The organism is Kitasatospora sp. NPDC056138 (assembly GCF_042264695.1).
In the GTDB taxonomy this organism is placed as follows: Bacteria; Actinomycetota; Actinomycetes; order Streptomycetales; family Streptomycetaceae; genus Kitasatospora.
In genome coordinates this window covers 1-53,613 of the sequence record NZ_JBHJVK010000058.1, presented here as the reverse complement: position 1 = coordinate 53,613, position 53,613 = coordinate 1, and the positions used below count along the sequence as shown (strand labels likewise).

Below are 53,613 nucleotides of genomic sequence, written 5' to 3'. Positions count from 1 at the left end.
GGACGATAAGCCTCAACGCGCCGTTGGTACTGCTGGGGGGACCCTGTGGGAGAGTAGGACGCCGCCGAACAATCATTCAAGCCGTGGCCCCCAGCGTTTCGCTGGGGGCCACGGCTTTTTCTATTTTCATACCGACGCTCGGTAGGTGGTGCTAGGTCCACCTTGAAGTCGGGTCCAGGGGCCAGTGCGCTCGCGAAGCGGCCTGACCAGACTGGTACCCGAAGCACGAGGAACGAGCGGAGGGGTCCGGATGGCGAGTCAGAGCTTGCCGACGGTCGTCAGGTGGACGGGCGTGGGGCGGGAACGGGTGGTAGAGGGGCTGCAGGCTCAACTCCGCTGTCTGCAGGTGGTTTTCCAGGCCGGACTGGCACTGTTCGTTCTGCTGACGTGGGCGGTTCTGTCGCTCATCGGGGTGCTTGGCCGGTTGGCCTATGACCTGCCGAGTCTGCTGGTCGCCGTGGTGGCCCTGGTGGCCTGGCCGGTGGGGCTGGTGTGGGGGAGTCGGCTGAACACCCGGTGGTCGCGGCACCGGGCGCAGCTGTGGTTCGGCGCTCGTATTCCGCAGAGCTATGTGGCTACCCCGAGCCCGACACAGGACGAGCGGGGGCACTGGTGGACTGGGCGCTCGTATCACCGGGACAGGCGGACGGCCGAGTTGGCGCTCTCCGCGCGGACGGTGGCGACGGATCCGCAGACCTGGCGGGACCTCAAGTGGATGTCGGCGAACACGGTGTTGGCCGCGGCGCTTGCGCTGCCCTGTCTGGGCCTGGCGGTGTTCGGGACAGGGATGGCGGTCCTCCAGTTGCCGGAGGCGTACAGGGACTTCCTCGGCGGTGGCATCTTCACGGCCGCACCCTTCCTTGGGGACCTGGCGGTCGTCGTGGTGGGGCTGGGGATCGCTGCAGTCGGCCTGCTGGCAGCCCCGTACGCGGTTCGGCAGTACGGGTTGTGGATGCGGCGGACACTCGACTCGGACTCACCGGGCGGTTGGGACAGGGCCCGGCTGACCCGGCGGGTGGAGCACCTCACCACCTCGCGGGCGGATGCGGTCGGCAGCCAGGCGGCCGAGCTCCGCAGGATCGAGCGGGATCTGCATGACGGGGCGCAGGCCCGGCTCGTGGCGATCGGGATGACGCTGGGCACGATCGAGCACCTGATGGAGGCCGATCCGGTGGCCGCGCGGCAGTTGCTCGCGGATGCCCGCGAGTCCTCGGCCAGGGCGCTCCAGGAGCTTCGGGACCTGGTGCGGGGTATCCATCCGCCCGTGCTGGCCGAGCGCGGGCTCGGGGATGCGGTGCGGGTGCTCGCCCTGGACAGTGCGCAGGACACGGAGGTTACCGTGAGTCTGCCGGCCAGGCCGGAGGCTCCGGTGGAGGCGGCGGCGTACTTCTGCGTCAGTGAGCTGCTGGCCAATGCGGCCAAGCACTCCGGCGCTCGGCAGGTCTGGGTGGACATCCTCTTCCGGGCCGGTCAGTTGCGGATCACCGTGACGGACGACGGGCACGGCGGAGCCGATCCGGAGCGGGGGAGCGGGCTGCGCGGAATCGAAAGGCGGTTGGGTACCTTCGACGGAGCCATGTCGCTCAGCAGCCCGCGGGGCGGTCCCACCACGATCACCATGGAGTTGCCGTGCGTGTTGTCCTCGCAGAGGACCTCTACCTGCTCCGAGAAGGCCTGACCCGCCTGTTGGAGGCGCATGGCTTCACCATCGCGGCGGCGGTCGAGACGGGCCCCCAGTTGCTGGCGGCCCTGCTCGAACACCGGCCCGATGTAGCAGTGGTGGACGTCAGGCTTCCTCCAACGCTCACAGACGAGGGGCTCCAGGCGGCGCTGGCCGCTCGCCGGCAGATTCCCGGTCTGCCGGTGCTCGTCCTCTCGCAGCATGTCCAACAGCTCTACGCACGGGAGCTGTTGGCGGACGGGTCCGGTGGGATCGGGTACCTGTTGAAGGACCGGGTGTTCAATGCGGGGCAGTTCATCGATGCCGTCCACCGGGTGGCCTCCGGGGGTACGGCGATGGACCCGGACGTGATCGCCAAGTTGCTGCAGAGCCGGTCCTGTTCGGAGCCGCTCCAGCGCCTCTCGCCGAGGGAGCGGGATGTGCTGGAACTGATGGCGGAAGGGTGCTCCAACTCCGCGATCTCGGCCCGGCTGGGCATCAGTGACGGCGCGGTGGCCAAGCACATTGCCAATATCTTCACGAAGTTGGAACTGGCACCCGCAGATGACGCCAACCGCCGGGTTCTCGCGGTCCTGGCGCACCTCAACGGGGCCCCTTCACAAGCGCTCTAACAGGGTGCGGGGCACAGGCAGGCCGTGGATGGAACGCGCTTACGAGTAGGATCCGGTTGGCCGAGACGGTCGGTCGTGCGGTGATCCCGTACCCGATATGAGAGTGGATCCGGCTGCGACAGTCGCGCACGACAGCAGCCGAGTCCCAGGGGTTGATAAACGAATGGCACGTCCATCCCTCACCCGCGCCCACCGGGCTCTGCTCGGCATGGTGGCGGCCGGCGCCTGTGTGATCTCGGGCATCGGGTTTGCCGGTTCATACAACGCTGTGCGTGAGCTGGCGCTGCAGAAAGGCTTCGGCACCTTCGCGTATGCCTTCCCGATCGGCGTGGACGCTGGGATCGTCGTCCTGCTGGCGCTCGACCTGGTGCTGACCTGGCTCCGGATACCCTTCCCGGTCCTGCGCCAGACCGCCTGGCTGCTGACCGGCGCCACCATCGCCTTCAACGCGGCGGCCTCCTGGGGCGATGCGCTCGGTATGGCGATGCATGCGGTCATCCCGGTGCTTTTCGTGGTGGTGGTCGAGGCGTCCCGGCACGCGGTCGGCCGGATTGCGGCGATCACGGCAGACCGGCACATGGAGTCGGTCCGTCTGATGCGCTGGGTTCTCTCGCCGGTGCCGACCTTCCGCCTCTGGCGGCGGATGAAGCTCTGGGAGCTGCGGTCGTACGACGAGACGGTCCGGCTGGAGCAGAACCGGTTGGTGTACCGAGCACAGCTGCGGTTCCGCTACGGGCGCGGCTGGCGGCGGTCGGCGCCGTTCCAGGCGCTGCTGCCGCTGAAGCTGGCGAAGTACGGAGTTCCGCTGGACCCGAGCATCCTGGACCGGATCGACGGCCCGCTGGAGTCGGCCACGGCGGTGCAGTCCGCAGCGGCAGCCCAGGCCGGGGTCGGGCAGATCGAGTCCGGACAGCAGGCCGGCGGGCATGCCACCGCCGGGCACCCGGGCACCGCGCAGGTTCCGACGGCACAGGCAACTGCGGCGGCGGCAGCCGCAGCCGGCGGCCAGGGTGTGGCGGAGCAGGCGCCGATGGCGCCCGGCGCGCCGGTGTCGGCGGCGGTTGCGGTGCCCACGCTGGCGAAGCTCGCGGCCGTCCGGCTGCGCGACGCCAACGACCCGGCGGGGGAGGAACCGGCGCCGGCACCGCTTCAGTCGGAGCTGAACGTCTGGACCGCGCGGGCCGTCCCGGCGGCGCACGCGCAGCAGGGTGCGGCGACCAACACGGTGAGGATGCCGGGGCAGATGTCGCCCTGGTTCAAGCCTCCGCGTGTCCCTCGGCCGGCTCCGCAGGAGACCGATCCGGTCGTCCAGGTGCCGCTGGCAGCCGTGGCAGGGCTCGAAGCCCGAGCCGGCGGGGCGCAGCCGGCCCAGCCGTCGGCCGCCGGCCAGGGCACGCTCGGCCCGCAGCCGCAGCCGCAGCCGCAGCCGCAGCCGGTGAAGGGGCCACGAGGGCCGCGGCCGGTCCGGCTGGAGCAGCTGGTGCCCGAGGCAGCGACCGTGGCCGCACCGGCTGACCAGCCGACTGCGTTCCGGGCAACGATGACTGACGGGCCGTTGGTCGATGGCGTGACCGAGGCCGAGGCCGCGTTCGCGCAGGGTGAGTCGGACGAGCAGGGCGCGCAGAACGAGCAGGACCGGCGTCCCGCCGCTGCCCCGCTCGACCCCGACGCCTGCTTCGAGGCGCTGACCGGCTTCATCGACCAGTACGGCCACCAGCCCCAGCCGAAGCGGTTCGCGGAGTACCTGTCGGCCGAGTACGGGATGGTCGGCTCCCGTCCGGACGGTTCGGTGAACCCGGCCGAGGTCGACCGGATCTGGGCGCAGCTCCAGGAGCGGTACGTCGCCTCCGGTCGGGACTGACCGAGAGGTAGCACGGGGGCCCAGGGCAGGCTCACGACCCGCGGGGCGGCTCCCGAGCGCCAGGCGGCAAGCCGGGCAGCACGACAGGCAAACACGACAGGCAACACAAGAAACCCACGACGGACCCACGACAGGACGGCGGCCGCGCACCAGGCGCGGCCGCCGTCCGGCTTTCGGGCGGCCATTGACGCCCTGCGCACACCGCCACTACCTTCACATCAACAAAATGTTGAACATCTGCAGGTGGAGGAGCCCGATGTCGCAGGTCGACGTGGACGGTAACAAGTCCGAGGGCGGTGCGTCCTTCTCGGCTGACGCCCGAGCCGCGGTGGAGGCCCTGCTCGCGCCGGTCGACACCGAACTGGCGCGCCGCTACCCGGGCGAGCCGGGCACGCGTCAGCCGGTCCACACGGTGTACGTCCCGGCCGACGCCTTCGAAGCCGACACCGTGCAGAACTGGGGCCGCGAGGCGTTGCTGGCCTTCGACACCCACGCTGGTACGCCGGCCGAGCTGGCCGTCGCCCTCGGCGTTCCGGCCGACGAACTGCTCGCCGACGTGCACGCCCGGGTCCGCGCCAAGCTGGAGCGCGAGCCGGTCGAGGACCTGCGGATCGACTTCGAGGACGGCTACGGCCCGCGCCCCGACGCGGAGGAGGACGCCGCCGCCGTCCGCGCCGCCCAGCTGGTCTCCGCCGCCGTGGCGAGCGGGACCGCGCCGCCGTACGTCGGGATCCGGATCAAGTGCATGGAGGCGGCGGTCCGCGCCCGCGGCATCCGTACCCTGGAGCTCTTCCTCGCCACGCTGCTCGCCGAGGCCGGGCTGCCAGAGGGCCTGGTGCTCACCCTGCCCAAGGTGACGTACGCGGAGCAGGTCACCGCGCTCGTCGGGCTGTTGGACGACTTCGAGCGGCGGGCCGGCCTCCCGGCGAAGCGGATCGGCTTCGAGATCCAGATCGAGACCACCCAGGCGATCCTCGGCCCCGACGGCCGGGCCACCGTCGCCCGGATGATCGACGCGGCCGAGGGCCGGGCCACCGGCCTGCACTACGGCACGTTCGACTACAGCGCCTCGTGCGGGGTCAGCGCCGCCTACCAGAGCATGGACCACCCGGTGGCCGACCACGCGAAGGCCGTGATGCAGGTGGCCGCGGCGGGCACCGGCGTGCGCCTCTCGGACGGTTCCACCAACGTGATCCCGACCGGCTCGACCGAGCAGGTGCACGCGGCGTGGCGGCTGCACCACGGCCTGGTCCGCCGCTCGCTCGCCCGCGCCTACTACCAGGGCTGGGACATGCACCCGGCACACCTGCCGACCCGCTACGCCGCCGTCTACGCGTTCTACCGCGAGGGCCTGGCCACCGCTTCGGCCCGGCTCGCGGCGTACGTGGCGAAGGCCGGCGGTGACGTGATGGACGAGCCCGCCACGGCCAAGGCCCTCAGCGGGTACCTCCTGCGCGGCCTGGACTGTGGTGCGGTGGACCTGTCGGAGGTCACCGGGCTCACCGGTCTGGACCGCAGGCAGCTGGACGCGCTCGCGGGCCGCTGACCGGGTGGGGTGGGGCCGGGCGGGGCGCACCGGTCCGCCCCGCCCGGCAGTCTCCCCGGCCGCGGTCGGCCGATGGTTAAGCTGGCGGGGTCGAACAAGACCCCGCCAGCTTTCCGCTTCCCGCCCTCCCGCAGCTACGGAGATCCACCCCGCCATGTCGGAGCCGAGTCCGAGTCCGAAGCCGTATCTGACGATCCGGAGCTCCGGCACCCATGAGATCGAGATCAAGAAGTCCCGGTTCATCTGCCACCTCGCGCGGGTCGCGGACGAGGACGAGGCCCAGGCCTTCATCGCCGGGATCCGCAAGCAGTACTGGGACGCCCGGCACAACTGCACGGCCTTCGTGGTCGGCGGCGAGCAGCCGCGTGAGCGCTCCAGCGACGACGGGGAGCCGGGCGGTACGGCCGGTGTGCCGATGCTGGAGGTGCTGCGCAGGCGGGGGTTGACCGACACGGTCGCCGTGGTGACGCGGTACTTCGGCGGCATCAAGCTGGGCGCGGGCGGGCTGGTACGGGCGTACGGGAGTGCGGTCTCCGAGGCGGTGGACTCGATCGGACTGCTTGAACGCCGTCCGGTGCTGCTGCTCTCGGTGGCGGTGGACCACACCAGGGCGGGGCGGCTGGAGAACGATCTGCGGGCGGCCGGTTATGCGGTGCGCGAGCTGGCCTACGAGGCGGCCGGGGTGCGGATCGAGGTCGGCGTTCCCGAGCCGGAAGTGACGGCTTTTCACGCCTGGCTCGCGGAGGCGACCGGAGGTGCGGCCGGGGCGGTAGCGGCCGGGCGGGCCTTTGTCGAAGTCCCGGTCTGACCTTCGTCGGAGTCCCGGTCGGACCCGGCCGTCCCGAAATCCCTGTCCGACCTGGCGGTTTGCGCGCGGGGGAGGGTGGCGCATTTGCATTTCCCCGTGTTGTGACGGTCGCACGAAGTCCACATGACACTCGAACGAATTAACCATGCCGAGAGTTGGAACTTCCGCCACCGGAGACGGCGTTTCCCAGGACAAGGATCCGCCCCCGGCACCGGGTCGGCGGAATCCGTAGACCGATTCATCGATGGAGGACTTCAGACCCCACCGCCGCACCACGGGAGGTACCGCGCATGACTCCGGAGCACACCCCGTCCATGGGCCAAGCATCCGAGCCGCCCGGCCAGTTCGGCCAGGCCGTGCCCTACCGGATGACAGTCACCACTCCTCGGCCGTACCAGGAGACGGTTGCCCTGGCGGACCAGCAGTTGGCGGCCTGGCTGAAGGAGGAGGGCTGCGAGGAGCCCCCGCCGAGGGCGGAGGCGCCCTGGACAGCAGACCCGCCGCCCCCGGCCGCCGAGCGCCTTCGCCTGGGTGAACGGATCCTGCTGGACCGCGATTTCGGCCCGCTGCGGGCCGCACCCGTCAGGGCCGACCGGGCCGTCGCACCCACCGGGGCCGACCGGACGACGTCGGCCGTACTGCCGGCGCAGGCGGGCTCGCCGGGCAGGGAGCCGTCCGATGAGCCGCCGGAGGAGAGCCGGGTCATCGGCCACTACACCCGCCGCCGACTCCGGACACCTGTCCCGCACGGCACCCATCAACTGACCCTCACCATAGCCACGACCACTCCGTTCACCTCTGCCGCTTCCTCCTCCCCGGCCACCCCTTCCACCCCGTCCACCACTGCCTCCGGGGCCTCCGAAGTCGGCCCCCAGACCTGGATCCGGCTGGAGGCCGAGCACCTCGCCTCCGGTCCCGGGGTCCGGACGGTCGGCCGAGTCCCGGTGCCCGAGCTGGCCCGTACGCTGCTTCCACTGCTCGACGCGACGGACGGTCCGGCCGCCGTCGGCCCGACGGCCCGTCTGATCACCCCGAGCGGCGTCGACACGCTGATCGACGAGCTCTGTGACCCGGAGCGCCGCCTCCCGACCATCGTGGCCAGCACTCCCTCCGGTGTTCCGCTCGACGACTGGCTCTCCGGCACGGTCGAGCCGCTGCTGCGCCAGCTGACCGGCCTGGCCGTGCTCTACGTACTGGACCAGGCGGCACTGCCGGTGTTCAACGTCGCGCTGGAGTACCACAAGGTGTACGGCGGCGCGGTCCGCACCTATCTGCCCGAGGTGGATCCGGCGTCCCGGTCGGACGGCGGCCGCCACCCGGTGCTGGCCCGCCAGCGGATCGAGGAGGACATCCGCCGCGCCGCCGCCCTGCTCGCCCGTGAGCCCCGCCGGGTGGCGGCGGAGCTCCCCCCGGCGCCGTTGCTGCTCGCGGTCCCGCCGCTGCAGATCCCCGTCGAGGCGAAACGGGCCGCACGTCCGGAGCCCTCGCTGCCGGCTCAGCAGTCCCACCCTGCCGCCCCGCCGCACCCGCTGCAGCAGGCACAGCAGGGGCACCGGTCGGAGCCGCACCCGGACCTCGTCGCAGGTGCCGAGGTCGCCGCTCACCACTGCGCCGAGGAACTGCAGTTGCAGCTGTTCGGCCGTAGCCTGCACGCCCTCCGGTCGCGGGAGCGCTGGGGCGAGACCGAGGAGCAGCACGGCGGGTTCCGCCGGACGATGGTGCAGGTGCGGTCGGCGGTGACCGGCGGCAGGCTGTGCACCGTCACCGCTCCGGAGCCGCTCGACCACCTGCCCGGCGCACGCCCGGCGGTGGACCCGTACCCGGACTCGACACCGGCCACGTTCGGCGAGCTCGTCTGCCGCTTCGGCGAGTTCCCGCTGGTGGAGTTCACCGGCGACCAGAAGGAGGCGCTCGCACTGGACGGCCAGTCCGACGGCACGGGCTGGGCGCGCCTCGCCTGGGACGGGCTGACGGCCCTCCAGGAGTACGCGGCGGCAGCCGTACGCGGTGAGGCCCACGGTGACTTCAAACAGTGGTGCGAGCACACGCCGCCCGGCTGCCACCACTTCCCGCCACGCAAGGCGGTTCGCGGGGAGTCGCGGACGGTCGAGAGCCACACCAAGTGGAAGCGCGAGCGGATGCTGCCCGTGCCGGAGTGCGTGGACGTCTCCCGGCGCGCTTTCATGGGCGCGCACCTGCGGATCGGTGGCGGCCGGACGGCTCCGCGCCTGCACTATCTGGACGACTGTTCGGGCAGCGGGCGGATCTATGTCGGCTACATCGGACTCCACCTCACCAACACCCGGACGAACTGAGCACCGGGGCAGCGGCTGTCCGTCCCATCGGACCCGGTCGACCGGGACGCCGGCCGGGTCGGCCACGGCCGGCCGGAGCCGAATCCGGTCGGGCACCCGCTGCCCCGGGAGCCAACAGCCCCACCAACTGGAGAGCTTGGCTGACCCGCGCGCCCGAACGGTGGACAATGCTGCTCAGGGGCCGCCGCCACGCGGCCCCGGCCGGCACCCGCCGACCGACAGGCACCGCCGATGGGCAGGCAGCGCCGACCGGCACGTCCGGTCGACGGGCGAGCGCGGCGGGTCCGAGGGGGCGTGAGCAGGCCCGAGCGCGCGAGCATGGGGGAACGACCGCCGATGCAGTACTCACCCGAGGGCCAGCCGGACGGTACTGCCACGGTTCTTCAACCGGGCTTCCTGGCCTCGGTCTTCCGCGATCTGGGCGCTGACGTACCCGAGCAGGGGGCGTCGCCGGAGGAGTCGGCGGCCGCGCACGGGCGGGCGGCTGCCCTGACCCACCACCGGACGCTCACCGTCCAGGCCGAGCACGAACGCCTCGCCGACCTGCTGCGCCGAGCCGCGCTCCCGGTCTCCGCGATGGATTTCGAGAGCCAGCTGCGCAGTTACGAGCCCCGCCCCTACCAGGCCGGGGAGTTGGAGCCGCCCGGCGAGGCCGAGCCCCGCTGGGCGGACTACGTCCCGGCCGAACCGCCCGCCGCCGACCCCGACGAGCCGCCCTCGCGGCGTCTGCTGGACTCCGGCTACCAGCGTGAACTGGCCCAGGCCCGGCTGCGCCACCAGCGCGACTTGCGCGAGTGGCGCACCCGCAGGGCCGAGGCCGCCGACTCCGGGACGGTGGCCGCCAGGGCGGCGCACGAGCAGGCGGAGCAGGCCAGGGCACGGGCCGTCCGCGAGTACAACGAGACGCTGGAGGAGTGCCGTCGGGCGTACCGGCTGGCCGAACCCGCGGCGGTGGAATCGCTGTTGGAGCGTGCTCTCGCCGCGGCCGAGGGGGCCACCCAGGACCTGCCCGCGCCCTGCCGGGCCGTGTTCCGGCCGCTCACCCGCACCGCCGTGCTGGACCTCGACCTGCCTCCGCTCGACCGGGTGCCCGCACTGTCCGGCTACCGGATGGCGCCCTCCGGCGAGATCGAACCGGTGCCCCGCCCGTCGGCCGACCGGGCGGCGGACTACCTCCGGCTCGCCGCCCGCCTCGCGCTGCGCGCGCTCCAGGCGGCGGACGCCGTGGACACCGACGAGATACTGGCCGGGGTGGTGCTCAACGGCTGGCTGCGCGAGACACCCTCGGGCGAGCCGCGCTGCCTGCTGAGCGTGGACGCCGACCGCAACGCCCTGGCCCGCACCCGGCTGCTGCCGGCGGACCCGGCCGACGACGACCGGGTGGAGCACGGCTACGGCGACGGCGTCTACGCGGACGCCGAACACGACGAGGCGCTGGTCCGGCTGCGTGACCTGGCTGCCGCGGTGACCCCCGATCCGTATGCGCTCGCCGCTGTCGAGCCCAGCGCGTCCGCAGGCTCCGCCGTTCCTTCGGCAGCCGAGCTCTCGTCGAACGAATTCGCCCACCTGGTACGTGAGTTGCTCACACGAGGCGGGCTGGCCGGGTGGAGCGTACGGCTGCGCGGAGCGGCCGGACTGGTCGCCACCGGCGAGGGTGCGCCGGGCAGTGCACTGCCCGGCCGCTGGGTGGTGTGGGCCTCCCGGGGGGCGGAGCCGGTCGGCGAGGAGGAGCTCGGCACGCTGGTGGAGGCGGTCCGCGAGGAGGGGGCTGACCGTGGCCTGCGGCTGACCAGCGGCCGGTTCTCCGAAGCCGCCCTCGACCTCTCGGGCACCGCGCCGTACCAGCAGATCCACCTGGTGGACGGCGACGGCGTACGGGAGTTGGCACAGACCCATCTCGGCCTGCCGCTCGCCTAGCCGTGGGCAGGCAACGGGCCCGTGCCGAGTGGCGGGCGGCTTCGAGGTGCCCGGCCGCCGAGGGCGGGCCGGTCGCGTGCGGGTGCCCACTGCGGGTGCCCGTGCCGGGCCCTGCGCCCCCGGCGGGCGGGTGGCCGACCACGGTGCGCAGTCACCCTGACGGGTTCTCCGACGCGCGCGGGGCGCGCGGACGACGGCAGGCTTGGCGAAGGGTCCGGCGCGACCGGGCCCGGCCGGGCAGGCTTCGCCCGTGGGCAGCGGTCAGCGCAGCCGCCCGGCCATCACGAACGGCAGCCCGACGGGACTCTGCGGCGGGCTGCTCTCGACCCGGGGGAAGTGAACGGGATGACCGCCGTACTCGTCGCTGCCGCCGCTTTCCTGATGACCCTGATCGGCGGATTCGTCGCCCAGCGGACCGGTGACCGGCGGCATCTGGTGCTCGGGTTCGCCGCCGGGTTGATGCTGGGGGTGGTCGCCTTCGACCTGCTCCCCGAGGCTCTGGACGCCGCACCCGAGGAACTCCACGGGGTGCCGCAGGCACTGCTGATGTTCGCGACAGGGTTCCTGGCGATCCATGTCGTGGAGCGCGCGGTGGCCATCCACCGCGGACACGAGGGGGAGTACGCGGCCCACACCCACGGACACGGCCACGCACACGGTGCGCGCCAGGGCGTCGGTCTCGCGGCGGCCGGCGCGCTGGTCGGGCACAGCCTGATGGACGGGTTCGCGATCGGCGCCGCGTTCCAGGCCGGGACGAGCGTGGGCACGGCGGTGGCCATCGCGGTGGTGGCGCACGACTTCGCGGACGGCTTCAACACCTACACGATCACCAGAATGTACGGGAACAACCGGACGCGGGCACTGGCGCTGCTCGGAGCGGACGCGCTGGCGCCGGTGACGGGAGCCGCGATCACCCTGCTCTTCACCATCCCGGAGCACACGCTCGGCCTCTACCTGGGTTTCTTCGCCGGGTTCCTGCTCTACCTGGCGACGTCGGACATCCTTCCGGAGGCGCACAGTCCGCACCCCTCGCGCACCACCCTGATCTGCACGCTGGCGGGCGTGGGGTTCATGTGGCTGGTGGTGGGCCTCGCCGACTGACCGCCCGTCCGCGCTTCCTCCCGCCGCCCGTACGCGTTCCCGCCCGGAGCCCGGAGCCCGGAGCCCGGAGCCCGGAGCCCGGAGCCCGGAGCCCGGAGCTGCTGCGTTACCGCGCGACCCAGTGGTTCCGGATCGCCTCCAGTGCGGCGGTGATCGCCGGCCGCCTGGAGGTCTGGGTGCGCCAGAGCACGAAGACCCGTCGGCTGGGCTCGGGTACGACCGGCCGGGCGATCACCTCGGGCGGCAGCGGCCCGCGTCCGAGCCGCGGCACCAGACCGATCCCCAGCCCGGCGGCGATCAGCGCGATCTGCGTCTCGAACTCGCCGACCTGGTAGATCACATCGGGCTCGTCGCCCGCCTCGCGCATGGTCCGCACCAGCCAGTCGTGGCAGATGTTCCCGGACGGCACGCTGATCCAGCGCTGTTCGCGGAGCCGGGCGACCGGGACCACGGCCAGCTCGGCGAGCGGGTGGTCGGCGCGCAGCAGCAGGTCGACCGGGTCGATGCCCAGTTCCATCCGGGACACCCCCTCGTGAACCGGGAGCGGCACCGTCGGCCAGTCCTGGACCAGCGCCAGGTCCACCTCACCGCGCGCCACCAGATCGGCGGCCGGGTACGGGTCGGCCTCCAGCAGCCGGACGTCCAGTTCGGGGCAGCGCTCGCGCAGCTCGGCCAGCGCACCCGGGAGCAGCCCGCGCGCGCCGGTCGCGAAGGCGGCGAGCATCAGCCGTCCGAAGGGCAGGCCGCGCTGTTCCTCCAGCGTCACTTCGGCCTGCTCGACCAGGGCGAGCACGTGTTCGGCGGTGTCGGCCAGCCGCCGGGCGGCGTCGGTGAGGGCCACCCCCCGGCCCTGGCGTTCCAGCAGGGTGGTCCGGGTCTCACGTTCCAGCTTGGAGATCTGCTGGGAGATCGCCGAGGGAGTGAAGCCGAGGGCGGCGGCCGCGCCGCCCACCGAGCCGTGCACCGCGACCGCGTGCAGGGCGCGGAGCCGTCCGAGATCCATCATGTAGTGATGCTAAACCGCGAGGTTCAGAACTCATCGCTGGTGCTTCACATTGTGCCTCGGCGATGCTCGACGCATGCCAGCTTCCGTCCGCAGTACCAATGCCATGACTCCTGGTCACATCGCCCTGGCCGTCCTGGTCGCCGCCGTCTGGGGCCTCAACTTCGTACTGATCCACGTGGGTCTGCAGGACTTCCCGCCGCTGCTGTTCTGCGCGCTGCGGTTCGCCGTGGTGGCCGTGCCCGCGGTGTTCTTCGTCGGCCGTCCGGGCGTCCGGTGGCGCTGGATCCTGTTGGCCGGCTGCACGCTGGGGGTGGCCAAGTTCGGCCTGCTGTTCCTCGGGATGCACGCCGGGATGCCGGCCGGCCTGTCCTCGTTGATGCTGCAGAGCCAGGCGGTCTTCACGGCGCTGCTCGCCGCCTGGCTGCTGCGTGAGCGCGCGGGTGGGCAGCGGATCGCCGGTCTGGCGGTCGCGTTCGCCGGGATCGTGCTGGCGGCCGTGGACAACGGCCTCGGCGGTTCGGTCGCGGCCTTCGCCCTGGTGATCCTGGCGGCGGTGTTCTGGGGGCTGTCCAACGTGCTGACCCGCAGGGCGGCCCCGCCGGACGCACTGCGCTGGATGGTCTGGGTGAGCGCCGTCCCGCCGCTGCCGCTGCTGGCGCTCTCCCTGCTGGTCGAGGGGCCCGAGGCGGACCTGCGCGCGCTGAGCGGTATCACCCCGGGCGGTCTCGGCGTGATCGCCTACGTCGGTCTCGGCGCCACCCTCTTCGGTTTCGTGGCCTGGAGCTTCCTGCTGCGGACCTACGACGCCGGCGCGGTCGCGCCGTACTCGCTGCTGGTGCCGGTGTTCGGGATGTCCTCGTCCTGGCTGCTGCTGGGCGAACGGGTCACCCTGCCGGCGGCCTGCGCGGCCGCGCTGGTCATCGCGGGCATCGCGGTCAGCGCGCTGCGCCCCGGGGCGGCGGGGGAGCTGACTCGTACGCTGCTTCGGCGCTCCGCAGTGCCTTCAGCAGTGCGTCCTGGTCGCTCGGGCTGATCGGGGCGAAGTACTCCTGGGCTACCTCGTGCCGGACCTGGTGGATCCGCTCCAGGGCCGCGCGGCCGTCGGTGGTGAGCACCACGCGGACGGCCCGGCGGTCGGCCGGGTCCGGGGTCCGCTCGACCAGGCCGGCCTCCTCCAGGGCGTCCACCACCGTGGTGGCCGAGCGCGGCGCGATGTGCAGGTGGTCGGCGAGTTCGCTCAGCCGCATCGCCTCACGGCCCTCGCAGCCGGGGGCATGGGCCAGTACCCGCAGGGCACGGGCCTGGGCGGGGGTGATGCCGAAGGGTTCGAGCCGGGTCATGGTCCGCCGCCGGATCCGCTTCATCGCCCGGGTCAGCGTGTCGGCCAGCTCCGCTGCGGTGTCGACGGGCGAGGTGGTCATGGCGGGCTCCCGGTTGGTGTGCCCCCGCCCGGAGGCTGGGGAGGGTGAGGTCAGGGTATCGGGCCGTCCGGGGGATACGGTCTCCATAACATCTTGAGTCAGACTCAGTATCTGGGCTAGCGTGGGCGCCAGGTAAGGGCATCCTGAGTTGCCCTGGATCTCCCGAGCGTTGGAGTGTGCATGTCCCGTTCCGAAGCCCGCGTCAGTACCGACCGCCCGGCGCGCTACGGCAAGCAGCTGGCGGCCCACATGGGGCGCAAGATCGAGGCCGAGTGGTCCGAGGAGGCCGGCCGCGGCCGGCTGGTCTTCGGCGCCGGTACCGCCACCCTGGTCGCCGAGCCCGATGCGCTGCTGCTGACCGTCGAGGGCCTGGCGGAGAACCTGCCGGGCCTGGAGGACGTGGTCGGGCGCCACCTGGTGCGCTTCGGCGCCCGCGACGAGCTGGTGGTCGAGTGGCGCCGCGACAACGGTGAGCCCGGCCTGGTCCACCGCAACGAGGAGGAGCAGGTCAGCGGCGACTGACCCGGCGGTCCAGGCTCCACAGCACCACTCCGGCCAGGCACCAGCTGGCGGTCACGTCCAGCAGCCAGTGGAAGTCGCTCCACACCAGGCCCGCGCCGACCCCCAGGCAGAGCAGCGCGGTGCCCGCGTACAGCCACCGCCGGGCGGTCGCCCCCGAAGTCCGGCCGAGCAGCAGGGCGCCGGCCCCGTAGGCGATCGCCGAGGTGGCGGTGTGCCCGGACGGGTACCAGCCCCACTGGTCGGGGGTGAGCGCCAGCCCCAGCGGCCCGGGTCGGGCGAACCAGGCCTTCGCCGGCACGACCAGCAGCGGGATCAGGACCGCGGCCAGGGCGGCCGTCGGCAGCGGCGCCCACCAGTGCCGCACGCCGCTCCGCCATTTCCGCCAGGCGGCCAGTCCGGCCGCGCCGATCAGCACCGGAACGGCCGGGACGGAACCGCCGAGGTCGGCGAGGAGGACGCCGAGGCGGTCGACGGCGGGGCTGTTTAGCCGGTGGTGCAGCTCGTGCACGGCCTGCCGGACGCCGGTGTCCAGGCCGAGCAGCGGCCCGTCGACGGCCACCTGCCAGGAGATCACGGCCAGCACCAGCAGAAGTGTCAGGGGCACGACAGCAAAGAGAAGCCGCCCCGGAGCAGGGGGGAGAGCTCCGGGGCGGCTGTGGTGATCGCCGTTCCGCGCGCCCCGGGGGGTGTGGGCCGGACGGTCGGTCGATCGGTCTTCGGGGCCGGTCGCCCTCGGGGCGGCGGCAGGTGGTGTCGCGAAGGGTTGCAGCTCGCTGTCCATCTGTCATGACAGTACGTCAAAGCCGGTGCGGGGCCGAGGAGGTCCGTCAGTTTCGCACAGCATCTTCACCAGCCGCAGAGCTACCTCCACGGCATCGCGACTGCCTGCGGTTCAAGGATCATCCGGGGTCGAACGACAGAACGGGCCCGGTCCTGAGGACCGGGCCCGTTCCCTTGAGGAGCCGGCGGAACGCCGACGTTCTCGGTCGGGCGGCCGTGGATCAGGCGCCCGCGAAGGTGCCCTCGATCGAGAAGGCGCCCTCGATGATGTCCAGGCCCTCGGTGAGCAGGTGCTCCGGGATCACCAGCGGCGGCAGGAAGCGCAGCACGTTGCCGTAGGTGCCGGCGGTCAGCACGACCAGGCCCTCGGCGTGGCACGCCTTGGCGATCGCGGCGGTGGCCTCCGGGTTGGCGTCCTTGGTGCCCGGCTTCACCAGCTCGACGGCGATCATCGCGCCGCGGCCGCGGACCTCACCGATGATGTCGAACTTCTCCTGCATCGCCCGCAGGCGGCCCAGCATGATCTCGCCGATCCGCTGCGCCTTGCCGTTGAGGTCCTGCTCCTTCATGGTCTCGATGGCGCCCAGCGCGGCGGCGCAGGCCACCGGGTTTCCGCCGTAGGTGCCGCCCAGGCCACCGGCGTGCGCGGCGTCCATGATCTCGGCGCGGCCGGTCACGGCGGCCAGCGGCAGACCGCCGGCGATGCCCTTGGCGGTGGTGATCAGGTCCGGGACGATGCCCTCGTCGTCGCAGGCGAACCACTGGCCGGTGCGGCAGAAGCCGGTCTGGATCTCGTCCGCGACGAAGACGATGCCGTTCGCCTTGGCGAACTCGACGATCTTCGGCAGGAAGCCCTTGGCCGGCTCGATGAAGCCGCCCTCGCCCTGGATCGGCTCGATGATGATCGCGGCGACGTTGTCGGCGCCGATCTGCTTGGTGATGATCTCGATCGCCTGGGCGGCGGCCTCGGCGGCGCAGTTCTCGGAGCCGGTCAGCCAGCGGTAGGGGTACGCGACCGGGACGCGGTAGATCTCCGGCGCGAACGGACCGAAGCCCTGCTTGTACGGCATGTTCTTCGCCGTCAGGCCCATGGTCAGGTTGGTGCGGCCGTGGTAGCCGTGGTCGAAGACCACGACGGCGGTGCGCTTGGTGTACGCGCGGGCGATCTTCACCGCGTTCTCGACGGCCTCGGCGCCGGAGTTGAACAGCGCGGTGCGCTTCTCGTGGTCACCCGGGGTCAGCTCGTTGAGCTGCTCGGCCACGGCGACGTAACCCTCGTACGGGGTCACCATGAAACAGGTGTGGGTGAAGGCGGCCAGCTGCTCGCTCGCCTTGGCGACGACCGCCTCGGCGCTGTTGCCGACGTTGGTCACGGCGATGCCGGAGCCGAAGTCGATCAGCGAGTTGCCGTCCACGTCCTCCAGCACACCGCCGTTCGCACGGGCGACGTACACCGGCAGGGTGGTGCCGACACCGGCGGCCACCGCGCCCAGCTTGCGAGCCTGCAGTTCCTGCGACTTCGGGCCGGGGATCGCGGTGACCAGGCGGCGCTCCTGGGGGAGCGGCGTTGCAGCACTCATGCTGTTCTCCAAGTTTCTCAAGGCGCGGTCCTCGCAGGCTAAGGCTGGGCCGGAGGCTGAGGCATGCGCCACTCGGTAGCAGTGCGCCTTCCGACTTGTCCTGAGTGGCCAGCGCGCGTGGATCGGCTACCGCGGGGCCCCGCTCCACTACATTGAGCGCGGGCGTGTCGTCGGACGGGCGGCATGGGTATGGCACAGCCGGGCGGGCACAGGGAGCGGGGCCGGGGACATGGGACTGGACGGCACTCAGGGGCAGTGGGCTGCACCGGCGGACCGGGCCTCGGTCGCCCTCCCGCAGCAGCGCAGCCACCCCTTCGACCTGGCCGCCTGGGTCGGCGGTCCCCGGCCCGAGGCCGGCATCGGCATCTACCGCTACGGCTACCGCCCCCTGGACCCGAACCGCACCAAGGACGCGGAGGTCCCGGCCGGACCCCTGCTGCTGCGCGCCGCACTCAACCTGCTGGTCGCCTGGCCCGCCTACCTCTACGGTGTCGACCTCGTCCTCTACCTCGCCGGACTGCTCGGGCTGCTGGACGGGATCAGCCAGACCGCCGCCCTGATCGTGCTGCTCGCGGTGAACGCCGTGGTGCTGGCCGGAGTGATCAAGCTCTTCGGGCGGATGGGCCGATGGATCGAGGTGTGGCGCCGCTACGCGGTCCCGCTGCTCGCCCGTACCGTCACCCACGAACAGCCGGACCCGGCCGAGGCCGCCAAGCCCGCGGGCCCCGCCGATCCCTGGCACCGGCTGCGGCACGGCGGAGCCCCGTACGCCGCCCAGCGGCTGGACGCCGAGGCCGTCGGCGACGTCGACTACGTCCGGATCCATCGCGCCTGGGAGGCCGTCCTCGGCGAGCCGGACCTGCTGTCGGCCTTCGCCGAGGAGATCGACGCCCGCGGTGCCGCCGCCTGCGCGCACCCCTCGGAGGTCCGCGACCTGCCCGGTCGCAGCGCCCGGCACGACCTGCTCACCCGTCAGCTGCGGCTCGGCACCACCCAGGACGTGATCAAGAACCCGGCCACCCACCGCAGCGCCGGGCTCGCCCTCGACCCGGCCGTCCTCGGCACCTCGCTGCTGGCCGTCGGCCCGGCCGGCACCGGCAAGACCGCCAGGCTGGCCCGCCCGGTCGCCGAGGCGCTCTGCCTCCAGGCCCTGGCCGGGACGGCCTGCGCGGTGGTGGTCGGCTCCGCCGAGGCCGACCTCGGCCCGGACGAGTGGTACGACGTGGTGATCGCCCCCGGCGACCCGGGCTCCGCGTACGGGCTCGACCTGTTCGGCGCCGCCGGTGAGGCGGACGAGGCCGCCGCCCGGCTGGCCGACGCGCTGCTGCCCGACGAGCTCTCCGCCCGCGCCGAGAACGCCAGGACCGCCCTGCAGCAGATCGTTGGCCCCTTCCACGCCGCCTACCGCCGCTACCCGGGCGTGCGCGAGCTGCGGGCGCTGCTCGGTGGCGACCCCGACAGCTTCGTGGCGCTCGGCGTGGCACTGCGGGAGGCCGGACTGCTCGCCGACCACCAGCCCGACCTGCAGCACCGGGTGCGCCAGCACGGCCGCGCGGACGACCCCGGGGTGCTGCTCGCGGACCGGCTGGCCCTGCTCGACCGGCCCGCCTTCGCGGACTGCTTCGCCGGGCCCGGTCCCGGCAAGCCGGCCTTCGCCATGCGGGCCCTCGACCACCCCCTGCGGGTCCGGGTCAAGCTGCCCGAGCGCAGCCACCCGGAGGCGGCGCGGATGCTCTCCCGGCTGGTGGTGGCGCAGTTCGTCCAGGCCGCCGGGGTGCGGCAGGAGCAGGCGCTGTTCGCGGGCCTGGTGGTGGACGACGCCTCGGCGGCACTCGACGCGCACACCGTGCGCGGCCTCCAGCGGATGCGCAGTGCCAACGCGGGGGCGGTCCTGCTGCTGCGCACCCTGGTCGACCTGCCCGAGGCGCTGCGCGCGCCGCTGTTCGGCGCGGTCGGCTGCCGGATGGCCTTCCCCGGGATCGCGCCCTGGGACGGCAGGCTCTTCTCCGAGGCATGGGGCACCCATCTGGTCCCCGAGACCTCGGTGACCCACACCCCGGACACCTCGGGCGGGCTGCTCCGCCGCTCCGGCCGGCTCGCCCGCAGGACGCTGTCCGGGACCTCCGCCCAGACCGAGAGCGTCACCACCCGCGACGTCGAGCGCCACCGCTGGTCCCCGTCGGACCTCGCGCACGCCCTGCCCACCGGCCACGCGGTGATCTCGCTGACCTCGGTGACGGGCGAGCAGGTCCCGCCGCTGCTGGTGGACCTGCGCGGCTGACCAGGTGCGGCCGACCTGGCGCGACTGGCCAGGCGCGGCCGGCTCGGGGGCGGCGGTGCGACTGCGCCGGGCGGCAAGGAAACTGACGGGCCGACGGTCCGGGGAGGCGGTTCCGTGGGCGTCCCAGGCTGACTCCGCTGCGGTGGATTCGGCCTTGCGGCTTGTCCGGGGCGTACATAATGGAGGCAGATTCCCCCTCGCCTGATCGCAATGGCGCGCCCAGGTCGAAATCACCGAAGGTTGGCATGCCCCCCACACTCGCCTCCGTCGTCCGCACCACCTCGCTCCACCTGACGGTCCTGGCCGGCGCGGACCACCTGGAACGGCCGGTCCGCTGGGTGCACACCAGTGAGCTGGACGACCCCACGCCGTTCCTCGAAGGCGGTGAGCTGCTGCTCACCACCGGCATCAAGCTCGGCAAGGCCGCCTCGCAGCTGCAGGCGTACGTGCACCGGCTGGCCGACGCGGGTGTGGTGGGTCTGGGCCTGGGGGTCGGCCTCTCGCACACCGAGGTGCCGCAGGCGCTGGTGGAGGCGGCGGCGCAGCGCGGTCTGCCGCTGCTGAGGGTCCCGGAGGCGACGCCGTTCATCGCGATCAGCAAGACCGTCTCGGCCGCGCTCGCCGCCGAGCAGTACGAAGCGGTGACCACCAGTTTCGAGGCCCAGGAGGAGCTGACCCGGGCCGCACTGGGCAAGGACGGCACCACCGCCGTGGTGCGCAGGCTGGCCGCCCGCCTCGGCGGTTGGGCCGCGCTGTACGACGGTTCGGGCGCGCTGTCCGCCGTGGCGCCGGACTGGGCGGCCCGCCGGGCGGGCCGACTGGCGGCCGAGGTGGACCGGCTGCGCCGTAGACCGGCCCCGTCCAGTGCGGCGCTGCAGGGCCGCTCGCCGGGGATCGACACCGCGGACGAGGACTACGTGGTGGTCCAGTCGCTGGGCGCGGACCGCCGGGCCCGGGGCTTCCTGGCGGTCGGCACCGAGGACCGGATCACCCCGACCGAGCGGTACGTGCTCAATGCGGCCGTCGCGCTGCTCACCCTCACCCTGGAGCGCTCGCGCGAGCTGCGGCAGGCGGAGGAGCGGATGGGCGCGGCGCTGCTCGGCATGGTGCTGGCGGGCGAGGTCGGCACCGCGCGGCAGGTCGCGGCGGGCCTCTTCGGCGGTCTGCCGGAGGGGACGGCCAGGGTGCTGGTGGCCGGCGCCGCCGCGGGGGCGGAGGCCGCCGAGGCGCTGAGCGAGCTGGGCGACCGGGCCGAGCAGGCCGGCGGCCGGGTCGGAGAGCGGCTGCTGGTCTCCCGCGACGAAGGTCCGCACGGTGCCAGGCTGACCGTGCTGGCGCTGGACAACGGCGCGGCGCACCGGGCGTGCCTGGGCGCGGTGGAGGAGCACGAGGGCCTGGCGCTCGGTGTCTCGGCGCCGACCAGTCTGGAGGAGGCCGGTACGGCCTTCGCCCAGGCGGAACGGGCGCTGGCGGTGGCGCTGCGCGGTGGCCGCCGTGCGGTGGACCACGAGGAGGTCGGTGCGGGGTCGCTGCTGCCGCTGCTGGGCGAGGAGGCGGTCACGGCCTTCGCGGAGGGCCTGCTGCGGCCGCTGCGCGATCACGACCGCACGGCCCGTGGCGACCTGGTCGCCTCGCTGCGCGCCTGGCTCTCCCGGCACGGCCAGTGGGACGCGGCCGCAGCCGACCTCGGCGTGCACCGGCATACCCTGCGGTACCGGATGCGCCGGGTCGAGGAGCTGCTCGGCCGTTCGCTGGACGACACCGACGTCCGGATGGAGCTCTGGCTGGCGCTGCGGGCGGGCGAGGAGTAGCCCCCGGGCGGCCCGCACCGCCGTAACCGGGGTGAGCGGGGCGAGCGGGCTGCCGCCGAGGTGCCGGGCGCGGGTGACCTCGGTCGCACTCCGTTCCGCGCGGCCCCGTATTCCCGGGGCGCTTCGCCATCGTGTACTGGCGTTCGGGTCGATCTCTACGCCGCGTCCAATCCGGTTTGACCGGCCGTGCCCCTACCGTTGGGGTTCTGGCTCCATGGCCGTGGAGCGGAGCATGACGAGGAAAGGGCCGGTACGACTGTGACCACCACCCATGAGTTCTGGCTGGCCGGCCGCCGGGCGACCGGCGACGGGGACTTCGAGGTCCGGCATTCGTTCGACGGCAGCCTGGTCGGCAAGGTCAGCGTCCCCACCGACGCGCAGGTCGAGGAGGCGGTCGCCGCCGCCGCTGCCGCCCTGCCGGTCTTCGCCGCGACCCCGGCGCACGTACGTGCCGCCGCTCTGGACCACGTGTCCAAGCGCCTGGCCGAGCGCACCGAGGAGATCGCCCAGCTGATCACCGCCGAGAACGGCAAGCCGATCAAGTGGGCCCGTGGCGAGGTCGGCCGTGCCGTCTCGGTGTTCCGCTGGGCCGCCGAGGAGGCCCGCCGCACCAACGGCGAGACCATGCGGCTGGACACCGACCCGGGCGGCGTGGGCCGTTTCGCGCTGATCCGCCGCTTCCCGCGCGGTGTGGTGCTGGGCATCGCCCCGTTCAACTTCCCGCTGAACCTGGTCGCCCACAAGGTCGCCCCGGCGATCGCCGTCGGCGCCCCGATCATCCTCAAGCCGGCCCCGGCCACCCCGCTCTCCGCTCTGGTGCTGGGTGAGATCCTGGCCGAGACCGACCTGCCGGCGGGCTCCTGGAGCGTGCTGCCGGTGGCGAACGAGAAGATGCCCGCGCTGGTCCAGGACAAGCGCCTGCCGGTCATCTCGTTCACCGGTTCCGACAAGGTCGGCTACCAGATCATGGACTCGGTGCCGCGCAAGCACGTCACCCTGGAGCTCGGCGGCAACGCGGCCGCGGTCGTCCTCGCCGACTGGTCCTCCGAGGCCGACCTGGACTGGGCGGCCACCCGGATCGCGATGTTCTCCAACTACCAGGGCGGCCAGTCCTGCATCTCGGTGCAGCGCGTGATCGCCGACGCCTCGGTCTACGACGCGCTGGTGGAGAAGGTCGTCGCCAAGGTCCAGGCGCAGGTCACCGGTGACCCGAAGGACGACGCCGTCGACGTCGGCCCGCTGGTGGACGAGAACGCCGCCAAGCGTGTCGAGTCCTGGGTCGAGGACGCCGTCGCCAAGGGCGCCAAGGTCCTCACCGGCGGTACCCGCGAGGGTGCGACCTACGCCCCGACCGTGCTGGCCGAGCTGCCCGAGGACGCGATCCTGGCCCGTGCCGAGGTCTTCGGCCCGGTGCTCTCGCTGCACAAGGTGGACGGCGTGGACGAGGCCTTCGCGGCCGTCAACGACTCCGCGTTCGGTCTCCAGGCGGGTGTCTTCACCCGTGACCTGCAGAACGCCTTCCGGGCCCAGCGCGAGCTGGAGGTCGGCGGCGTGGTCATCGGCGACGCGCCCTCCTTCCGTGCCGACCAGATGCCGTACGGCGGTGTGAAGGACTCCGGCGTCGGCCGTGAGGGCGTCAAGTACGCGATGGACGACTTCACCTACGAGAAGGTCATGGTCCTCACCGGCCTGGACCTCTGAGTCGCCCGCCGGCAGCCCGTCACCACACCGTGGTGACGGGCTGCCGGCGCTCCCCGGGCAGCCGGGACCCGACGGGCGGGGGGTGAGCACGGCGGCCGAGAGGCCACAATGGAGCGCATGAACTCGCTCGCCCACCCGCAGCTGCACTTCACGCCCGCCCAGAAGGACCCCGCCGGTCCCCGGGAGCTGGTGATCCTCGGTTCCACCGGGTCGATCGGCACCCAGGCCATCGACGTGGTGCTGCGCAACCCCGACCGGTTCAGGGTGGTCGCCCTCTCGGCGGCCGGCGGGCGGGTGGAGCTGCTCGCCGAGCAGGCGCTCCGGCTCGGTGTGCACACCGTGGCCGTCGCCCGTGAGGACGCCGTGTCCGCGCTGCGCGAGGCGCTGGCCGCCAAGGCGGCGGGCCGCCCGCTGCCGCAGATCCTGGCCGGGCCCGACGCGGCCACCGAGGTCGCCGCCGTCGAGTGCCACTCGGTGCTGAACGGGATCACCGGGTCGATCGGTCTGCGCCCCACCCTGGCCGCGCTGCGGGCCGGGCGGGTGCTGGTGCTGGCCAACAAGGAGTCGCTGATCGTCGGCGGTCCGCTGGTCAAGGCGCTGGCCAGGCCGGGCCAGATCGTGCCGGTGGACTCCGAGCACACCGCGATCTTCCAGGCGCTGGCCGGCGGCAGCCGGGCCGAGGTGCGCAAGCTGGTGGTCACCGCGAGCGGCGGCCCGTTCCGGGGCCGGACCCGCGAGCAGCTCGCCACCGTCACGCCGAAGGACGCGCTGGCCCACCCGACCTGGGCGATGGGGCCGGTGATCACCATCAACTCGGCCACCCTGGTCAACAAGGGCCTCGAGGTGATCGAGGCCCACCTGCTGTACGACGTCCCGTTCGACCGGATCGAGGTCGTGGTCCATCCGCAGTCCATCGTGCACTCGATGGTGGAGTTCACGGACGGCTCAACGCTCGCCCAGGCCAGCCCGCCGGACATGCGGATGCCGATCTCGCTGGGCCTCGGCTGGCCGGACCGGGTGCCGGACGCCGCTCCGGGGTGCGACTGGACCAAGGCCGCCACCTGGGAGTTCTTCCCGCTGGACAACGAGGCGTTCCCCGCGGTGGAGCTCGCACGCGAGGTGGGTACGCTCGGCGGGACGGCTCCGGCCGTCTTCAACGCCGCCAACGAGGAGTGCGTCGAGGCCTTCCTGAACGGTCGCCTCGCGTTCACCGCGATCGTGGACACCGTGGCCAAGGTGGTCGCCGAGCACGGCACCCCCGCCGCGGGAACTTCGCTCACGGTCGAGGACGTCCTCCACGCGGAGGACTGGGCCCGCGCCCGGGCCACCGAGCTGGCGGCAGGCTGACACGGCGTACGGCGGGCGGAGCGGCATGACGGAGGACGAGCAGTGACAACAGCGATGAGGGTGCTCGGCATCCTGCTTTTCCTGGTCGGGCTGCTCTTCTCGATCGCCTGGCACGAGCTCGGCCACCTCTCCACGGCCAAGCTCTTCCGGATCCGGGTGCCGCAGTACATGGTCGGGTTCGGGCGCACCATCTGGTCGCGCCGCAAGGGCGAGACCGAGTACGGCATCAAGGCGATCCCGCTCGGCGGGTACATCCGGATGATCGGGATGTTTCCGCCGGGACCGGACGGGCGGATAACCCAACGCAGCAGCTCGCCCTGGCGCTCGATGATCGAGGACGCCCGGGAGGCCTCCTACGAGGAGCTCCAGCCCGGCGACGAGGACCGGCTGTTCTACACCCGCAAGCCCTGGCAGCGGGTGATCGTGATGTTCGCCGGCCCGTTCATGAACCTGATCCTCTCGGTCGTGCTGTACCTCGGCTGGTTCATGGGCATCGGCCTCCAGACACCCGTGCCGACCATCAGCACCGTCAGCGAGTGCGTCGTCCCGTCCGGGGCGGCCACCGACACCTGCCCCAAGGACGCCCCGAAGTCCCCGGCGAACGCGGCCGGCCTCAAGCCGGGCGACACCGTGCTCGCCTTCAACGGCGACCGGATCAGCACCTACCGGCAGCTCCAGGCCGACATCCGCAAGTCGCCGGGGCAGACCGTGAGCATCCTGGTCGAGCGGGGGGGCGAGCAGGTCCCGCTCACCGCCACCATCACCAGCAACACGGTCAACCCTGTCGACCAGGACGGAAACCCGGTCAAGGGCGCCCCCGTCCAGGCCGGTTTCCTCGGCTTCTCACCGGCCACCGGCGTGGTGCACCTGAGCCTGGGCCAGAGCGTCGACCAGATGACCACGATGGCCAGGCACGGCATCTCCTCGCTGGTCGAACTGCCCGGAAAGATCCCCGGCCTGTGGCACGCCATAGTGGGCCACGACCCGCGCCCGGCGGACTCCCCGATGGGCATGGTCGGCGCCGCCCGGCTCGGCGGCGACGTCTTCGCGATGGACATCCCGCCCACCCAGCAACTGACCTTCATGGTCCAGCTGCTGGCCGGGATCAACCTCTCGCTCTTCCTGTTCAACATGCTGCCGCTGCTCCCGCTGGACGGCGGCCACATCGCCGGGGCGCTGTGGGAGTCGCTGCGCCGCCGGGTCGCCGGAGTGTTCCGCCGCCCCGACCCGGGCCCGTTCGACGTGGCCAAGCTGATGCCGGTGGCGTACGTGGTGGCGGGCATCTTCATCTGCTTCACGGCGCTGGTGGCGGTGGCCGACCTCGTCAACCCCGTCAAGCTCAACTAGCCCCGCCCGACCGGCCGAATGTGCCCGGGGCACGGGCCGTGGCGTACCGTGGGTGGCCGGGTGTGCGCTTGTCCGCACACCCGGCCCGGCCACATGCACGGTCGGCCGACCCACACCTCCACCCCTTGGGAACCCTGCGCACATGACCGCGATCTCGCTCGGTATTCCGTCCCTGCCGCTCAAGCCGCTCGCCAAGCGCCGGTACTCCCGGCAGATCATGGTGGGCAACGTGCCGGTCGGTGGCGACGCCCCGGTCTCGGTGCAGTCGATGACCACCACCGTCACCTCCGACATCAACGCGACGCTGCAGCAGATCGCGCAGCTCACCGCCTCGGGCTGCCAGATCGTCCGGGTCGCGGTGCCCTCGCAGGACGACGCGGACGCGCTGCCGATCATCGCCAAGAAGTCGCAGATCCCGGTGATCGCCGACATCCACTTCCAGCCGAAGTACGTCTTCGCGGCGATCGACGCCGGCTGCGCCGCGGTGCGGGTCAACCCGGGCAACATCAAGGCCTTCGACGACAAGGTCGGCGAGATCGCCAAGGCCGCCAAGGACGCCGGCGTCCCGATCCGGATCGGCGTCAACGCCGGTTCGCTGGACAAGCGACTGATGGAGAAGTACGGCCGGGCCACCCCCGAGGCGCTGGTCGAGTCCGCGCTCTGGGAGTGCTCGCTCTTCGAGGAGCACGACTTCCGCGACATCAAGATCTCGGTCAAGCACAACGACCCGGTCGTGATGATCAACGCCTACCGCCAGCTGGCCGCCGCCTGCGACTACCCGCTGCACCTCGGTGTGACCGAGGCCGGACCGGCCTTCCAGGGCACCATCAAGTCGGCCGTCGCCTTCGGCGCGCTGCTGGCCGAGGGCATCGGCGACACCATCCGGGTCTCGCTCTCCGCGCCGCCGGCCGAGGAGATCAAGGTCGGCACCCAGATCCTGGAGTCGCTGGGTCTGCGCGAGCGCGGCCTGGAGATCGTCTCCTGCCCGTCCTGCGGCCGCGCCCAGGTGGACGTCTACAAGCTGGCCGAGGAGGTCACCGCCGGGCTGGAGGGCATGGAGGTGCCGCTGCGCGTCGCCGTCATGGGCTGCGTCGTCAACGGCCCCGGTGAGGCCCGCGAGGCCGACCTCGGGGTCGCCTCCGGCAACGGCAAGGGCCAGATCTTCGTGAAGGGCGAGGTCATCAAGACCGTCCCCGAGTCGAAGATCGTCGAGACGCTGATCGAGGAGGCCCTGAAGCTGGCCGAGCAGATGCAGCAGGAGGGCGTCGCGGCCGGCAGCCCCACCGTGGTCGCCGGCGAGTGACCTCGGCGCGCTGATGCGGGGTCGTCCGTCCACGGACGGCCCCGCGGCGTGCTTCCGGGGGCCGCCGGAGTAGGGTGCCCGGAGTCCGACGTCCCGGGCGGTGCACCCTCGCTCGCGGCGACGGGACCGGCCGGACCGGGCCGGGCAAGTTCGATTGGTGAGGTGGCTGTGCTCGATCGTGGTGTGATGCTTCCCGGGCCCTTCCAGGTTGCCCGCGCCCTTGCCACCACCCGGATCCTGGACACCGCGGACCTCGACGCCGCCCTGGAGATCCTGCACCGCGACCCGGTCGCCAACGCCTTCGTCGCCACCCGGGTCGAGGCCGTCGGACTCGACCCCTGGCGGCTCGGCGGCGAGATGTGGGGCTGGTTCGACCAGGACGGCCGGCTCGGGGCGCTCTGCTACGCCGGGGCCAACCTGGTCCTGGTCAACGCGGGGCCCGACGCGGTCCGCGCCTTCGCCGAACGGGCCCGCAGGCAGGGCCGCCGCTGCTCCTCGATCGTCGGCCCCGCCGAACCCACCGCCGCCCTCTGGGCGTTGCTGGAGCGCAGCTGGGGAACGCCGCGTGAGGTCCGCGCCCACCAGCCGCTGCTCGCCACCACCGAGCCCGCCGCCGAGGTGGTGCCCGACCCGCTGGTCCGCCGGGTCGGGAAGAACGAGATCGAGGCGCTGATGCCCGCCTGCGTGGCGATGTTCACCGAAGAGGTCGGCATCTCGCCGCTGGCCGGCGACGGCGGTCTGCTCTACCAGGCCCGGGTTGCCGAACTGGTCTCCTCCGGGCGGTCGTTCGCCCGCTTCTCGGAGGACGGCGAGGTGCTCTTCAAGGCCGAGATCGGCGCCGTCACCGCCGGCGCCTGCCAGATCCAGGGCGTCTGGGTGGCACCCGGGCACCGTGGGCAGCGGCTCTCCGAGTCGGGCATGGCAGCCGTCCTGGACTTCGCGCTGCGCGAGGTCGCACCCGTGGTCTCGCTGTACGTCAACGACTACAACGTCCGGGCCAGGGCGGCCTACCACCGGGTCGGCTTCCGCGAGGTCGGCGCCTTCATGAGCGTGCTGTTCTGACCGGACGACCTGTCCTGAGCAGGCCACCGCGTGCGGCTTGTAGTAGTAACGTCCCGGTCATGGAGCAGTTGACCGAGGTGGCGATCGAGGCCATCGACCTGGCGGCCTGGGCGCCGTACGCACTGGACGTGCAGGCGGTCGCCTTCGGGCTGCGGCCCGAGGAGGTGGCGGTCCGGCTGCAGATCGTCGCGCGGCACGCCCAGCAGCCCGGGGTGATCGCCCTGGGCGCGCTCAGCGGTGGCCGGCTGGTCGGCTTCGGCTACGGCATGCCCAACCTGCGCGAGCACTGGTGGAGCACGGTGATCGAGCCCTACCTGGCCGCGGGCGGGCACGAGCACTGGCTGGACGGCGTGTTCGCCGTGACCGAGCTGCACGTCCTGCCCGAGTTCCAGGGCCGCGGCATCGGCAGCTCACTGATCCGCACCCTGTGCGAACGCTCCGGACTGCCGCGCAGCATTCTCTCGGCGATCGACGCCGAGACCCCCGCCCGGCGGCTCTACCGCTCACTCGGTTACCAGGACCTGGCCCGGCAGGTGCTCTTCCCGAACACCGTCCGCCCGTACGCGGTGATGGGCGCACCGCTGCCGCTGCTGACGAGGGGTCAGAGCCAGGCGGCGAACTCCAGGTAGAGCTCCGCGCTCGCGGTGTCGCCCGACTCCAGGCTGCGCAGTCCGGCCGCGACGGTGCGGAAGAGGGTCCAGCCGCGCAGCCGTTCGTGCTCCACCTCGACCGCGTCGGCGAGCTGGTGCAGGCGGCGGCGGGTCGCGGCACGCGGGCCGGGGGAGCCGGCCAGGGTGTCCATCCGGTCCTGGGCCAGCCAGGCGAGGTCGAAGGCGCGTTCGCCCACCAGCGGCTCGGGGTTGACCGCCAGCCAGGGCGCCCGGTCGGCGGCCAGCACGTTGCCGTGGTGGAAGTCACCGTGCAGCAGCACGCGTTCGGGCTCACCGGCGAGCAGCCCGGCGGCCGTCTCCAGGGCCTCGTCGACCAGCGGCCGGGTCTCGGCGGCCTCGGGCAGCTCCCGGCGACGGCGCAGTTCGACCGCACTCTCCCCGACCCGGTCGGCGACCGAGGCGAACGGGTGCCCCTCGGCCGGCGCCACCCACAGCCGCTGGAGCAGACCCGCGGCCTCCAGCATCGCCTTGGCCTCGGCGAGCGAGCGGAGCGGGATGTCGCCGTGCAGCCGCTCCAGCAGCAGCACCCCGGTGGCCGGGTCGGCGTCCAGCAGCAGGACGGCGCTGCGCCCGGCCCAGTGCCTCAGCGCCGCGTGCTCGTACGCCGTGGCAGGGGTGACGGGCTGGGCCTTGAGGACGGCGAGCGAGTCGTCGGGGCGGCGCACGTAGGCGATCAGGCTGAACTGCCCGCCGGGCTCCCCGATCCGCTCCAGGGTGAGGTCCCAGCGGGCGAGGTGCTCGCGGAGGGTCTCCGGGAGGGCGGCCAGCCAGGCCGTGCCCGCTGCACCGCCGGTGGCCCGGACGGTCGCCGCCAGGCGCTCTGGGACGGTGAACTGCCCTGGTACTGGCGACATGCTGGGGCCTCTCGCTCCGGTACTTCACCCTGGGACACTGCTCGCCCATTGTCGGCCATCGGAGCGAAACCGCTGGTCAGGCACACAGACGGGCCGACCGTCGGGGTGGCGCTCGGCTGGCCGCGCGCGCCTGTGCGGCTCCCGGGGAACCTGCGGGGAGTACGGCCGGCCGCGCACTACCCGCTCGCGCTCGGCCCGGTGCCGGGCTCGGGCAGGCCGGGCAGCGCGGAGAGGTCGGCGCCCCAGTGGGCGGCGCGCAGGGCGGTCTCGCGCAGGCTGGTCGCGGCGGTGCCGCGCAGCGGTCCCGTGGTGACGGCGACGAGGCCGGCGTACACGCCGGTGAGCTGGGTCTCGATGTGGGCGGCGAGCCGGCCGGCGGTGGCGGCGTCGGTGACCTGGAAGGGCAGGCGGTAGCCGGGTGCGGCGGCGGTGGGGGTCGCGCCGCCGGAGCCGAGCAGCCGCTGCCAGTCGTCGCGCCGGGCCTGGTGGGCGGCGTACGAGGTGTAGCCGTCCTGGCGCTGGGCGCCGGCGGTGAGCCAGGCCCCGACCACGCCGTAGCCGTAGACGGCGGCGTGTTCGGCGGCCAGGGCGCTCTGCAGCCCGGCGGTGGCGGCGCTCGGCAACGGAGCCGGGCTGCCGGAGGTCGACGGGGCCGACGGGCTGGACGAGGCGGACGGGGCGAGCGAGGCGGTGCCGCCCGAGGGCGCCGGGGCGGGTGCGGGGACGGTGATCTGGCCGGTGTCGCCGAGTGCGGCCGCGTGCAGGGCGTCCGAGGCCGAGACCGAGGCCAGCAGCCTGGCGAGGGCGGGTGAGGCGGCGTCCAGGTCGGCGAGCCTGGCACCGGCGGCCTGCCGTTCGGCGGCGGCGAGCGCGGCCACCGAGTTCACCGCGCTGCCGGTCGGCCGGGCGCCGGGCGAGCCGCCCGCGCGCGGCGGGGTCGGCGGGGTGCTCGCGCCGGCGGACGGGAGGCCGGTGGCCAGGGCCGCGCGGTGGACGGCCAGGTCGGCCCGGAAGGTGCGCAGCCGGTCCGCCTGTGCGGCGCCGGGTCCGCCCAGGACGGCGTCGTAGTCGGCGAGCAGGGTGTCGGTGGTGGCCACCGCGCGGGCCCGCAGCGGCAGGTCGGGATCGGGCCGGTCCGCACGGGTGCCGTTGTCGCCGCCGCCACCACCCGTGCAACCGGAGAGGACCAGGGCACCGGTGAGTGCGCCGAGGCCCAGGAGGGTCCGCCGGGTGGGGGACAGCATCGTCGCGCTCCCGCAGGGTCAGGGGATGGGGGCATGGGAGACGGCGCGCCCCCCGCTGTCGTGAATCATTACAGAGTCACCACGGCCGTCAGCCGTGGTCGCGGCCGCTACGTCAATGTGATGTTCCTCGCAGCCCGGACGGGCGGGCGCCCGGCAACAGGGTGCACCCGGGAGTCGTGCCGCCCGGCGGAATCGGCGGTTTTGGGGTTGACCGGATAGGCTTCGCGTTGACTTAAGCACCAACCGACAACAGCAGACGCGGCCGAGGAGTCACCCGGATGAGCACCACCCCCACTGACCGGCTGCGCACGCTGCTCGAACCGCTGGCCGCCGACGCCGGACTGGACCTTGAGGACGTCAAGGTCACCCAGGCGGGCAGCCGCCGTCAGGTGCAGATCGACGTGGACGCCGACGGCGGTGTGGACCTCGACGCGATTGCCGAGTTCAGCCGTCTGGTCGGCCAGGCGCTGGACGACTCCGACGTGATGGGCGACGCCCCGTACCTGCTGGAGGTCGGCTCGCCGGGTGCGGAGCGCCCGCTCACCGCGCCGCGCCACTGGCGCCGGGCCGAGGGCCGGCTGGTCAAGGCCACGCTGGCGGACGGCGGCGAGATCGTCGCCCGGGTCCTGACGGCCGACGAGGACGGCGCGCTGGTCGAGGTGCAGCCGGTCAAGGGCCGCGGCCGGGCCAAGGAGCGCCGTCTGGAGTACACCGAGGTCGCCAAGGCCCGGGTCCAGGTCGAGTTCAACCGCAAGGAAGACGAGAAGCTCCTGGACGAGGCCGAGGACTTCGCGGCGGACGACGCCGACGACGCCTCCGACGACTGACGAGCAGGCTGAACCATGTACGTGATGAGAGAAGAGGAGGCGTAGCCGTGGACATCGACATGAGCGCCCTGCGTGGGCTGGTTACCGAGAAGGGCGTTCCGTTCGACCTGCTGGTCGAGTCGATCGAGTCGGCCCTCCTCATTGCCTACCACCGGACCGAGGGCTCCCGCCGTCGGGCCCGGGTCGAGCTGAACCGCAAGACCGGGCACGTCACCGTGTGGGCCCTGGAGGACCCGGCGGAGCTGGAGGAGGGTGTCGAGCCGAAGGAGTTCGACGACACCCCGAGCGGCTTCGGCCGGATCGCCGCCTCGACCGCCAAGCAGGTCATCCTGCAGCGTCTGCGCGACGCCGCGGACGACCAGACCTTCGGCGAGTACCTGGGCAAGGAGGGCGACATCGTCACCGGTGTCGTCCAGCAGGGCAACGACCCGAAGAACATCCTGGTCGACATCGGCAAGCTGGAGGCCATCCTCCCGCCGCAGGAGCAGGTCCCGGGTGAGGACTACAAGCACGGCACCCGGCTGAAGTGCTACGTGGTGGCCGTCCGCCGCGGCGTGCGCGGTGCCTCGGTGACGCTCTCGCGGACCCACCCCAGCCTGGTGAAGAAGCTCTTCGCGCTGGAGGTCCCGGAGATCGCCGACGGCAGCGTCGAGATCGCCGCGATCGCCCGTGAGGCCGGCCACCGGACCAAGATCGCGGTCTGGTCCCGCAAGCCGGGCCTGAACGCCAAGGGCGCCTGCATCGGCCCGATGGGCAGCCGGGTGCGCAACGTGATGGGCGAGCTGCACGGCGAGAAGATCGACATCGTCGACTGGTCGGAGGACCCGGCCGACATGGTCGCCTCCGCCCTGTCCCCCGCCCGGGTGACGAAGGTGGAGATCGTGGACTACGCCCAGCGCTCCGCCCGGGTGATCGTCCCCGACTACCAGCTGTCGCTGGCGATCGGCAAGGAGGGCCAGAACGCCCGCCTCGCGGCCCGTCTGACCGGCTGGCGGATCGACATCCGACCGGACACCGAGGCGCCGGCCGGGGAATCCCCGACCGAGCAGTAAACGTATCCGCCGTCCCGCTGTGATCGGCGGGGCGGCGCCATGTCCCTTCGGAGGGGTAGACTTGAGCGTGTCTGGCCGGACGCATGTCCGCGCATGCCCGGAACGCACCTGCGTGGGCTGCCGCAAGCGCGCGGCCAAACACGAGCTGTTGCGTGTCGTGGCGGTCGAGGGCGTCTGTGTCCCCGATCCGCGCGGCGCACTGCCGGGGCGGGGTGCGCATCTGCACCCCGAGTCGGCCTGCCTCGACCTCGCGGTACGTCGACGGGCGTTTCCCAGGGCCTTCCGGCTCCAGGGTGTGCTCGACACCGACGCGCTGCGCGAGTACGTCGGTGAGCGGGTAGGCGAGACCTCGGCGCCCTGAGTTCTCAGGCGCGGCGAAGCACCACAGCAATGCACAGCGCATGGCACCCAGGTGCACTGCGCGACACGTCAGGTACCTCGCGAGATGGAAGTAGGTCGAGATTGCGATGAGCACTCGATGAGTACGCGATGAGTACGCCCATGAAGTAGCGACAGTCCGGCGGACACGACCCCGGACACGTAGACAGGAGCGAAGTGGCTAAGGTCCGGGTATACGAACTCGCCAAGGAGCTTGGCTTGGAGAGCAAGGCCGTCATGGCCAAGCTCACCGAGCTCGGTGAGTTCGTCCGTTCGGCGTCCTCGACGATTGAGGCGCCGGTCGTTCGTAAGTTGACTGACGCTTTGGGAGCGACGCCGCCTGCTGGTGGTTCCGCTGCAAAGCCTGGCCCGCGCAAGCCCGCGGCGCCCCAGCCCGCCGGTGCCACCGGCGCGGCAGCACCCAAGCCTGGTGCCCCCACCCCTGGCCCGCGCCCCACGGCGACCCCGGGCCCCCGTCCCACCCCGGCCGCGGCGGCGCCTGCTGCCCCGGCTGCCCCCGCCGCGCCCAAGCCGGCCGCTGCGACCCCGGGCCCGCGCCCGGCCGCGCGTCCCGCCGCGCCGGCTCCGGCCGCCCCGGCGGCCGAGTTCTCCTCCCCGGCTCCCGCCGGTGAGGCCCCGGCCCGTCCGGCTGCTCCGGCGCCGCGTCCGGCCGCTGCCGCCCCGTCCTCGGGTGCCCGTCCGGGCCCGCGTCCGGCTGGCCCGCGCCCGGGCAACAACCCCTTCACCTCGGGTGGTGCCACCGGCATGGCCCGTCCCGGCGACCGCCGTCCCGGCGGTGGCCAGGGTGACCGTCCGCGTCCGGGTGCCGGTGCTCCCGGCCAGGGCGAGCGTCCGCGCCCGGGTGGCGACCGTCCGCGTCCGGGTGCCGGTGCTCCCGGCCAGGGCGAGCGTCCCCGTCCCGGTGGCGACCGTCCGCGTCCGGGTGCCGGTGCTCCCGGCCAGGGCGAGCGTCCCCGTCCCGGTGGCGACCGTCCGCGTCCCGCCGCCGGTCCCGGTGGCGCGCCGCGTCCCGGTGGTCCGGGTGCCGGTGCACCGCGTCCCGACGGGATGCCCCGTCCGGCCGGCCCGCGTCCGGGTGCCCCGTCCCCGTCCGGCATGCCGCGCCCGAACCCGGGCATGATGCCGCAGCGTCCGGCCGGTCCGGGCCCGCGTCCCGGCCCGGGTGGCCGTGGTCCGGGTGGCCCCGGTGGCCGTCCGGGTGGTCCCGGTGGCGGCGGTGCCCGTCCGGGCTTCGCCGGCCGTCCGGCCGGTCCGGGCTCGCGTCCGGCCGGTGGCGGCTTCGGCGGCCCCCGTCCCGGTGGCGGTGCCCCGGGTGGCGGCGGCGGCTTCGGCCCGCGTCCGGGTGGCTTCGGCGGCCGTCCGGGTGGTCCGGGTGCCCGTGGTGGCACGCAGGGTGCCTTCGGTCGCGGTCCGGGCGGTCGCCCGGCGCGTGGCCGCAAGTCGAAGCGGGCGAAGCGCCAGGAGTACGAGGCCATGCAGGCCCCGTCCGTCGGCGGTGTGATGCTGCCCCGCGGCAACGGCCAGACGGTCCGCCTGTCGCGCGGTGCCTCGCTGATGGACTTCGCGGAGAAGATCAACGCCAACCCGGCCGCGCTCGTCTCGGTGATGTTCAACCTCGGTGAGATGGTCACCGCGACCCAGTCGGTCTCCGACGCGACCCTCGAGCTGCTGGCCGGCGAGATGGGCTTCGTCCTGGAGATCGTCAGCCGGGACGACGAGGACCGCGAGCTGCTGGAGTCGTTCGACATCGACTTCGGTGCCAACGAGGGCGACGAGGACATGCTGGCCCCGCGCCCGCCGGTCGTCACCGTCATGGGTCACGTCGACCACGGTAAGACCCGCCTGCTGGACGCCATCCGCAAGTCCAACGTGGTGGCCGGCGAGGCCGGTGGCATCACCCAGCACATCGGTGCCTACCAGGTCGCCACCATGGTGAACGGCGAAGAGCGTCCGATCACCTTCCTCGACACCCCGGGTCACGAGGCGTTCTCCGCCATGCGTGCCCGTGGTGCCAAGTCCACCGACATCGCGATCCTGGTGGTCGCGGCCAACGACGGTGTCATGCCGCAGACGGTCGAGGCGTTGAACCACGCCAAGGCCGCCGGTGTGCCGATCGTGGTCGCGGTCAACAAGATCGACGTCGAGGGCGCCGACCCGACCAAGGTCCGCGGTCAGCTGACCGAGTTCGGTCTGGTGGCCGAGGAGTACGGCGGCGACACCATGTTCGTCGACATCTCCGCGCGCCAGGGTCTGCACATCGACCAGCTGCTGGAGGCGGTCGTGCTGACCGCCGACGCCTCGCTCGACCTGCGGGCCAACCCGGAGCAGGACGCGCAGGGTATTGCGATCGAGGCCCACCTGGACAAGGGCCGCGGCGCCATGGCGACCGTCCTGGTCCAGCGCGGTACCCTCCGCGTCGGTGACTCGATCGTGGTCGGCGACGCCTACGGTCGCGTCCGCGCCATGCTGGACGAGAACGGCAACCACCTCGAAGAGGCTGGCCCGTCCCGTCCGGTGCTGCTGCTCGGTCTGACCTCGGTGCCCCGCGCCGGCGACAGCTTCATCGTCGTCGAGGAGGACCGCACCGCCCGCCAGATCGCCGAGAAGCGTTCGGCCCGTGACCGCAACGCCGCGTTCGCGCAGCGTCGGGTCCGGATCTCGCTGGAGGACCTGGACAAGGCCATCGCGGCCGGCTCCATCGAGCAGCTCAACCTCATCATCAAGGGTGACGTCTCCGGTTCGGTCGAGGCCCTTGAGGACGCCCTGGTCAAGCTGGACGTCGGCGAGGAGGTCGAGCTCCGGGTCCTGCACCGCGGTGTGGGTGCCATCACCGAGTCCGACGTGGACCTGGCGATGGGCTCGGACGCCATCATCATCGGCTTCAACGTGCGCGCGGAAGGCCGTGCGCGCACCGCGGCCGAGAAGGAAGGCGTGGACGTCCGGTACTACTCGGTCATCTACCAGGCGATCGAGGAGATCGAGTCGGCCCTCAAGGGTCTGCTCAAGCCGGAGTACGAGGAGGTGCGCCTCGGCTCCGCGGAGATCCGCGAGGTGTTCCGTTCCTCCAAGTTCGGCAACATCGCCGGTGTCCTGGTCCGCGAGGGCCTGCTGCGCCGCAACGCCAAGGCCCGCCTCATCCGCGACGGCAAGGTCGTGTCGGAGAACCTCACCATCGAGGGTCTGCGCCGCTTCAAGGACGACGCGACCGAGGTCCGCGAGGGCTTCGAGGCCGGTGTGACCCTGGGGTCGTTCAACGACATCAAGGTCGAGGACATCATCGAGACCTACGAGATGCGCGAGAAGCCGCGCGCCTAAGCGTCGGCTGCCGGGGCCGGTCCGCGGGATGATTATCCCGTCGACCGGCCCCGGTCTCGCTGTGTAGGGTCCTGGTACGCCCCTGTTCAGGGGACCTACGAGGCCTTCAGGTCGGCGAGACCTGCCTTACATGTTCGTGGGAACACTCACCTTCGACCTGCTCCTCGGCGACGTCCACTCGCTCAAGGAGAAGCGCTCGATCGTGCGGCCCATCGTGGCCGAGCTGCAGCGCAAGTACAGCGTGTGCGCAGCGGAAACCGGGAACCAGGATCTGCACCGCAGGGCCGAGATCGGTCTGGCGGTGGTGGCCGGCGAGGCCGGGTACGTCACCGAGGTCCTGGACAGCTGTGAGCGGCTCGTCGCCGGCCGCCCCGAGGTGCAGCTGCTCTCCGCCAGGAGGCGCTACCACCATGACGACGATGACTGAGAAGCCGGGTGCGGCGGTGCGGAAGTCACCACCGTCACACCGGCGAGGACCGACAGCGCCCACAAGGCTGGGCGCGGGCAGGTACGTTGGGGCGTGGGCCCCGCCGGGTGGAGCACTGACCCGGGTACCGAGCCCACCGTACGAGGAGGCAACGTGACCGACACCGCAAGGGCGCGCAAGCTCGCCGACCGCATTCAGGTGGTTGTGGCCGAGACCCTGCAACGACGGATCAAGGACCCCCGCCTTGGCTACGTGACCATCACGGACACCCGGGTCACCGGAGACCTGCGCGAGGCCACCGTCTTCTACACGGTCTACGGCGACGAGACCGAGCGCGAGGCGACGGCCGCAGCGCTGGAGAGCGCCAAGGGCGTGCTCCGTTCCGAGGTCGGCAAGCAGACCGGGGTGCGCTTCACCCCGTCGCTGACCTTCGTCGCGGACGCCCTGCCGGACAACGCCCGGAACATCGACGACCTGCTGGACAAGGCGCGGCTCTCCGACGCCGCCGTCCGGACGGCCGCCGCCGGAGCGACGTACGCCGGGGACGCGGACCCCTACCGGGTGCCGGGCGCCGAGCGCGACGACGAGGACGAGTAACCGTGACACCCGAGCCGGTCACGGCCGGCCAGGGGGCATCTTCCACCGACACGGTGGAGGGTGCCCTCGCGGTGCTTCCGGGGCCTCGCACTGAGTCACCGGGTGCCTCCGGCGGGTCGGCGGCGGTGCTGGGCCCCGGCGGGGCGTTCGAGCCGGAGTGGCAGCGGGTGGTCCAGGCGATCCGGCGGGCCGGGACGGTCGACCTGATCTGCCACATCAACCCCGACGGGGACGCGCTCGGTTCCGCGCTGGCCGCCGGGATGGCTCTGCGCGGGCTCGGCCACCGGGTCCGGGTCTCCTTCGGAGACGACCCGCAGGTGATCCCCGAGTCGCTGGCCTTCCTGCCCGGACAGGAACTGATCGTCCCGGCCGCCGAGGTGCCGCAGGTCCCGGAGCTGGTGATCTGTCTCGACGTCGCGGCCGAGAGCCGTCTCGGGCTGCTGCACGAGAAGGCGTTCGCCGCCCCCGTGCTGATCGCGATCGACCACCACGCCTCCAATCCGGGCTTCGGTACCCACCGCCTGATCGACCCCACCGCCCCGGCCACCGCCGTCCTCGTCGACGAACTGCTGCGCCGCCTCGGGGTACCGCTCGACCAGGACCTCGCCACCTGCCTCTACACCGGGGTCGCCACCGACACCGGCTCCTTCAGGTACCGGGCCACCACCCCGGCCACCCACGAACTCGCCGGGCGGCTGCTGGCGACCGGCATCCGGCACGACCTGATCTCCCGGACCCTGTGGGACACCTCCTCCTTCGGCTACCTCAAGGTGCTCGCCGCCGCGCTCGACCGCGCCGTGTACGAGCCCGAGGCGGCGGGCGGCCTCGGACTGGTGTGGACCTGGGTGCCGTACCAGGACCTCGCGCTGTTCGGCGTGACGGTCGAGGAGATCGAGGGTCTGATCGACGTGCTGCGCCGCCCCGCCGAGGCGGAGGTCGCGCTGGTGCTGAAGCAGGACCCGGACGGCACCCTGCGCGGCTCCTGCCGGGCCAAGGGCGCGGTCGACGTCGCTGCGGTCTGCGCCGGACTCGGCGGCGGCGGACACCAGTTCGCGGCCGGGTTCGCCGCTCGCGAGGAGGTCCCGGTGATCGTCGAGCGGTTCCGGGCCGCGCTCGCCGCAGGCCGTTGAGCTCCGGACCGCGACCGTTCCGCACCCGTCCCGCACCTGTTCTGCACCTGTTCCGCACCGACCTGAACCGTTCCGTATCAACCCGTACAGACCCGCACAGAGAAGAACTGATGAAGCGTAAGGGAACCGGCCCCGACGGCCTGGTCATTGTCGACAAGCCGGAGGGCCTCACCTCGCACGGGGTGGTCGCCAAGATGCGCTGGCTGGCCGGGACCCGGAAGGTCGGGCACGCGGGCACGCTGGACCCGATGGCGACCGGCGTCCTGGTCATCGGCGTCGAGCGGGCCACCCGGCTGCTCGGGCACCTGATGCTCACCGCCAAGACCTACGAGGCGACCATCCGGCTCGGGCAGAACACGATCACCGACGACCGCGAGGGCGACGTCACCTCCTGCGCCGACGCCTCGGGCGTCGGGCGGGAGCTGATCGACGCGGGGATCGCCAAGCTGACCGGCGAGATCATGCAGGTCCCGTCCAAGGTCAGCGCCATCAAGATCGACGGCAAGCGCTCCTACCACCGGGTCCGGGAGGGCGAGGACTTCGAGATCCCCGCCCGGGCGACCACCGTCCACTCCTTCACCGTGCACGAGCAGCGGGCGGCCGTCGCCGAGGACGGCACCCCCGTGATCGACCTCGACGTCACCGTCGAATGCTCCTCCGGCACCTACATCCGGGCACTGGCCCGTGACCTCGGCGCCGACCTCGGGGTGGGCGGCCACCTGACCGCGCTGCGCCGCACCAAGGTCGGGCCGTACGGGCTCGACTCCGCGCGCACCCTGGAGCAGCTGGAGGAGCAGCTGGAGGTGCTGCCCATCGCGGACGCCGCGGACGCCGCCTTCCCGCGCTGGGACATCGACGCCGAGCAGGCCAGGCTGCTCTCCAACGGCATGAAGCTGAAGGCCCCCGGGCTGGGCGTGGACGGGCCGATCGCCGTCTTCGATCCGGAGGGACGCTTCCTCGCGCTGGTGGAGGAGAAGGGCGGCAGCGCCCGGCCGGTGGCTGTCTTCGTCGGCTGACCTCCTCGGGGCGCGGGGAACGGCCGCGCTCCCTGGTCGCACGGTTCCTCGGCCCTGCCTCGGAGCGTGCTGCCTGACCGTGGGGCGTGCGGGCGTTCCCCGCGCGCCTGTGGGTCCGCGCCTGCTGCGGCCCGTCAACCCCCGAAACCCCGGGCGCGGCAATCTCACCCGTACGAGCGGGCGCGCGAGGTGAACGCTCGGCGTGCAGGGCGTGGCTGTGGTGCCCCGCCCACGCCTGGGGGCAGGCTCCCGACGGGCGTGTACGGCAGCTGCGGCGGGCCACCCCGCAGGGCGGGGCCTGTTCGCGGCCCGGCGGGGGAGGCGGGCTGATGGCCGCTGGTCGGTGGTCTGATTCGGCTGACGGACGGCTCCGGACGGCAGCCGATCCGGGGCAGGCACTGCTGCGGATCTGCGGTCCGGACGGACGGACGCGGGGGCTCGGCTTCGTCGTGGACCTGCACGGCACCGTGGTCACCGCGCACGAGACGGTGGCCGGGCTGGACCGGCTGGTCCTGCACACCGAGGGCGGGCAGACGCGGGTGCTCGGCGCGGACTGCATCGAGGGGCTCGCTCCGTACGGCCTCGCGCTGGTGCGGACGGAGGCGGTCGGCGGTCTGCCGGTGCCGCCACTGCCGATCGGCGGTCCGGCCCGGGGCGGGGAACCGGTCGCGGTGCCGTACCTCCGGGACGACGGTGCGGTGGGGACCGGGCAGGGGGGAGTCCTCGGCGCGGCTACCGCGATGTACCCCTGGCGGGACGAGTTCCATCTGATCGCCGGTGCGCTGTGGCTGGACCTCTCGGCGGCCGGGGCGGTGTTCCCGGCCGGGGCACCGGTGGTGGACGCCGGGACCGGGGCCGTGCTCGGGGTCGTCGCACCGTCGTTGCCGGCCGGGCACGGGGGCGGCGCGGTGGCCGTCCCGTTGGTGCTGCCACGGACCGGTACGGGGCCCGGGAACGGGGCGGCCGGTGCGGCAGAGGCGCTGGCCGGGGCGGTGGCGCGGAACGCGGCCACCGTGCCCGCGTACGGGCGGGCCCTCAACCTGGCCGGGGTGCTTCAACTGGCCTCCGTGCAGCTGGGATCGGCCGTCGCCGGGCCGGGGCGGATCGCCGACCTGGCCGCCGACCGGGTGGACCGTCCGGACGGCCTCACCGGTGAGGAGCCGCAGGAGCCGCTCACCGTCCTGGTCGGCGCCCCCGGCAGCGGGCGCACCACCGAGCTGGCCGCCCTGACGGTCCGTCGGGCCGGTGGTCCGCACCCGCTGCCCACGCTCTGGCTGCGCGGGGCCGACCTGGGCCCTGCGGACGCGTCGCTGGTGGACGCGGTCGGCCGGGTGCTGGCCCGGGCGGCCGGACTGCTCGCCGTCGACCCGCCCGAACCGGGACGGGCCGCGCGGCTCTGCGCCGAGGCGGGGCGGCCGCTGCTCGTCGTCCTGGACGCCCCGGAGGAGGCCCCGGCGGCCGCCGGGGCTCCGTGGCTGCGCGCGACGTCCGAGTGGCTGAGGACGGCGGCGGCGGGGCTGCTGGTGGCCTGCGGGCCGGAGTGCTGGAGCGAGTGGGAGCGGGCGGACGGGTCGGGAACCGCGGGTGCCCGGGTGCACGGGCTCGGCCCGCTGCCGGAGGAGGCCGCGGAGCGGGCCACGCGGCGGTACGGGCTGGCGGGCAGGCCGCCGTCGGCGCCGGATGCGCAGGGCGGCACCGGGCCGGCCGCCTCGGCCCTGCCGCTGGAGCGCGCGGAGGCGGCGCACCCGGTGGCGCTGCGGATCGCCGGGGAACTCCAGGCGGCGGGTGTGCGGTGGCAGGGCACCGCTCCTCGGCGCGGTGAGCTGTTCGAGGGCTTCCTCGACCTCTCCTGCCTGCGGATCGCCCAGCGGCTGGCCGACGGCGGCACGGCGAGGCGGCCGGGTGCGCACCGCAGGGGCGGCCCACGGCAGGGCGCGGCCGAACCCGGCCGGGTTCGGCGGCTGGCGGTGGTGGTCGCCGGGCGGGTGCACGAGGCGGCCCGGCAGATGCTCGGATCGGGGCACGGAGGGCTGTCGGCGGACGCGTTCGAGCTGCTGTTCCCGGCCGCCGGCGGCTGGGCCTCGGCGGTACTCGGCGAGCGGCTCTTCGTCGCGGTGGGAGACGGATACCGGCTGGCCCACGAGGAACTCGGCGCGTGGCTGCAGGGCCGGCACCTGGACCTGGACGGCGCACTGCGGCTGCTGCTGGAGGAGGACGGCCCTGATGGGGCGGATGCCGTCGGGCCGCCGGTCGAGTCGGTCATGGACCCCGCCGGCGGCGAGGGGAGTGCGGAGCCGGGGGACCGGGTGGCGGGGGCGGCGGCCCCGGGCTGCGGCCGCCGGGTGCCGAGACACCGGGCCGGGCCCGTGGTGGTCGCGCTGACCCGGATCGGGGAGACCTGGGGTGCCGAGGCGCTGGACGGATGGCTGCACCGGCTGTGGCGGGCGCTGGAGATCGCCCCGGCCGACAGCGAGCCCGCCTGGTGGGCCGGACACCTGCTCACCGCCGTCCTGCGGTCCGGCACCGACCTCTCCGCCCACCGGCCCCTGCTGGCACAGCTGGCCGAACGCGGCGAGCGGACCGGCGCGTTCGGGCCCGGCTTCTGGGCCGCCCTGCCGCTGGCCCCCGCCGCCAGGCTGGACCTGCTCCGGTGCCTGGTCCGGGCGGACGGCCCCGCGCAGTCCTTCCGCGCCGCGACGGCCGAGGCGCTGGCCGCCGACCCGCACACGGTGATTCCGCTGCTGTGCCACTGGTTCGAGGACAGCCGCCGTCTCCCGGCCCGCCCCGACTGCACGGTCGCCGACCTGGCCCACGACCTGCTGTACGCGCACCGGAGGCTGGCGCTGGACGACCTGACGGAGTGCCTGGTGGAAACCGGCCATCCCCGGGCCGACGCGCTGCTCTCGCTGCTCGCGGCCGACGAGCCCTCCGCGCTCTGCCGCGCCGTCGACCGGTGGAGCCACGACCCCCGTCCCGAGCGGCATGTCGCGGCCGCCGTGCACGCGCTGCGCACCGCGCCGTACGCCACCGGTCCCGGCCCGGAACTGCTGCGTTTCACCGCCACCGCCCTGCTGGCCCGCGAGGACGAACCCTCCCTGCACGGTGCGGCGTTGGCGCTGCTGGTGCGCGACGGGCGGAGCCGGGGCCGGTATCTGGCGGCGGCGATCGCCCGGTACCTGGCGGACGACCCGTTCGTCACCGCCGAGGTGCTGGCCCCCGCCCTGGCCGAGGACCCGGAGCCCGTTCTGGCGGCGTTCCGGCAGCGCCTGGCGGCCCCGGACGCGGCGCTGGCCGAGGGCCTGCGGGTCCTTGCCGAGGTGGCGGACCCGGCGGTGGCCCGCCGGGGTCTCGACCTGGCGGCCGAGCTGCTGCACGGGCATCCCGAACGGGGCGGCCGGATCGCCGACTACCTGGACCGGCTGTTCGCCGGAGCGACGGAGCCGCAGGCCGGGGCGGGTCCGCAGCCCGCCGGTGCGGAGGCCGGGGAGCACGACGGCGCGCAGCGGGCCGAGCGGGCCGGGGACCGGGCGGTGCGGTCCGGTGCGGCCCGGCGGCTCTGCGCGGAGCCGCGGGAGGTGTGGCGGGTGCTGGCCCTCGGTGCCCAGCCCGCGCAGGTGCGGCGGGTCTTCGCGGTCCGGCTGGCGACGCCGGGGCCGCCCTCGCGCGGCCCGCTGCTGGACGCGCTGCTGACGGGAGAGCGCGACGAGGACGTCCTGGCGGCGGTGCTGGAGTGCCTGGCCGAGCGCTGTGCCGAGCACGATCCTTCCCGGGCAAGGGAGTTGGTCCGCCGGATCGCGCTGCGGACGGCCGAGGCGGACACCGTGCTGGTGCGCTGTGCCGGCCGTTCGGCGGAGTTCGCGCGGCTGCTCGCCGAGTGGCCGGCCGCCGAGAACCCGCTGGTCAGCGGTCCGCTGCTGACCCGGATGCGGGCCCTGGTCGCCGCCGGCCGCGACCCGCAGTACGCCGCGGCGGAGGCCGAGCGCGGCGCCCTGCGCCCGCAGCCGCGCGAAGTGGGCCTTCCGGTGCCGAAGCAGACTCGGGCGCATGGCACGCTATAGGGGTTCAGGGTTTGGAACGTAAGAGCGTACAGAGCGTGCGCCAGGTACGGAACGAGGAGCGGTCAGGGTGCAGCGCTGGCGTGGCCTGGAGGAGGTCCCCGCGGACTGGGGGCGCAGCGTCGTCACCATCGGCTCGTTCGACGGTGTGCACCGGGGTCATCAACTGATCATCGGCCGCGCGGTCGAGCGCGCCCGCGAGCTGGGCGCGCGGGCGGTCGTGGTGACCTTCGACCCGCACCCGAGCGAGGTGGTCCGTCCGGGCAGCCACCCGGCGCTGCTGGCGCCGCAGCCGCGCCGGGCGGAGTTGATGGCCGGGCTGGGGGTGGACGCGGTGCTCGTGCTGCCGTTCACACCGGAGTTCTCCAAGGAGTCGCCGGAGACCTTCGTCCAGCAGGTGCTGGTGGACGCGCTCCGCGCGCGGCTGGTCATCGAGGGTCCGAACTTCCGGTTCGGGCACAGGGCGGCGGGCAACGTCGAGCTGCTCGCCGAGCTCGGGCGGAAGGCCGACTTCGAGGTCGAGGTGGTGGACCTCCAGGTGTGCGGGGCGGCCGGGGACGGGAAGCCCTTCTCGTCGACCCTGGTCCGGCGGCTGGTCTCGGAGGGGGACATGACGGGTGCGGCAGAGGTGCTCGGACGTCCGCACCGGGTCGAGGGCGTGGTGGTCCGCGGCGCGCAGCGCGGACGGGACATGGGCTTCCCGACGGCGAACGTGGAGACGGTGCCGCACAGCGCCGTCCCGGCCGACGGGGTCTACGCGGGCTGGCTGACGGTGCTCGGCGAGCCCGGTTCCGCCGCCTTCGGACCGGTGGGCGGCCACCCCCAGCCGGAGGACGGGCGGGGGGTGAGCATGCCCGCCGCGATCTCGGTGGGGACCAACCCCACCTTCGACAACGCCAACCGCACGGTGGAGGCCTACGCGATCGACCGGATCGGCCTGGACCTGTACGGCCTGCACGTGGCGGTGGACTTCCTCGCGTACCTGCGCGGGATGGAGAAGTTCGACTCGGTCGAGGCGCTGCTGGAGCGGATGGCCGACGACGTCAAGCGGGCGCGCGAGATGACCGACGTGCGCTGAGCACCGGCCGCGACCGGCGGCGAACGCAGCGGACCCCGCCGACCTCAGGTCGGCGGGGTCCGGTCGTTCACTGCTGCGGGGGCGGCGGGTAGCCGTACCCCGGCGGGGGCGGGGGCTGCTGGCCGTCCTGCGGCGGCGGGTAGCCGTAGCCGGGGCGCTCGCCGCTCTGCTGGGACCAGTCCGGCTGCGGCGGGGCCGGGTACCCGGGCGGCGGCGTCTGCCCCGGCTGGGGAGCCCAGGGAGCGCCGGGTGCGGGCTGTCCCGGGTAGCCACCGGGCGGGGGCGGCGGGTAGCCGCCCTGCTGCGGGTAGGGCTGCTGCGGTTGCTGCTGCGGGTAGCCGCCGCCCTGCGCCGGGCCCTGCGCGGGGTTCTGCTGCGGGTACGGCTGCTGCTGGGCCCAGGAGCCCTGCGTCGCCTGCTGGGCACGGGCGATGTCCTCGCCGACCAGGGTGGCCAGCTCGAAGTACGCGTCCCGGACCTTGGGCCGCATCATCGCCAGGTTGACCTCGGCGCCGGCCGCCAGGCTCTCGTCGAACGGCACCACGACGACGCCCCGGCAGCGGGTCTGGAAGTGCGCGACGATGTCCTCGACCTTGATCATCTTGCTGGTCTCGCGCACCCCCGAGACCACCGTGATCGAACGCTGCACCAGGTCGGCGTAGCCGTGCGCGGAGAGCCAGTCCAGCGTGGTCGAGGCGCTGCTGGCACCGTCCACGCTGGGCGTCGAGACGATGATCAGCTGGTCGGCCAGGTCGAGCACCCCGCGCATCGCGCTGTACAGCAGGCCGGTGCCGGAGTCGGTCAGGATGATCGGGTAGTGCTGCCCGAGCACCTGGATGACCTGGCGGTAGTCCGAGTCGTTGAAGGTGGTCGAGACGGCCGGGTCGACGTCGTTCGCCAGGATCTCCAGGCCCGAGTTGAGGTCCTGCGAGGTGAACTGGCGGACGTCCATGTAACTGCGCAGGTGCGGGATCGCCGTCACCAGGTCGCGGATGGTCGCACCGGTCTGCCGCTTGATCCGGCGGCCGAGCGTACCGGCGTCCGGGTTCGCGTCGATCGCGATCACCTTGTCCTGGCGTTCGCTGGCCAGGGTGGCCCCGAGCGAGGTGGTGGTCGTGGTCTTGCCGACACCGCCCTTGAGGCTGATCACCGCGATCCGGTAGCAGCTCATCACCGGCGTACGGATGATCTCCAGACGGCGGGCCCGGTCGGCCTGCGCCGCCTTGCCGCCGAACTGGAAGCGCGGTTGCTGCCGCTGGGCCTTGGGCTGTCCGCGCAGCAGGCGGTCGGAGGAGAGTTCGACGGCGGCGGTGTAGCCGAGCGCCGCGCCGTGGGCCATCGGCTGCTGACCGCCGGCCTGCTGGAACGCCGCGGGTGCCTGCGGCGCGGCCTGCTGCGGATAACCCTGCTGCGGGTACCCGCCGGCCTGCGGCCAGCCGCCCTGCCTGGGGTCCACCGGAGGGGTGGGGGCGGCCGGACCGGGCGCGGCCGGGGGCTGCTGCCACGTGTTGGGTGCCTGGGGGGCCTGGGGCGCCTGGGGCGCCTGGGGCGCCTGCGGAGCCTGTGGCGCTGCGGCCTGCTGCTGCGAGAGCTGCGGCGGCTGGCCGGCCTCCTGCGGGTACGGCGGCTGGGCGGGGGCCGGTGCGGGGCCCGGCTGCGGCGCGGCGTCGGCGGCGGGCCAGGCCTGCGGCGGCGCCGGCTGCGCGGGCGCGGGGGCCGGGGGCGGGGGCGGGACGGGCGCGGCCAACGGCTGCACCGGGGCGGGCGCAGCGGGGGCCTCGGCTGCGGGCGTGGGTACGGCCTGCGGCGCCGCCGCCTCCACCGGGGCGGGCGCGGGGACAGGAACGGGCGTGGCCACGGGGGCGGGCGCGGGCGCGTACCCGGCCACGGGCTCGGCCGCGGGTGCCCCGGCGGCCTCGGCGGCCGGCGCGGGAACCGCCGGCGGCACGTGCGGCGGCTGCTCGCCACCGGGCTGCGCGGTGGGCTGTGCGGTGGCCGCCACTGGCGCCGGCGGGACGGCGGCCGGAGCCGGCTCGGCCGCCGGTACGGGAGCGGGCGCCGGTGCAGGCGTCGGTGCGGGTGCGGGAGCGGGCGCCGGTGCAGGCGTCGGTGCGGGTGCGGGTGCGGGTGCGGGGGCCGGGGCGGCGGGCGCGGCCGCCTGGGGCTCCGGGCTCTGGGTGTACCAGGACGGCGGCGAGTAGTCAGGAACGTCCGACCAGTCGTCGTCGTCCTCCGCCGCGTTGTCGCCGACGTAGACGCCGTCCCGATCGCTGCTCACTTGGACTCCCTCGTTTTCGCCGCCGCTGGTTCGCGGTGCCGTCCGGCAACAAGACTAGGACGTGATTCGTGGTCACCTGAAGGCGGTGCCCGAACTCACGCAGGGGTTCACGGGCCTTCACCAGGGCTTCAAGGCGCGATGACAACCGCCTTTGGAGTGAATCTCACCGGCTGTTCACCTCGTCCCCCGTTCCCGGGCCCGGAGGCCGCCGGGCAAGCCGTCAGGGGCGCGGAGCTCCGCCCGGCCGACCGGGTGCGCGGTCGACCGGGCGGAGCCTCACGCCCCTGGCGGATGCCTGCGGCATCGCGGAACTGAGCCGTGCTCAGTCCATCCGGCGCGGGCCGCCGAGCAGCTGGCCCTCCGCCTCGCCGGGGTCGGTCATCACGAACTGCTGCCGCATCCTGGTGGCCCAGAGCGTGATGTTGTCGGGCAGCGTCGGCAGCGATGCCACGTCCTGGTCGCCGAGCGACAGGACCCGCGCGACGACCTCGGCCTCCTGCGGCGAGATCCGCTGGACGCCGACCAGGTCGGCGGCGTTGAGCACGCGGGCGGCGTTCGGGCCCAGGTACGGCAGCAGGGTGAGCGTGGTCTGCCACGGGGTGGCCGACAGCCGGCTGCGCGGCGGCCGGACACCGAGGTCGCGGACGACCAGGACCGGCGAGGTCACCGAGGCGCCCTGCGCGCCGAGCCGTCCGACCTGGTGCACCGTCACGCAGGGCTGGCCGCCGCCGGCCGCCTGGGCCAGCGGGCCCCACGCCTGCGGACGCCCGCTCTCCACCGCGACCCGGGCGCCGGTGGCGGCCGCCCGCAGCGCGATGATCTGCGCCGTCCACATGCCGCCGACCAGCACCACCTCGTACGGGCTCGGCCGGAACAGACCCAGCACGGCGGGCTGCCGCTGCGGGTCGACACCGATGACCACGCCGTCGTCGCCGACCGGGAAGGACAGCGCGGCGAGGTCCTCGGCGGAGAGCACGTGCCGCTCGCGGCGCGGGCCGCGCAGGCCGAAACCGGGACGGATCCGCAGGGCGGTCCGGGTGCGGTCGGCCTCCGGCTCGGCGGGCTGGGTGGGGTAGGTCTGATAGGCCATCAGGAAGTCCCTCCCAGGGGCAGCGTGGCGAGCAGGCCGGGCGCCTGCTCCTGGTCGAGCCGGGTCAGGCCGACCCCGGCACTCTGTGCGCGGGTCTCCACGAGCCGCCCGACCTGGGCGACCTCGCTCTCGCTGCGCCCGGTCACCCGGACGTGCCCGCTGATGCCGACCGCGCCGCCGGTGCCCCGGCTCGCGGTGAGGCTGAAGGTGCTCGCCAGTGCCGGGGTGCCGGTGACCAGGTTGACCAGGTCGGGGGCGGCGATCCGGCCGGGTGCACCGCCGGGGCGGCTGAGCTGCGGCCACTTGGAGATCCAGTACGTGCTGTGCCAGCGGTCGTCGATCCGCCAGAACTTGCGGCTCTCCTGGGTCCGGCGGCTGCTGCCGCCACCGCCGCCGGTGCCCTGACGGCCCGCCACGGCGATCGGGTTGGCGCAGATCGAGATGGCGAGGGCGGCGATCAGCTCGCGCTCGTCCAGTGCGGTCGCGGTGAACCCGGCCCCGTTGAGCCGTCCGGCCAGCTGGTCGGTGACCCGCTGGAGTGCCTTGCGGGCACCCTCCTCGCCGCCGCCCCGGGCCAGGACGGCGGTGGCCGCCGCCTCCGGGTCGAGCTTGAGCGCGACCCAGGTGAGCCGCAGCCCCGGCGTGCTGAGCCCGTCCGGCAGCTGGTGGTAGGCGCGGGTCGCGAGCGACTGCTCGGGCAGGTGCGGCGCGGGCGCGGGCTGGGTGTGCTGGACCAGCTGGACGGACTCCAGGGCGATGTCGTCCACCTGGAGCGCCGAGCAGATGACGTCCAGCGGCAGCGGCAGGGCCGTGCGAGCGGGCCGCAGCGGCTGGTCCTTGGCCTGCACCAGCAGGACGGAGGTCAGGAACGTGCCGTCGCCGACCATGCCGGTCTCGCGCCGGAACGGCCGGCCGCCGCCGAGGTCGGCCTCGGTGGCGTGGGTGTAGGTGCGCAGCGCCGGTTCGACCTCCAGCGCGGGCGCCAGGGCCGGGTCGGTGCCCGGCGGCGGCACGTTGAGCTGGGCCTGCTTGCGGCGGGCGCTGTGCGCCATGCGCACCTGCAGGCCCTCGGGCAGGCTGCGGCCGTTGAGCGGCAGCACGGCGATCACCACCAGCAGCACGGCGGGTACCGCGAACACCCCGGCCATCGCCTTGCTGATGGTCCAGCCGACCGCGACCAGCGCGGCCGCGACCTCGATCAGCACGAGCTGCTGCAACCGCAGCCTGGTACCGAGCAGGCCGGGACGCGGGTGGATCTTCACCGCGACCGGTGCGGTGGCACCTCCCGCGCGGGCCGACGTCGAGCGGCGTGTGCCCCTGCCCCCGTTCCGTCGGCCGCCGTTGCCCCTGCCGTGCGATGTGCTGCGTCGCTCTGGAGCGGTCTGGCTTGGCATCCCCCGCGTGAACCTCTCTGATCAGATATCACGGCCCGGTTGGCTGGTCGGCAGACCGGACCCGTACCGTACTCACCGTCTGCTGCCGCATCGTAGAGGCTTTGCATCGTAGAGGGTTCGCTGCACCTCGTGCCCGCCGGGTGGCAGACTCGCGCATGGACCAATCGTGCTGACGTACGCACAGGTGCCGGGCCGAGGCTGTCGGGCCAGCCCGGCTGACGGTCGAACAGGGGAGACGACGAGATGGCATCACGCCGGGACGAGCTGAACGCCTACACCTTCGCGCGCAAGCGCACGGTGGGCGCCTTCCTCCAGCCAGGTGGCGGCGGCAGCGACGAGGACGCCCCGCGTCCGGTGCGTGCGGTGCTGCCGAGCCTGGTGGTGGCGGCCGTCGTGGTGGCGGGCTTCGGGATGTGGGGCGTCATCAAGCCCACCGCGCCCAAGGGTTGGGACGACGGCAAGAACATCATCCAGGGCAAGGACTCCACCACCCGCTACGTGGTGCTGGTCGATCCCAAGACCAACGACAAGGTGCTGCACCAGGTCCTCAACATGTCCTCGGCCCGGCTGGTGCTGCCGGCCGGGGCCAAGGTCGTGCCGGTGGTGGACTCGGCGCTGGACGCGTACAAGAACCACGGCGCCACCATCGGCATCCCGTACGCCCCGGACCGGCTGCCCCAGCCGGACGACGCGGGAACGTCCAAGCTGTGGTCGGTCTGCGACCGTCCCGGCCAGGGGGAGATCCAGGCGACCGTCAACCAGTCGCTGTTCATCGCGGCCGACGCCGACGCCAAGACGCTGCACCGGTCCGACCTGATGCTGGCCCCCGGACAGTGGCTGTTCGTGCAGGGCCCGCTGGACGGTTCGAAGGACAACGACGACAAGGACCGTCCGGGCAGCGAGTACCTGGTCGACTCGGCCGGCATGAAGCACGCGCTCGGTGACTTCAACACCGACCCGCTCGACCGCCGCGCGATGGAGTCCGCGCTGTTCGGCAGCGACGCCAAGCCACAGCAGGTCACCAAGGAGTGGCTGGCCACGCTGGGAGACGGGGCACCCGTCAAGTTCCCCACCATGCCCGGCTCCAACACCCTCGGCGCGCGGTCGTCCGTGAAGCTCTCGCAGGCGAGCGAGCAGAAGGTCGGCCGGCTGCTGTCCTTCCAGAACAAGACCTTCTACGTGGTCGGGGCACAGAAGCTCTACCAGATCTCCGCTTTCCAGGCCGAGTTGATGCGCAACAGCCGGTCGTTGAAGGACATCTACTCCGGTACGCCGAAGCTGGCCGAGCTCTCGCCGGCCGACTACGCGAACCTCAAGGACAGCTTCGACACCAGCATGGTGGACGGCGACCCCAAGGACATGCCGAAGGAACAGCCCTCCGAGCACGCGGTGAACAACGGCAAGGCGGCCCGTACGGTGCTCTGCAGCACCTTCGAGGGCTGGGCCGCCGACAAGAGCGTCAAGCGCTCGGTGTGGGCCTACACCGACTATCCGGCGCAGGTCAGCAGCGGCTCCGCGACCGCGCACGTCTCGCCGGGCCACGGCCTGCTCTTCCGGGCGGTGGACGGCAACGGCGGCGTGGACAGCTCGGGCAGCAACTTCCTGATCACCGAGACCGGGCTGCGCTACTCGGTGCCCAGCAACAACGACGGTCCCAGCGGCCAGGGCGCGCCCGCGCCGAGTGCGTCCGCCGACCCGCAGGGCGGCGCCGCGCAGCCGCAGGCCAATGAGGCGCAGGCCCGGCTGGGCTTCGACAAGGTGCCGCCGACCCTGGTTCCGCGCTGGTGGTCCGACCTGGTTCCGGCCGGTCCGGTGCTCAACACCTACGCCGCGCTGCAGGCCCAGAACGCCTGACAAGGACGCGTGACACTGCGTCAGTTGACGGGTTGGCGCAGTGTCATGGTCTGGTAACTGCCGCACTCCCGGTGTTGGGTGACTTGCGGTTGGCGACTATTGTGCTGGATGGCATCACACCGTGATGTTTGACGGATGGTCTGCGCCAGGACCGTCGGTCAGGATGTCTGTCTCATGGGGGACGGTGGACCATGGCTGGTCAGTTCACGACGACCGCTGAAGAAATGACTGCTTTCGCCAACCGGATCGGTGAGGTGAACGGCCAGATCCAGGGCGAGATCAAGCGGCTCAACACACTGGTCGACGAGATCAAGTCGGGCTGGCAGGGTCAGGCCGCTGCGGCCTACCAGCAGCTGCAGACGCGTTTCAACGACGACGCGACCGCGCTGAACAAGGTGCTCGACGAGATCAAGCAGGCGATCGAGGCCACGACCAAGGCCTACTCGCAGACCGAGCAGGAGCAGCAGTCGTCGATGAGGGGCTCGTTCTGAGCCACGGGCGCCGCAGCGCACCGTAACTCATCGGCCGTTCTGACGGCCGCCACGATTTCACTGAGAGGAAGACACCGTGTCCGACGCGCACATTCTCGTTAATTTCTCCACCATTCAGAACGCCAGCCAGGAGGTCCGCCAGACCGCCTCGCGCATTCAGTCGCAGCTGGACGAGCTGAAGGCCGGCGTGAGCCGGATCGCCAGCAGCTGGCAGGGCTCGGCGCAGGAGGGCTACCAGGCCCGCCAGCGCGAGTGGGACACCAAGGCCGCTGACCTGCAGCAGGCCCTGGGCCAGATCGCCACCTCGCTGGACAACGCCGCGCAGAGCTACCAGTCGACCGAGCAGCGCAACTCGGCCATCTGGGGCCAGTAAGCCGAAGGCCCCGTCCGCGGGGCACGGCAGTAGCGCACATCGGGGCGGGCGTCCATCCGGGCGCCCGCCCTGGGCCTGTTCCAGGCACCGGCGCGCGGTCCGCCGCGCGCACGACATCGGGTGGATCAGAGGGGAAGACAGGTGTCGTTGGGGACCTACCGCAGGGCTGCCGCCGGACTGGTCGCGCTGGGGGTGATCGGCACCGTGGCGGGCGCACCCGCGTACGCGGCGCAGCCCGCGCCGGGGTCGGGCGACGGCGCGGCCGTGCACTGGTCGCCGCTGGGGATCGCGGCGGCGGCGGACTGCAACTTCCCGGCCGCGGACGTGCAGGGCGTGCCCTGGGCACTCCAGCGGGTGCTGCTCGACCAGCTCTGGGACGGCGGCAAGTCGCGGGGCGCCAACGTCACCGTCGCGGTGATCGACACCGGGGTGGACGACAGCAACCCGCAGCTGGCCGGCCAGGTGGTGGACGGCGGCTCGCTGCTGATGGACCAGTCGACCAAGAAGCTGGTGGACGGCAACGGCAAGGACGACACGGTCGGCCACGGCACCAAGGTGGCGGGCATCATCGCGGCGAAGCCGCTCCCGCAGAAGACGGGTTTCGTCGGACTGGCGCCGGACGCCAAGATCCTCTCGATCCGGCAGAACGACAGCCAGGGCAACGGCGACGTGGGGACCCTGATCGACGCGATCAAGATCGCGATCAAGAACAACGTCGGCGTCATCAACATCTCCCAGGACGTCCGCGCGACCGACGACAGCGGCAACTTCGACCGCAAGAACGACCTCCGGGACGTGCTGAAGCAGGCCGACGACCAGGGCATCGTCGTGGTCGCGTCGTCGGGGAACGACGGCCGTGAAGGCCCCACGTACCCGGCGGCCTTCGACACCGTACTGTCGGTCGGCGCCTCGGACCGCAACAACGAGCGGGCCCCGTTCTCGCAGTACGGGGACTTCGTGAAGGTCGCGGCGCCGGGTGTGGAGATGCTCTCCACCGTCCCCAAGGGCGGCCAGTGCGTCGACAACGGCACCAGCTTCTCCTCCCCGTACGTGGCCGGGGTGGCCGCGCTGCTGAAGGCCAAGTACCCGAAGTGGACGGCCGCGCAGATCCGGGCCCGGATCGAGCAGACCGCGCAGCGCAACGAGCGGGGTTCCAACCGGTTCGTCGGCTGGGGTGTGGTCGACCCGGTGAAGGCCGTCCGCAGCGATGCCAAGCCCGAGGAGGCCCCGGTGCCCGACGCGCCGGTGCAGCTGGACACCACGAAGATCGTCGCGCAGCCGCTCGGCCTCGGGGAGACCCAGGCCCAGCGGGACAGCCGGACCGGCACCTACGTGGTGGGGGCGGGCGCGCTGCTGGTTGCGGGTCTCGCGGGCGGTTCGATCGTGGTCCGGGACCACCGCAGGCGTCGCGGCGAATCCTGATCCGACGGCCGCGGGCCCGGCTCCCCCTCGAAGGGGAGCCGGGCC

The 53,613-nt window shown here is 73.2% G+C and carries 41 protein-coding genes; 32 read left to right on the top strand and 9 right to left on the bottom strand.

The window, feature by feature from the left end; all coding sequences use genetic code 11:
- Positions 1-250: 250 nt before the first annotated feature.
- From ACFC1R_RS28870 to ACFC1R_RS28835, 8 genes are all read left to right on the top strand, one after another.
- Positions 251-1,678, top strand: a complete 1,428-nt coding sequence (locus ACFC1R_RS28870; protein WP_375943505.1) for a sensor histidine kinase — start codon at positions 251-253, stop codon at positions 1,676-1,678.
- Positions 1,630-2,292, top strand: coding sequence for a LuxR C-terminal-related transcriptional regulator (locus ACFC1R_RS28865; RefSeq protein WP_375943503.1), 663 nt, complete (start codon positions 1,630-1,632; stop codon positions 2,290-2,292). The genes ACFC1R_RS28870 and ACFC1R_RS28865 overlap by 49 nt, the downstream gene beginning before the upstream one ends.
- A 163-nt stretch (positions 2,293-2,455) precedes the next feature.
- Positions 2,456-4,153, top strand: coding sequence for a DUF2637 domain-containing protein (locus ACFC1R_RS28860; protein WP_375943501.1), 1,698 nt, complete (start codon positions 2,456-2,458; stop codon positions 4,151-4,153).
- Between the two features lie 256 nt (positions 4,154-4,409).
- Positions 4,410-5,699, top strand: a complete 1,290-nt coding sequence (locus ACFC1R_RS28855; RefSeq protein ID WP_375943499.1) for a DUF6986 family protein — start codon at positions 4,410-4,412, stop codon at positions 5,697-5,699.
- Positions 5,700-5,853: 154 nt separating this feature from the next.
- Positions 5,854-6,507, top strand: coding sequence for a YigZ family protein (locus tag ACFC1R_RS28850; protein ID WP_375943497.1), 654 nt, complete (start codon positions 5,854-5,856; stop codon positions 6,505-6,507).
- Between the two features lie 290 nt (positions 6,508-6,797).
- Positions 6,798-8,822, top strand: coding sequence for a hypothetical protein (locus tag ACFC1R_RS28845; protein WP_375943495.1), 2,025 nt, complete (start codon positions 6,798-6,800; stop codon positions 8,820-8,822).
- A 336-nt stretch (positions 8,823-9,158) separates the two neighbouring features.
- Complete coding sequence (locus ACFC1R_RS28840; protein ID WP_375943494.1) at positions 9,159-10,739, top strand: restriction endonuclease; 1,581 nt, start codon at positions 9,159-9,161, stop codon at positions 10,737-10,739.
- 345 nt (positions 10,740-11,084) lie between these two features.
- Positions 11,085-11,840 carry a ZIP family metal transporter gene (locus tag ACFC1R_RS28835; protein WP_375943492.1) on the top strand — a complete coding sequence of 252 codons (756 nt, stop codon included), beginning with the start codon at positions 11,085-11,087 and terminating at the stop codon, positions 11,838-11,840.
- Between the two features lie 106 nt (positions 11,841-11,946).
- Here the strand turns inward: ACFC1R_RS28835 and ACFC1R_RS28830 are convergent, their stop codons facing one another.
- The gene (locus tag ACFC1R_RS28830) at positions 11,947-12,846 is read right to left on the bottom strand and encodes a LysR family transcriptional regulator (protein ID WP_375943489.1); all 900 of its coding nucleotides are present in this window, start codon (positions 12,844-12,846) and stop codon (positions 11,947-11,949) included.
- 103 nt (positions 12,847-12,949) lie between these two features.
- Here ACFC1R_RS28830 and ACFC1R_RS28825 point away from each other — a divergent pair, with 103 nt between their 5' ends.
- The gene (locus ACFC1R_RS28825) at positions 12,950-13,879 is read left to right on the top strand and encodes an EamA family transporter (protein WP_375943509.1); all 930 of its coding nucleotides are present in this window, start codon (positions 12,950-12,952) and stop codon (positions 13,877-13,879) included.
- On the opposite strand, the gene ACFC1R_RS28820 is transcribed toward ACFC1R_RS28825, so the two are convergent.
- Positions 13,782-14,267 (bottom strand): MarR family winged helix-turn-helix transcriptional regulator, encoded by a 486-nt coding sequence (locus ACFC1R_RS28820; RefSeq protein ID WP_375943487.1) that lies wholly within the window; start codon positions 14,265-14,267, stop codon positions 13,782-13,784. The genes ACFC1R_RS28825 and ACFC1R_RS28820 overlap by 98 nt on opposite strands.
- 180 nt (positions 14,268-14,447) lie before the next feature.
- On the opposite strand from ACFC1R_RS28820, the gene ACFC1R_RS28815 reads away from it, so the two are divergent.
- Positions 14,448-14,789: a DUF2218 domain-containing protein gene (locus ACFC1R_RS28815; protein WP_375943485.1), complete on the top strand. Its 342-nt coding sequence runs from the start codon at positions 14,448-14,450 to the stop codon at positions 14,787-14,789.
- On the opposite strand, the gene ACFC1R_RS28810 is transcribed toward ACFC1R_RS28815, so the two are convergent.
- Together ACFC1R_RS28810 and gabT are read right to left on the bottom strand one after the other, a co-directional pair.
- Positions 14,776-15,393: a phosphatase PAP2 family protein gene (locus ACFC1R_RS28810; RefSeq protein WP_375943483.1), complete on the bottom strand. Its 618-nt coding sequence runs from the start codon at positions 15,391-15,393 to the stop codon at positions 14,776-14,778. The genes ACFC1R_RS28815 and ACFC1R_RS28810 overlap by 14 nt on opposite strands.
- Before the next feature lie 397 nt (positions 15,394-15,790).
- Positions 15,791-17,149 carry a 4-aminobutyrate--2-oxoglutarate transaminase gene (gene gabT, locus ACFC1R_RS28805; RefSeq protein WP_375943481.1) on the bottom strand — a complete coding sequence of 453 codons (1,359 nt, stop codon included), beginning with the start codon at positions 17,147-17,149 and terminating at the stop codon, positions 15,791-15,793.
- A 229-nt stretch (positions 17,150-17,378) separates the two neighbouring features.
- Between gabT and ACFC1R_RS28800 the strand changes: the two genes are divergently transcribed.
- From ACFC1R_RS28800 to ACFC1R_RS28765, 8 genes are all read left to right on the top strand, one after another.
- The gene (locus tag ACFC1R_RS28800) at positions 17,379-19,430 is read left to right on the top strand and encodes an ATP-binding protein (protein ID WP_375943479.1); all 2,052 of its coding nucleotides are present in this window, start codon (positions 17,379-17,381) and stop codon (positions 19,428-19,430) included.
- Between the two features lie 245 nt (positions 19,431-19,675).
- Positions 19,676-21,241: a PucR family transcriptional regulator gene (locus ACFC1R_RS28795; RefSeq protein WP_375943477.1), complete on the top strand. Its 1,566-nt coding sequence runs from the start codon at positions 19,676-19,678 to the stop codon at positions 21,239-21,241.
- Positions 21,242-21,499: 258 nt separating this feature from the next.
- The gene (locus tag ACFC1R_RS28790; protein WP_045303363.1) at positions 21,500-22,942 is read left to right on the top strand and encodes an aldehyde dehydrogenase family protein; all 1,443 of its coding nucleotides are present in this window, start codon (positions 21,500-21,502) and stop codon (positions 22,940-22,942) included.
- A 117-nt stretch (positions 22,943-23,059) separates the two neighbouring features.
- The gene (gene dxr / locus ACFC1R_RS28785; protein WP_375943474.1) at positions 23,060-24,289 is read left to right on the top strand and encodes a 1-deoxy-D-xylulose-5-phosphate reductoisomerase; all 1,230 of its coding nucleotides are present in this window, start codon (positions 23,060-23,062) and stop codon (positions 24,287-24,289) included.
- 42 nt (positions 24,290-24,331) lie between these two features.
- A complete protein-coding gene (locus ACFC1R_RS28780) occupies positions 24,332-25,636 on the top strand; it encodes an RIP metalloprotease (protein ID WP_375943472.1) in 1,305 nt (434 codons plus the stop codon).
- A gap of 142 nt (positions 25,637-25,778) precedes the next feature.
- On the top strand, positions 25,779-26,939 hold the full coding sequence (gene ispG / locus ACFC1R_RS28775; RefSeq protein WP_375943471.1) for a flavodoxin-dependent (E)-4-hydroxy-3-methylbut-2-enyl-diphosphate synthase: 1,161 nt from the start codon (positions 25,779-25,781) through the stop codon (positions 26,937-26,939).
- Between the two features lie 186 nt (positions 26,940-27,125).
- Complete coding sequence (locus ACFC1R_RS28770; protein ID WP_375943507.1) at positions 27,126-28,001, top strand: GNAT family N-acetyltransferase; 876 nt, start codon at positions 27,126-27,128, stop codon at positions 27,999-28,001.
- Positions 28,002-28,060: 59 nt separating this feature from the next.
- A complete protein-coding gene (locus ACFC1R_RS28765) occupies positions 28,061-28,630 on the top strand; it encodes a GNAT family N-acetyltransferase (protein WP_375943469.1) in 570 nt (189 codons plus the stop codon).
- Here the strand turns inward: ACFC1R_RS28765 and ACFC1R_RS28760 are convergent.
- Positions 28,603-29,526, bottom strand: coding sequence for an aminoglycoside phosphotransferase family protein (locus ACFC1R_RS28760; protein WP_375943467.1), 924 nt, complete (start codon positions 29,524-29,526; stop codon positions 28,603-28,605). The two genes, ACFC1R_RS28765 and ACFC1R_RS28760, sit on opposite strands and share 28 nt — an antisense overlap.
- Positions 29,527-29,702: 176 nt before the next feature.
- Positions 29,703-30,770, bottom strand: coding sequence for a DUF4439 domain-containing protein (locus ACFC1R_RS28755; RefSeq protein ID WP_375943465.1), 1,068 nt, complete (start codon positions 30,768-30,770; stop codon positions 29,703-29,705).
- 278 nt (positions 30,771-31,048) lie between these two features.
- Between ACFC1R_RS28755 and rimP the strand changes: the two genes are divergently transcribed.
- The 10 genes from rimP to ACFC1R_RS28705 all read left to right on the top strand — a co-directional run bounded on the left by rimP (position 31,049) and on the right by ACFC1R_RS28705 (position 44,666).
- Entirely contained in the window at positions 31,049-31,597 is a 549-nt protein-coding gene (gene rimP, locus ACFC1R_RS28750) for a ribosome maturation factor RimP (RefSeq protein WP_375943463.1), read from the top strand.
- A gap of 47 nt (positions 31,598-31,644) precedes the next feature.
- On the top strand, positions 31,645-32,649 hold the full coding sequence (gene nusA / locus ACFC1R_RS28745) for a transcription termination factor NusA (protein WP_375943461.1): 1,005 nt from the start codon (positions 31,645-31,647) through the stop codon (positions 32,647-32,649).
- 67 nt (positions 32,650-32,716) lie between these two features.
- The gene (locus tag ACFC1R_RS28740; protein WP_375943459.1) at positions 32,717-33,010 is read left to right on the top strand and encodes a YlxR family protein; all 294 of its coding nucleotides are present in this window, start codon (positions 32,717-32,719) and stop codon (positions 33,008-33,010) included.
- A 194-nt stretch (positions 33,011-33,204) separates the two neighbouring features.
- Entirely contained in the window at positions 33,205-36,363 is a 3,159-nt protein-coding gene (gene infB, locus ACFC1R_RS28735; RefSeq protein ID WP_375943457.1) for a translation initiation factor IF-2, read from the top strand.
- Positions 36,364-36,493: 130 nt separating this feature from the next.
- Positions 36,494-36,790, top strand: coding sequence for a DUF503 domain-containing protein (locus ACFC1R_RS28730; RefSeq protein ID WP_375943455.1), 297 nt, complete (start codon positions 36,494-36,496; stop codon positions 36,788-36,790).
- A gap of 153 nt (positions 36,791-36,943) precedes the next feature.
- Positions 36,944-37,387 (top strand): 30S ribosome-binding factor RbfA, encoded by a 444-nt coding sequence (gene rbfA, locus ACFC1R_RS28725; protein ID WP_375943453.1) that lies wholly within the window; start codon positions 36,944-36,946, stop codon positions 37,385-37,387.
- A 125-nt stretch (positions 37,388-37,512) separates the two neighbouring features.
- Positions 37,513-38,517 (top strand): bifunctional oligoribonuclease/PAP phosphatase NrnA, encoded by a 1,005-nt coding sequence (locus tag ACFC1R_RS28720; RefSeq protein ID WP_375943452.1) that lies wholly within the window; start codon positions 37,513-37,515, stop codon positions 38,515-38,517.
- Positions 38,518-38,627: 110 nt separating this feature from the next.
- The gene (gene truB, locus ACFC1R_RS28715; RefSeq protein WP_375943450.1) at positions 38,628-39,533 is read left to right on the top strand and encodes a tRNA pseudouridine(55) synthase TruB; all 906 of its coding nucleotides are present in this window, start codon (positions 38,628-38,630) and stop codon (positions 39,531-39,533) included.
- A gap of 329 nt (positions 39,534-39,862) precedes the next feature.
- The gene (locus ACFC1R_RS28710; RefSeq protein ID WP_375943448.1) at positions 39,863-43,591 is read left to right on the top strand and encodes a serine protease; all 3,729 of its coding nucleotides are present in this window, start codon (positions 39,863-39,865) and stop codon (positions 43,589-43,591) included.
- Between the two features lie 67 nt (positions 43,592-43,658).
- Complete coding sequence (locus ACFC1R_RS28705) at positions 43,659-44,666, top strand: bifunctional riboflavin kinase/FAD synthetase (protein ID WP_375943446.1); 1,008 nt, start codon at positions 43,659-43,661, stop codon at positions 44,664-44,666.
- A gap of 67 nt (positions 44,667-44,733) precedes the next feature.
- Here the strand turns inward: ACFC1R_RS28705 and ACFC1R_RS28700 are convergent, their stop codons facing one another.
- From ACFC1R_RS28700 to eccE, 3 genes are all read right to left on the bottom strand, one after another.
- Entirely contained in the window at positions 44,734-46,944 is a 2,211-nt protein-coding gene (locus ACFC1R_RS28700; RefSeq protein ID WP_375943444.1) for a MinD/ParA family protein, read from the bottom strand.
- A gap of 322 nt (positions 46,945-47,266) precedes the next feature.
- Entirely contained in the window at positions 47,267-48,034 is a 768-nt protein-coding gene (locus ACFC1R_RS28695; protein WP_375943443.1) for a hypothetical protein, read from the bottom strand.
- On the bottom strand, positions 48,034-49,296 hold the full coding sequence (gene eccE, locus ACFC1R_RS28690; RefSeq protein WP_375943441.1) for a type VII secretion protein EccE: 1,263 nt from the start codon (positions 49,294-49,296) through the stop codon (positions 48,034-48,036). Before eccE ends, ACFC1R_RS28695 begins: the two co-directional genes overlap by 1 nt.
- 375 nt (positions 49,297-49,671) lie before the next feature.
- On the opposite strand from eccE, the gene ACFC1R_RS28685 reads away from it, so the two are divergent.
- The 4 genes from ACFC1R_RS28685 (at position 49,672) to mycP (ending at position 53,568) form a co-directional block, all read left to right on the top strand.
- Positions 49,672-51,282, top strand: coding sequence for a type VII secretion protein EccB (locus ACFC1R_RS28685; protein WP_375943439.1), 1,611 nt, complete (start codon positions 49,672-49,674; stop codon positions 51,280-51,282).
- Positions 51,283-51,473: 191 nt separating this feature from the next.
- On the top strand, positions 51,474-51,773 hold the full coding sequence (locus ACFC1R_RS28680; RefSeq protein WP_375943437.1) for a WXG100 family type VII secretion target: 300 nt from the start codon (positions 51,474-51,476) through the stop codon (positions 51,771-51,773).
- Between the two features lie 76 nt (positions 51,774-51,849).
- A complete protein-coding gene (locus tag ACFC1R_RS28675) occupies positions 51,850-52,146 on the top strand; it encodes a WXG100 family type VII secretion target (RefSeq protein ID WP_375943435.1) in 297 nt (98 codons plus the stop codon).
- A 141-nt stretch (positions 52,147-52,287) separates the two neighbouring features.
- Positions 52,288-53,568, top strand: a complete 1,281-nt coding sequence (gene mycP / locus ACFC1R_RS28670) for a type VII secretion-associated serine protease mycosin (protein ID WP_375943433.1) — start codon at positions 52,288-52,290, stop codon at positions 53,566-53,568.
- Positions 53,569-53,613 lie beyond the last annotated feature (45 nt).

Coding starts and splice junctions, on each gene's coding strand:
- ACFC1R_RS28870 (WP_375943505.1), top strand. CDS start 251: ATGGCGAGTCAGAGCTTGCCGACGGTCGTCAGGTGGACGGGCGTGGGG.
- ACFC1R_RS28860 (WP_375943501.1), top strand. CDS start 2,456: ATGGCACGTCCATCCCTCACCCGCGCCCACCGGGCTCTGCTCGGCATG.
- ACFC1R_RS28855 (WP_375943499.1), top strand. CDS start 4,410: ATGTCGCAGGTCGACGTGGACGGTAACAAGTCCGAGGGCGGTGCGTCC.
- ACFC1R_RS28850 (WP_375943497.1), top strand. CDS start 5,854: ATGTCGGAGCCGAGTCCGAGTCCGAAGCCGTATCTGACGATCCGGAGC.
- ACFC1R_RS28845 (WP_375943495.1), top strand. CDS start 6,798: ATGACTCCGGAGCACACCCCGTCCATGGGCCAAGCATCCGAGCCGCCC.
- ACFC1R_RS28840 (WP_375943494.1), top strand. CDS start 9,159: ATGCAGTACTCACCCGAGGGCCAGCCGGACGGTACTGCCACGGTTCTT.
- ACFC1R_RS28835 (WP_375943492.1), top strand. CDS start 11,085: ATGACCGCCGTACTCGTCGCTGCCGCCGCTTTCCTGATGACCCTGATC.
- ACFC1R_RS28830 (WP_375943489.1), bottom strand. CDS start 12,846: ATGATGGATCTCGGACGGCTCCGCGCCCTGCACGCGGTCGCGGTGCAC.
- ACFC1R_RS28825 (WP_375943509.1), top strand. CDS start 12,950: ATGACTCCTGGTCACATCGCCCTGGCCGTCCTGGTCGCCGCCGTCTGG.
- ACFC1R_RS28820 (WP_375943487.1), bottom strand. CDS start 14,267: ATGACCACCTCGCCCGTCGACACCGCAGCGGAGCTGGCCGACACGCTG.
- ACFC1R_RS28815 (WP_375943485.1), top strand. CDS start 14,448: ATGTCCCGTTCCGAAGCCCGCGTCAGTACCGACCGCCCGGCGCGCTAC.
- gabT (WP_375943481.1), bottom strand. CDS start 17,149: ATGAGTGCTGCAACGCCGCTCCCCCAGGAGCGCCGCCTGGTCACCGCG.
- ACFC1R_RS28800 (WP_375943479.1), top strand. CDS start 17,379: ATGGGACTGGACGGCACTCAGGGGCAGTGGGCTGCACCGGCGGACCGG.
- ACFC1R_RS28795 (WP_375943477.1), top strand. CDS start 19,676: ATGCCCCCCACACTCGCCTCCGTCGTCCGCACCACCTCGCTCCACCTG.
- dxr (WP_375943474.1), top strand. CDS start 23,060: ATGAACTCGCTCGCCCACCCGCAGCTGCACTTCACGCCCGCCCAGAAG.
- ispG (WP_375943471.1), top strand. CDS start 25,779: ATGACCGCGATCTCGCTCGGTATTCCGTCCCTGCCGCTCAAGCCGCTC.
- ACFC1R_RS28770 (WP_375943507.1), top strand. CDS start 27,126: ATGCTTCCCGGGCCCTTCCAGGTTGCCCGCGCCCTTGCCACCACCCGG.
- ACFC1R_RS28765 (WP_375943469.1), top strand. CDS start 28,061: ATGGAGCAGTTGACCGAGGTGGCGATCGAGGCCATCGACCTGGCGGCC.
- ACFC1R_RS28760 (WP_375943467.1), bottom strand. CDS start 29,526: ATGTCGCCAGTACCAGGGCAGTTCACCGTCCCAGAGCGCCTGGCGGCG.
- ACFC1R_RS28755 (WP_375943465.1), bottom strand. CDS start 30,770: ATGCTGTCCCCCACCCGGCGGACCCTCCTGGGCCTCGGCGCACTCACC.
- rimP (WP_375943463.1), top strand. CDS start 31,049: ATGAGCACCACCCCCACTGACCGGCTGCGCACGCTGCTCGAACCGCTG.
- ACFC1R_RS28730 (WP_375943455.1), top strand. CDS start 36,494: ATGTTCGTGGGAACACTCACCTTCGACCTGCTCCTCGGCGACGTCCAC.
- truB (WP_375943450.1), top strand. CDS start 38,628: ATGAAGCGTAAGGGAACCGGCCCCGACGGCCTGGTCATTGTCGACAAG.
- ACFC1R_RS28710 (WP_375943448.1), top strand. CDS start 39,863: ATGGCCGCTGGTCGGTGGTCTGATTCGGCTGACGGACGGCTCCGGACG.
- ACFC1R_RS28695 (WP_375943443.1), bottom strand. CDS start 48,034: ATGGCCTATCAGACCTACCCCACCCAGCCCGCCGAGCCGGAGGCCGAC.
- ACFC1R_RS28685 (WP_375943439.1), top strand. CDS start 49,672: ATGGCATCACGCCGGGACGAGCTGAACGCCTACACCTTCGCGCGCAAG.
- ACFC1R_RS28680 (WP_375943437.1), top strand. CDS start 51,474: ATGGCTGGTCAGTTCACGACGACCGCTGAAGAAATGACTGCTTTCGCC.